Here is a 55,973-nt window from a genome sequence, read left to right on the forward strand (position 1 = left end):
GGGCTCGGTCTGGCGCTCAATGTTCTTGGTCTGGGCGGGCAGGCCGTCTGGTTTGAGAACCCAGGTTTTCCATGGACAAGGAAAGGACTTGAGCTGGCAGGTATGTCGGTTGCCCCAATCCCTGTCGATGCGGATGGGATCGATATCGATCATGGGCTGCGCCATCACCCTAACGCAAAGCTCGTCGTGGTGACCCCAGGACAGCAGGCACCACTCGGTCCCACCTTATCGCTTGAGCGGCGCCTTCGCCTGCTGGAGTGGGCAGCAGCAAACCAGGCTTGGGTTATTGAAGACGATTATCTAAGCGAGTTGCAACTTGCAGGAAGGGCTGCCCCAGCACTAGCCTCGCTCGACCGGGACGGGTGCGTGATCCACATCGGCTCGTTCAGCAAGACGATTAGCCCCACAATTCGGCTGGGCTTCGTGGTCGCGCCGGTCGGCCTGGCCTCCCAATTCGCCGAAGTTGCCGCATGCCTCGCGCCGCCGCCCGGGCCTGCGGTGCAAATTGCGGTCGCTGAGTTCATCCATGAGGGCCACTATATGCGCCACCTGCGGCGCACCAAGCGCGCCTATGCGTACAAGCGACAGGCGATTTTGGATTGTCTTCACGCCTCTGTCGGAGTGGATCGTGTTGCGGCTTCCGGTCTGGCAGTGCTGCTTAGACTGCCTCACGGAGCACCGGATGTCGCGATTGCACGCAACGTCCTGATGTTGGGCATGTTTCCTGCGCCGCTGTCGCCTTGGTATGCGTCGCCTGAGCGTGCCGAATCAGGGCTTCTTCTCGGCGTCGCCACCGCGCCAACGAAGCGGCTGGCAAGATCCTGTGGCCAGCTCCTGGAAGCAATCGAGCGCTTTAAGTGACCCGTATTGACGCTTGGCATCGCTTGGGCCTGACACATATTCCGCAGAGTCTGGCTCAGTCCCGGCGTCGCGAAAGAGTTCGGCGTCACGATAGCGATGCTCAAGTTCAAGTGAGATAGAAGCGGAGCACCTGAGCGCATGATCCGCCCCGAAATCGCCGCCATTGCTGGCCGCTTATCACTCCTCAACTTCTCATTTTGATGCCACTTCGAGAACGATCTTTCCGACCGGCGAAGCATATTTTCCCTCGAGGATCAAATGGGCCTCGTGTGCCTTTTCGAGAGGGATCACCTTGCCTACCCTTGTCTTCAGCGCGCCGCGATCAATCAAGCCTGAAATTTCGCTGAGGCGCGACGTCGTGACAGCGACCAGAAAGAAGTTCGCCTGAATTCCACACCGTCTGGCACGTTCTTGATCAGGTTCTGAGACAGCAGAAACCAGCCTTCCACCTGGCTTCAGCACTTGCATGGAGCGCTCCTGCGTTTCACCGCCGACCAAGTCGAGCACGGCGTCCAGGTTCTGTGCCATGTCTTCGAAGCGCTCGGTTTGGTAGTCGACGACAATGTTCGCGCCGAGCTCGGCAACAAACGCCTTGTCTTTGGCGGAGGCTGTGGCGATTGTCCGAATTCCTGCCTGACGCGCGAGTTGAACCGCGTAAGCTCCGACATTGCCGGCAGCCCCATGAATGAGCACCGTCTGGCCTGCCGTCAGCTGTGCTTGATCAAACAGGCCTTGCCAAGCAGTGACCGCGATCACAGGAACCGAGGCAGCCTCGATATAGCTTAGAGAAGCCGGTTTGCGCGCGATCATTGCCGCTCTGGCAATTGCATATTCGGCGTAGGCGCCAACAAAGCGTGGATTCGTCACGCCATAGACAGGATCGCCGACGCGAAAATCTGTTACGTCCGGTCCAATGGATTCGATAATACCGGCAAAGTCCGAGCCGAGTGTCAGCGGGAGGGGTTGCGGCAGTGCGCTTTTCCCCGCCCTGATCCAACCGTCCCATGGCCCCACCCCTGCGGCGCGAACCTTGACGAGAACCTCGCCGGAGCCGGGGGTGGGCTTCTCAATGGGTTCGAAACGCATCGCGTCAGGAGAGCCGAACTCATGCACGCGCCACGCCATCATCGACAGATTGCTTTGATCTAGCTCATCGGCAGATTTATTCTGGGTCATGTTAACTCCTTGCGAAAAGCGCGAGCGCCACATGATAGCTGGAGGGACGCCCGCTGTTTTTTAGTTCCCTGCTGCCCAAGGCGAATTGTTCATCAGCTTGCTGAAGTCCCTGCGAGCAAATTGAGGATCTTTATACGCCATGACATCGGCCAGACCGGTGCCCTGTGTCGCCTCCGGACGGTGCTTCAGACCACGGTAAAGCGCTTGCATGAAATCTTCCGCAAAGTTTGGAGGATGCGGATGGCTTGTCTCGACGGCGCTACGTTCTGCGGCAGTGAAATCGGTAAAGCCAGCGCCGACCAGGTCCATATTGGCACCTTCGGCGAGCAGCGCGGCGAGCGGGAACAGGTGCGGCGATATCCCATTTGTGGTGTGGAGCGCAATCGAAAGCCAGACCTTGCCGATATCGGCTTCGGCAACGCCGTGAGCGCGAAGGAAATCGCGAGCGGCGTTGGCGCCATCGACCTCGAAGCGTCGGTGACTGTCGCCATAGCCGGCCGTCAGGCCGAAATCATGGAACATGGCCGCCACATAAAGAAGCTCGGGATGGACATCGAGCGTCTTTCGCTTCGCTGCCAAGGCAGCCCAGTAGTAGACGCGGGTAGAGTGTTCGAAGAGAAATTCGCCCTCTGTATCGCGCACAAGTTTAGCGGCGTCACGCGCCAACGCACTCTCTGGAATTCTGATTCCGGGTACATCCTCTGAAACGCTACGATTTGCTCGATTGATGTGTGTCGTCTGCGTCTCGGCTCTGCTCTCACTCGGCGCGACGATCGCGACAAACAACAGGGCTGCCGTGGCGCCAGCAGCTGTTAAGATATGGTAGATCTTCATGGCCTTTCTCCTTTCCTCTAGGATATGACCAGCGAGTAGGCTCGAAGAAGAACCAAGAAGCAGAATAAAATATGTACTACGACGCGAGTAATCGGTGACGAGTGAGGCATCGCGAGATGGCTTCAGTGTTCCTGCCGATCGAGCCACCGCCGTTGACGAATAAGACCTTCGGTAATGAAGCCGGCATCTTCCGAAACCAGGAAGGTGATGGCGCGCGGCAATCTCCTCAGGCGGCGATGCATAGTGAATATTGACAGGAAGCCGCCCTCCGCCTCCATTTCAGCCGTACGTTGCGGCGGGACATCTCAATTCCACCTGCCCGGGCGCGATGGCGAGGTGGGATATGGCCGTAGGAAGAGTTGGTTCAGTAGACGGGCTTTTGCAATTGGAAGCGATCAGTTCTCCAGTTCTTGCCGTACGAAATTGGTGGTTTGATTCAATCTTTCCTTAAGGATCGCGCGTCGGTGTCCGGCGCGGAACACTCGGGACGCATAGCTCGTCATCCATCATAAATGGGTTGGCGACATGGAATAAGCATCGGCAAACAATCGTAAGACCGTTCGACGTACCGTTGGAGGTTCATTCACCCCAGCCAATACCTCGCCCCCGGCCCTTTGCGTCCTGCCACGTCGGCAGGGTTCGCCAAGCTACATCGGTCGATCGATAGGCAGCCGCAACCGATGCATTCGCCAAGCCCAGACCGCAGGCGCTGTAACTCGGCTATGCGCTGGTCGATACGGTTTGCCCACGCGCTCGACAACCGCGACCAATCCCGACGTGACGGCACGCGATCGGCCGGCAACTTGGCAAGCTCGGCGCCGATCTCCTCAAGCGTCAGCCCGATCCGCTGTGCAAAGACGATAAAGGCGATTCGCCGCAATGCGGACCGGTGATAGCGTCGGTGTCCCGAGCCGGCGCGCTCGGATGCGATCAGCCCACGCTCCTCGTAGAAGCGCAGAGCTGATGAGGCAACGCCGCTGCGTCGTGACACGTCGGTGATAGTCAGCATCGGATCCATGCAGAAACAAAAGCACGAAGCTCACTTGACTTCAAGTTAACTTGAACTTGTAGCAATTATTCGTACCCATTGAAGGAGCACCGCAATGCAGGCGAATATCGATCTTCAAGAACTTCGCGTAGGGATCACCGGCGGCACTTCCGGCCTCGGACTGGCGCTTGTGCGGCAGCTTGCCAAGAAGGGTGCGAGCATTGCCTTCGTCGCCCGCACCGCCGCGAATGTCGAATGCGTCGCAGCCGAGACGGGCGCGCATGGCATTGTCGCCGACATCGGCAAAAAGGAAGACATCTACCCGATCGCGATGCAGATCACTGCCAATCTTGGCGGGGTCGACGTCCTGATCAACAATGCATCGAGCCTCGGACCTGTGCCTCTGGCGCTTCTTGCCGATACGGAGTGCGAGGAGCTGGAAGCGGCGCTTGTAGTCAACGCTCTAGGCGCCTTCCGGCTGACGAAAGCCCTGTTCGGTGCGCTTGCCGCGTCCGCGCGCGAGGGCCGCGGCGCGCTGGTGATCAACATCTCCAGCGACGCGGCGGTCAACGCCTATCCCGGTTGGGGCGCATACGGCGCGAGCAAGGCAGCACTTACCCATCTGACGGCGATTTGGGACCAGGAGTCGAAAGGCGATGGAATACGGTTTCTTGCGCTCGACCCTGGCGATATGAACACCCCGCTGCACGCGCTGGCGCTACCGGACGCCGATCCGTCGACCTTGAAAGACCCGGAATTGGCCGCTGCCGAGATCCTCGAAAAGATGCTCGACGCGTTGCCGGGCCACGCTGCGCTTACCGCCGGAGCCCACGCGTGATCGCCGCCGATCGGCTCGATCGGCAATCGGCCAGGCTGTTCGTGGTTGAGGCGGATGGCACGATGCGCGACCTGCCGCGGGCTCACCTCGGGACGTTATTCGATCCTGGCGATCTAGTTGTCGGCAACGACGCCGCGACCTTGCCTGCCAGTCTGCACGGCACGCATCTCCAATGCGGAAAGACCATCGAGATCCGCTTAGCCGGTTGGCTGTCACCTTCCGCTCCAGTCCGCTTCGTGGCAATCGCCTTCGGCTCTGGCGGTCACCGCACCCGCACGGAAGATCGGCTCCCGCCCCCTGCGCTGTCATCAGGCGATCGCCTCCAGCTCGGTTCACTTGAAGCCAATGTCGAGCGCGTTCTCGACCACCCTCGCCTGCTCGAGCTGGGCTTCCAAGGCACCCGCGCAGCCATGTTTGCAGGACTGGCGCAGCATGGCAGACCGATCCAATACGCGCATGTTCCCGAGCCGTTGGCACTATGGGATGTTTGGACGAGAATTGCCGCCCGGCCGGTCGCGTTCGAGGCGCCATCGGCTTCCTTCGCGCTCGACTGGCGCACACTGCAAGCTTGGCGTCGGCGCGAGATCGGTTTTGCAACACTCACGCATGCCGCCGGCATTTCTTCGACTGGCGATACCGCACTCGACTCGCGCCTTCCCTTCGATGAGCCGTACCGCATCCCCGAATGTACCGTGGCGCAGATAGCGCGGGCGCAGCTCAGAGGCAGCCGCATCATCGCGATCGGCACCAGCGTCGTGCGCGCACTTGAAGCAGCCGCCAATCCCGATGGCAGCGTGCGTGCCGGAGATGGCATTGCGACAGGGCGTATCGCGCGGGGCACTCCGCTCCGCGTCGTCGATGCGGTCCTCACTGGCGTCCACCAGCCCGGCGAAAGCCATTTCGAGCTGTTGCGCGCCTTTGCCGACGACGGCCTCCTCGCCAGCGCCTCCGCAGCTCTCACTGCATGCCGCTACCGTGCGCATGAATTCGGCGATTCCATGCTGCTCAATCGTCAACCGCCACTTTATTGGCGCGAACCTTAGATGGATAGAGCAGTTTGCATCGCCGTCTGAGGAAGGGAGGTAGACAACTGAAACCGCAGATCTCGCGCTTCATCGGAGAAGGCTTGGAGCTCATGACCGGGATACCCTCGAACGACGGGCCGGGTGCTGCGTTAAGGGCAATAAAAAAGGCCGGGGCGAAACCGCACCGACCTTTCCAACGTCGCTCTCCACACCAGTGCCAGTACATCCGTGGTCAAAAGCAAAAAAGCGACTTCGGCAGTCGCGAACGCTCTCGTGGAGCACTCACCAGCAACGCCGATGACCTGGAGATAGTCGCGCACTGCGTCCGTTTCAAGGCCTCCCATACGGAGCGGCCGGAGATTGCCTTGCTCGCCGGGCCCTGCAATCCGCATGCTTAGCGAAGCAATCCGTCGCGTCCGAACTCCTCCCAGCCCGCCAGTTCCGTGCGAACCGCCTCGTCGGGCGCGGCGACGACTTCCGCCTTCACAATCTTGCCCCTCTTCAATGACCGCGTCAGCTTCGCCTTATATGCTGCCCGCCGTCGGCTCTCCGAGGCCGCGGCCGCATCCTCTTCGCGCCATTCTTCGACGGCGCCTCGATCGAGCAGGTCTTCCACGACGCGCGGGTCGAAGACGTGGAACGTGATCTTCCGCGCGCGGCCCCGCAGTTTGACCGTGCGTGTCCCAGCGCTCGGCAGGCGGCCGTCCTTCAGCCAGCGATGACGCTCGCTCGTTTTGATCGACAGGATATCCTGGATCTCGCGCGGGATTACCGGCAGGCTTTCGATGTCTTTCAGCGCACTGGCGACAACAGAGGCCGCGGCATGGAATTCTGCCTTGTCACTTGCAGGCATCGACAGCGTCAGTTCTCCTTGCTCGATGTCGAGCGACTTCTTCGAAGCGGCCGGGAGCCGTGCACGTAGTTCGAGAAGAATTCCCTTCGCGCGGATCGAAGACCCCAGTGTCGCTGACGGTGGCAGCACCCATGTCCTGACCAGATCGACATCGTTCATTTCGTCTTTCCGCATGCCGCCTAGATGGGGTCACCAGCGTTCCTCGTCAACGATCACGAATTCGCAGGAGCCGGGCGCCACCGATCCGTTTTCGCTGCTCACCGAGTGCTCGAATTCCGCACATGCTGCACTACTGCAGTTGATCGTCCGGGCAGAACTGGGCCTACTCCTCGGACGGGCGGTTGAATATGTCGCTGAGCGAATCGTCGCATGGAAGCGGTTGCACCCCAAGGGATACCGAACGCCTGACCGCGTTCATAACTAGCTTTCGTCCGCCCTCAGGAATAGCATCCCGGCATGTGATCGCGGAGCAGGGCACCGATGAACGACGTCTCGCATACGGAAGCCCTAGGAACGTCGCACATCGATGCCGCCGAAAAGCACGATATGGAACAGTTCCTGATGTCGGCGTTGCACGCGGCTCGAGCGGACAGGACGTTTATAGTGACGGTCGGCGACGATGGCCTTCTAGTCGTCGCCAAGGCCGCCGCCGAAGATATCTCATCTGTGGCTGATTACGAACTGGATGAGATCATCATTCGCGAAGTGATAGGATCCGGAAAAGGAAGTGCGATTTCGGGTCCACACAGATCAATCGTATGCGTTCCGATCAGTTTTCCCGACCGTACCAAGGCAGCGGTTTATTTGGAGATCGAGGGAGAGCAAGTCTCCGACCGGCGGTTGGCAAATCTCGAATGGATGGCGTCGACCTTTGCCACCTCGCTCGCGAAGAGAAAGGCCGACGAGGATCTGCGCTCTGTTAGGGAGGAAGCCGCCAGCGTGGTGCGGGAGCTACGGCTCAATCTCGACATGATCCCCGCGCTTACATGGATCGGTGGCCCCGACGGCGAGCTTGAAGATGCGAGCAGGCAGTGGCACGAATACACGGGCATAAAACGGGAAGACGCCCTCGGAATGGGGTTCCTGGCCTCATTCCATCCCGACGATATTCAGAAAGTCGCCGCAGCCTGGACCGAACTTCTCGTCGCGGGAAAGCCCGGCGGCGTCGAAGCGCGCATCCTTCGACACGACGGCGAGGCTCGGTACTTCATGCTCAGAGCCGTGCCATTGGTGGGAGACGATGGCAAGGCCCGGAAGTGGTACGGGATTAACACGGATATCGACGATCTGAAACGTGCGGAGTTCGAACTGGCGAAAAGCCAGGCCGTGATGGCTGAAGCGCAACGGATCATCGAGACCGGCAGTTGGTCGTGGGACATGATGTCGGACGTCTTCACCTGCTCGGCCGAGTGCACGAACATCGTCGGGCTGCCGAGTAACGAGATCACCTTCGAAACCCTCATGGAAAGGGTACATCCAGATGATCGTGAAATGGTCGCGGAAGCTCACGGTCGCGCACTTCAGGGCGACGAACTGAACGTCGAGCACCGTTTCGTCCTGCCGGGCGGCACTGTGAAATTCATCCATGCTCGAGGCCGCTTGATCTACGAGAGAAGCCATCCACTTGCCTACATCGGCACGATCGTCGACGTCACCGACGCAAGGCGCGCCGAAGAGCGGATACGCAGTTCGCTTGCCGAAGCCCAACGAGCGCAGGCCTCTCTCGCCGAAGCACAAAAGCTCAGCCACGTCGGCAGCTTCCAACTCAGACCGTTAACGGGCGAGATCATCTGGTCGGAGGAGATGTACAACATCTATGGCCTCGACCCGGCCCAACCATTGACAGCCGAGGCAATCGTTAAGCGCACGCATCCCGACGATCGAGAGCGGATCAATGCAATTCATGCAATGGGGATCCGCGACCGCAGGCCTTGGGAGGCGGAGCACCGGCTTCTGATGCCGGACGGCTCGATCAGGCACGTGTACTGTGTCACTCGCATGGAGACTGACCCAGAAGAGGAACCTGAGGTGTTCGGGGCGATCATCGATCTGACGGATCGTGTGAACAGCGAGGAGGCGCTCAGGAAAGCCCAGGCCGACGTCGTCAGAATGAACCGCCTGACTGCGATGGGCGCCGTCACCGTCAGTATTGCCCACGAAATGAACCAGCCGCTCATGGCCATCGTCATGAACGCGGCCACATGTCTAAGCTGGCTCGACCGTCCGGAACCGGATCTGGATGAAGCAAAGATGGCGGCCGAACGGATCGTCAAGGAAGGGAAGCGGGCAGGGGACGTTCTGCTGAACGTCAGAAACATGGCGCGCAATTCGCGTCCACCCATCGCGATAGTTCATATCAACGAAGTCGTCGCCGACGTGCTGACGATGATGCGGAGTGAACTTCGCAGCCGCCAGATCAATGCGTCCGTTTCGTTGTCGCGGACCGTAAATCCGGTCCGGGGCGACAAGGTCCAGCTTCAGCAGGTTCTTCTGAACCTCATTCTCAATGCGGCCGAAGCGATGACTGGAAAGGAGGATGGCCGGATCATCAGTGTGATAAGCGAGGACCGCGGCTCCCATTCCGTGGTCGTCCGCGTCGAGGACAACGGCAGTGGTCTCGACCCCATTGCATCAGAACGTATTTTCGAAGCATTCTTCTCCACCAAGCCGGAGGGGACCGGCATGGGTCTGGCGATCTGCAGGTCTATCGTCGAGGCGCATAGTGGGACGCTGTCCGCGCGACCTCGGGCGTCGGGAGGATCGGTCTTCGAATTCGCGATACCATATGCAAGGGGGGCAGATGAACCAGAAGCAACGTGAGGACACCTCCGCGCAGGTCGTCGTAATCGAGGACGACGCCGGTGTTCGCGAGTCGCTCGTCGGCCTGCTGCGCTCCATGAAGTTCAACGTGACCTCATTTTCCTCGGCGACCGAGTTCTCGTCGAAAGGCCAATTAGGTTCTGTCGGCTGCATGATCCTGGACGTCCGGCTCCCTGGCCAGAGCGGAATCGAATTTTACGAAGAGGCACGGACCCGTGGTTTCCACCGGCCGGTAATCTTCATGAGCGGTCATGCCGACGTTCCGATCGCCGTCCGTGCGATGAAGGCAGGCGCGGTGGAATTCCTGACGAAACCGGTGCGCGAGCAGGATCTCCTGGATGCGGTCCACGCCGCGATGAAGAGGGACAGCCGCTCGACGATGAAGGAGGAGGAGGCAGCGAGCGCCCGAGCCGACTTCGAAACGCTGACGAAACGTGAGCAGGAAGTCCTGATCCGCGTAGTGGAGGGCCAGCGCAACAGGCAGATCTCCACAGCCTTGGGGATTACCGAGGCGACGGTGAAGTTGCACCGAGGAAACGTCATGCAGAAAATGCATGTCCACTCCCTTCCGGAGTTGGTTCGTCATTACGATTTGCTCGAGCTGGGCGAGCCGGCGAACACCTCTACCAAAGGCTAGTTTTCATTTGAAATTTTGTGACGTTAGTCGCATTGCGAGCGTGCAACCCCGGTCATAGAATCACGACGATAGGATCGATTAATGGTTGATGCCTCGAAGACCTCCCTGGTGATTTGCGTCGAGGATGACGAGCCCGTCCGTGATGCGCTGAGAGGACTGCTGCGCGCCAAAGGCATGCGGGTCGCAGCCTTTGCGTCGGCAGAAGAATTCCTCGCTTCCACGGAGTTGCAGACCGCGGCCTGCCTCGTCACCGACATCCAGCTCGGCGGGATTTCGGGACTAGACTTGCTGGACAAGCTTTCCGGTATGAACAGAAGGATTCCGTCAATTCTTATCACCGCCCACTCCGACGTCGCGGTGGGTGACCGTGCCAGGAATTCAGGGGCGTCGCGTATCTTCCTGAAGCCCGTCAGTCCGACGGACTTGCTGGAGGCGATCAGGACGGCTCTGGCGAGTGATTCTGCTCCCACGGCATAGGAGTGCTCGTCGCTTGCCGCTCCACCAGATCAAACCGTATCTCAATCTAACTATCGAGTTCATAACCCATCCGACAAAAATTGAGGAAGCGATGGACGACTTCGCAAGAATGCGCGGCTTCAGACGATCGAAGCAATCAAGGTAGGAAGGCCGCTATGACGACGCCTGCCAGGAGGGCTTCGGCCCAGACGGCCGGAGATACAATTGACCTTCCCCGCCATCGAGGACGAGCCGGCACCGAAGCTCATCGTGGATCCGCCGCTTCCTGAGCCGTTGTCCCGAGGCTTTGCCTTCATCCGCTCCTACGTGCGGGAGAACTTTCGGAAAGCTCGACCGCACCTTTCGGATCAGTGCGTGATTGCTTAAAGTTGCGCCGCGATGATTGGGCGAGCGTCAATGAATGAGAGCGGCGAAATTTCCGACATGGGGGAAATGATTTGAACGAGACTCAACAACTGTGGGAATGGCGCGAGAAGATCGCAAATCTCTACTACGCGGTACGTTCTAGCCCGGACGTGGTTGCTGCTTGGGGGCTTTGGTGCGCCACCCGTTCGACCCTGTTTCGCGACCATCCTCAGTCGCCAATTGACCCGGCGGACCGCAAGACGTTCGAAGGGCCGACGACATTTTCTTATGATCCCTCGTTGCGCTTGACGGTACAGCTTGTCCCGGTAACGCCGGAACGGATAACCGTCGCAACAGGAGTGGATGGTGACCTGTCGATGCATGCGTTCTCTCGTACAACGGGGCTGGAGGCCAGATTGGGCGGCGAATTAACTCTTTACTGGATTGAGGGGTACGGCGGTGGCGTGTTCCTGCCGTTTGTCGATGCGACCTCAGGAACCGAGACGTATGGTGGTGGCCGATATCTCCTCGACACCATCAAGGGAGCGGATCTCGGAGTCGTCCGTTCAGACGGCGCACTGGTGCTCGATTTCAATTTTTCCTATTTTCCTTCGTGCGCCTATTCTTCCCGTTATGTCTGTCCACTAGCGCCATCGGGCAATCGACTGAAAGGCGCAGTGAGAGCCGGAGAACGGCTACCTGTCTCGAAACGATAAGCGCAGGAGGCAGAAGCCTGAAACTTCGTAGCCGGGCATTTAGAAGTCGTGCCTGCTTCCTCCCTCTCGTTAGCGCTGCCGCAACGACAAACGTCCCGACGCCGGAACCCAGCGAGGTGGTGATCGCCCGATTTCCGCGGCGACGCTGTAGTGCTCGACGTGCAGGCAGTCGTCGATGGTTTCGAGGACGTCACGTATCCTGCCCAAGCTCACCTTGATGGCGATATCGGTCTGCATCGGCTGGTCCTCATCAAATGGGGGCGAATGACATGATGGCCGTGGCGCTACTTATCGGCGGCGGCCCGCTCGATCATTGCAGACACCAGTTCGGGATGTGAGATCATCACAACGTGGGACGCGCCCTTCACGCCGACGGTTTCCTTAGCACCTGCTCGCTTTGCCATGAATTCATGGAGTTCTCTCGGGATGTTTTTGTCAGCGGTGCCGTAGATGAAATGCGTAGGCAGCTTTTTCCAGGATGGATCGCCCGAAGGATCGTTCAAGGCCTCGGCCGTCACCGGGCGCTGCTCCGCACCCATGAGTGCCGCCTGCTGCTCCGTGACGTCCGCAGCGAACTGCTTCCAGAACTTGCTCTGCAGGATGTAGAGATCGTGCTTTCCGTCGGGCTGGATGACGGGTGGTGCCAGCGCGTCGCCGAGCGTGCCCGTCGGGAACTTCTTGCCAAGGCTGCCAGCGCTTTCTCCGTTGTCCGGCGCGAGGCCCGCGACGAAGACGAGGGACTTGACGTTGGTTCCTTCGACCGCGACGTCGGTGATAACCGAGCCGCCATATGAATGGCCGACCAGCACGACCGGCCCGTCGATGGACTTTATGACTGCGGAAACATAGTCGGAGTCGTACTTCAGTCCCCGGAGCGGGTTCGCCACTGCGACCACAGGATAGCCGTCCTTCACCAGTTTGGCGGCGACCCCGTCCCAGCTCGCCGACTCCGCGAAGGCGCCGTGGACGAGGACGATCGTCGGCTTGGAGGCCGCCATCGCGTTCTGTCCCAGGACTAGCGCTGTGATCAATGCTGAACTAGACAACCACTTGCTCATGCGAAGAACCTCACACTGTGGCGCGCCTGACGCTTTGTGCATGCGCGCTCGATTTACGTTCTCCATAGGCTACTACGCGGCGCCGTCCAATGGCGTGAGTTGTCGAGAGGGCGTGTGAGATCCAGTTGGCCGCGGGTTCTGCGGCCGGTGCCGGTCAGGAATATGAAAAAGGTCAAGATCGGCGCCACAACGGATAAAGGCGGCACTCGGGGCCGCCTTCAAGTCAAACGTCAATGCTGGGTCGCGCCCATACGGTCAGGCGTTTATTGCCATATCCACCGCGGTTAGCAGATCCTGATGCCGCACCGGCTTTGTCAGGAATTCGACCGCTCCCGCCTTCATGGCACGCACCGACATCTGAATGTCGGCATGACCGCTTATGAAGATGATCGGGTAGCGTATGCCCGTCTTCACGAGATCGGCCTGGAAGTCCAAGCCGCTCCTTCCGGGCAGGCAGACGTCGAGGATGAGGCAGTCGGGCTGATCCGCGTGTCCGCTCTCCTGATATTCCTTGACAGATGCAAATGCGACGATGTCGAGGCCGACCGATCGTAACAGTGTCGATATCGAGCGCCTAACGCTCTCGTCGTCTTCGATCAGGACGATGTGCGGCGTGGCAGCTTTGGTTGCTACGGAAGTGGCGATCTCTGAAAACGTCGTCGACCGCATCGCGTCGAACCGTGGCTCGTTTTCGGATACCATGTCGTCCCTGATCAGCATATAGCCTCTTCTGACAATCGTCTTGATCATGTCGCCCTGGCTGCCCAACGCCCGCCTCAATGATTTGACTTGGAAGCGAAGATTGCATTCCTCGACCACCATCGACGGCCACACTTCGTTCAGGATTTCGTCCTTGCTTACGATCCTTCCCTTGGACCTCAAAAGGACCATCAGAAGGTCGAACGCCCGCCCACCAATCTCTTGCGATTGCCCATCCAGCAAGAGCTGACGGGAATGCGGAACCGCACAGAAACGTCCGAAGCGTATGGGATCGTCAAAAGATTCGCGCTTTGCCTCTCTTGATCGCGGGTAGGCGTCTGATGAGGTCGGTTGATCGAGCGCGTCGTCGAATCGGACTTGCATGGCTGACTTCCCCCTCGGCTGCAATTGTTCACCCCACTCCTGAGATCGACTTCTACAAATCTGAACCCGGTGCGAAGTGCGTTCTCCAAATGCGTGCGATTGAGGTGAAAGCGTAGCTCCCTCCATACACGCAAGCAATCCGACCAATGGTCAGTCCGGCCCCGACAACGTCGTGAAGAACTAGACCAAGGTCTAGGAATTCGAAGGACTTGGCGAAGTTATTTGGCATGACGTCTCACGCAAACTCACGGCTCCTTACGACAACTAGCTCGTCGTTTCCGCCCATCGAGCGTAGCAATGATTGGGAAATCAGCGACGCGACGAGCGGTCGCCATCACGTCCCCAATTCATTGAACCGGAGGCTGAAATGAACAGATCGATCATGAGCAGGACTGCACTGGCCATAGCAATCGCATTGTCCGCATCGACGGCCCTGCCGGCCACGTCCTACGCGGCCAAGAAAGTCGCCGCCACGCATAAGCTGGTCGTCCCGCAGGTCACCTATCACACTGTGGTCGTCGACGGCACCAAGGTCTTCTACCGCGAAGCGGGTCCCGCCGACGCCCCTGTCGTGCTTCTGCTCCACGGGTTTCCGACGTCATCGCACATGTTCCGGAACCTGATCCCGATCCTGGCCGACAAATATCACGTCATCGCGCCGGACTACCCTGGCTTCGGCCAGAGCGACGCGCCCGACCAGACTAAGTTCGCCTACACGTTCCAGCACTACGCGGACATCGTCGACGGCCTTCTCGGTAAGCTCAACATCACTGAATACGCGATGTACGTCATGGATTACGGAGCTCCTGTCGGCTACCGGCTGGCGCTCAAGTATCCCGACCGCGTCTCGGCGCTGATCGTCCAGAATGGCAACGCCTATGAGGAAGGACTGAAGGAATTCTGGGATCCGATCAAGGCCTACTGGAAGAGCGACACGCCTGCCAACCGTGAAGCGTTGTCGGTGCTCGTCGCCCCCGAGACGACGAAGTTCCAGTACACCGACGGCATGAGCGACATCGCGCATATCGACCCCGACAACTGGGGCCACGATCAGCCCTTGCTCGACCGTCCCGGCAACAAGGACATCCAGCTCGACCTTTTTCACGACTATGGAAGCAACGTCCCTCTTTATCCGAAATTCCAGGAATTTTTTCGGAACAAGAAGCCGCCGACCCTGATCGTCTGGGGGAAGAACGACAAGATCTTCCCGGCCGACGGCGCGTCGCCCTATCTGCGCGACCTGCCGCACGCCGAGATGCATCTGCTCGACAGTGGCCACTTCGCGCTCGAAGACAAACTGCCGGAGATGGCCCCGCTCATTCATGATTTCCTCGATCGAAAACTTAGCCAGAACTAGATCGAGGCGGCCACCACGTACGCCTCCCTGCGTGGTGGCACCCTTTCATCGCAACACGATGGAGCAGGAAATGAACAAGCACTATTACGCACTCTCGAGACGCGGTTTCTGCCTCTGCTGCCTCGGCGGCGCAACGTTCGCGGCGACGGGTGGTTGGCTCACTCCGTCGGAAGTCTTCGCCGCTGCTAAAAGTCTTGTCGTCCAAATACGCGAAGCTGCCGCCGCAGCCGACATCACAACGACCAAGTTGCGGGGCGGCGTCAGTGCCTTGTTCGGTTCCGGAGGGAACATGGGCGTCCTGGTCGGCGACGAGGGAAAGCTTCTCGTCGATGCCGGAATTACGGCAACCCGCCCACGCATCGAGAAGGCGCTAGCAGATCTCGGTCCGCAGCCTGTTGGGCATCTAATCAACTCACATTGGCATTTCGATCATTCGGACGGCAACGAATGGCTGAACTCTGAGGGAGCCATGATCATGGCTCATCCGAACACGCTGAAACATTTGACGGCAGCCACCCGCGTGGAGGACTGGGATTTCGACTTCCCGCCTTCGCCGAAGGGCGCGCTGCCGACGATGCTGATGAAGGGCGACGATGAGACGCTGAAGCTGAACGGCCAGACGATCGCGCTGAAGTACTACGGTCCCGCCCATACCGACAGCGACATCTCGGTCTTCTTCCAGGAAGCGAACGTCGTCCACGTGGGCGACACCTTCTGGAACGGCGTCTATCCTTTCATCGACTATTCGACGGGCGGCAGCATCGAAGGGCAGATCAATGCAGCCGAGGCCAATGTCAAGATGGTGGATGACCAGACGATCGTGGTTCCGGGGCACGGCAAAATTGGCAACAAGAAAGATCTCATCGCTTGGCGGGACATGCTCATAGGCATCCGGGAAAACGTCGCGAAGCTGAAAAAGGATGGACGTAGTGCGGAGGATGCCGTCGCCGCCAAGCCCACCGAGCAGTGGAACTCCGTCTTCGGGAAATGGGCGATCTCGCCGGCGCTGTTCACCCGCCTTGTGTACGAAGGCGTCTGAGCGGAAATTCCCGCGGCGGCGCCGGGCCGCGGATCCATAAGAAGGGCAGGAGACCGTGGATACTCAAAAGCATATTTCGAGCGACGTCGCGTTTTCCTCGTCGGTGAAGGAGATCCAGACAAGGAAGGGCTCGCGCCGGTCCTATGCCCGTGTCGAAGAGCGTGGCGGATGGGCGACGGCGATCACGCCGGATCTGAAGGATTTCATCGAGAAGCAGATCAGTATTTTCATGGCAACCGCCAACAAGAATTGCCAGCCTTATATCCAGCACCGGGGCGGCCCGCCTGGATTCCTCCGCGTCATCGACGAGACCACGTTGGGATTCGCGGACTACGTCGGGAACCGCCAATACATCACTCAGGGAAACTTGGTCGACAACGACAAGGCGCAGCTCTTCCTGATCGACTATGGCAGTCGTTCTCGAGTGAAGATCTGGGGAAGGGCAAGCGTGGTCGAAGGCAATACGGCGCTTATAGATCAGTTGATGCCGAAAGATTACCAGGCCAGGCCCGAGCAGGTCATCCTCTTCCATGTCGAGGCCTGGGACGCCAACTGCCCGCAGCACATTCCGCTGCGGTTCGAGGCTGACGAAGTCTTGAAGTCGATCGAAAGCAGGGACGCGCGGATAAAAGAACTGGAGGCGGAGATCGCGACGCTTAAGTCCGCGAAATCTTCCGTCGTCCAATAATCTCGCTCAAAGGATTTAAGAAAGGATTCATGACATGACCCGCCCTCCATTGCCTCCCTTCACCTTCCAATCCGCTATCGAGAAAGTACGGCTGGCGGAGGATGGCTGGAATTCGCGCGATCCAGTGAAGGTCGCGCTCGCGTATACCGTCGACAGCCACTGGCGGAACCGTGCGGAGTTCGTCGTCGGGCGCACGGCCATCGAATCCTTCCTTACGCGCAAGTGGGCGAAGGAACTTGACTATCGCTTGATCAAGGAACTGTGGGCGTTTTCCGGGAACCGGATCGCTGTGCGCTTCGCCTACGAGCATCACGACGACAGCGGCACCTGGTTTCGGGCGTATGGCAACGAAAATTGGGAATTCGACGCCGACGGGCTTATGAAATACCGGCACGCGTCAATCAATGAGCACCCCATCAAGCCTGAAGAACGTGCCTTCAATTGGCCGCTCGGAAAAAGGCCCGACGGGCATTTGGGGCTAAGCGACTTCGGATTCTGAGCATTGGTCGCATCATACGCGATCTCACAAGCCCCATCCGAACTTGCTCGTGTCCGCCGCTAAAGCTAGCCTTCATCTCTCCTACACGAGCTTCGACCCACGCCCGGCTATTCTTCAGGAGTTGCGGATCGCTCTTGCAAGGATGGTGGCGGCAGGGTGAATCTGAACGTGCTTCCAGTGCCCTTCTCAGTCGTAACCCAGATATGGCCGCCGTGCGCCTCGATGATGGATCGGCAGATCGAAAGTCCCATGCCTATGCCGGTCGCCTTGGTGGTGAAGAATGCCTCGAAAGCCCGATTGGCTGTATCGGGATCGAGCCCGATGCCGTTGTCCGACACGCTCACCTGGGTAAGCCCGTCGCTCAACCGTTTGGTGGCGACATGGAGCACCCTCCCGTCTTCCAGCGGCGTCATCGCTTCCGCGCCGTTCATGACCAGGTTGATAAGGACCTGCTGGAGCTGGATGCGATCGCCAGTGACCGCGTCGGCGGCGTTGTCATAGACGGTCTCGACAACGACGCCTCTCTGACGAAGTTCGCTCTTCGTCAACTGCAGAACTTCCTCGATCACCTCCCGGACGTTCAACGGTTCGATCTTTGGCCGAGAATTCCTCGCCAGCGCGAGTATCCCGCTCAGTACCTCTCCCGCGCGATGGCCGTCTCGGAGCACCCAGCCGATCGCCTGCATCGCCTCTTCGATGTTTGGGGACTTGCCTTCAAGCCAACTCATGGAGGCAGCCGCGTTGGTGACGATCGCCATCAAGGGCTGGTTCATCTCATGTGCGACCGAGACCGCCAGTTCGCCGATCGCAGTCAGGCGGCTCATGCGCGCAAGATCCTCCTTGGATCTGCGCAGAGCGTCTGCCGTTTCGTTTCGCTGGGTCATGTCCCGGAATACTAGGACCGCGCCCTTCATGTCCCCACGAGAGTCGATGATGGGCGCCCCCGACACGTCGATTGTCAGCTCGGAGCCGGCCCTTGACCGAAGTGCGTATTGGATCCCGATAACTGGGTCGACTTCCTTTGCGAGGACTTCCGAGACCGGGTCGTCGACGAGCTCACGCGTTTCGTCGATCAACTGAAACACTTCACTGACCGGTTTCTCCGCTGCGTCTATCTGGGTCCAGCCCGTAAGCTTTTCCGCTACCGGATTGATGAACATGAGGCGACCTTTGTCGTCGGTCGATATGACCGCGTCGCCAATGCTCGAAAGTGTCGCGGCGTACCGCCTCTCGCTTTCCTGGATTCTGTCCTGCGCCAGCTTTGACTCTGTTATATCTCGCACGGTCCCGACGTATTCGACCACTTTGCCCGCCGGGTCGCGTACGATGCGGGTCCGGCTTTCGACGAAGGTGATAGTCCCGTCGGATACGACGATCCGCATCTCGTTCTGCGTGTCCCCCGGCGATGACTCCGGAGAGGCGTCGGTCGGCTCGATCGCCGTCCTATCGTCCGGGTGCACGCGCTCGAGCATCGCGGCGAAGGTCGGCTGTCGTTCGTTTGGGTCCATGCCGAAGATCCGGGCGCATTCGTCGGACCACGAGAAAGAGTCCGTGCCGGACCGCCAGGACCAGCTTCCGGTCCGGCTCATCTTCTGACCTTCCGCTAGGGCGGCAGCCGTCCTGGCGATTTCCCGCTCGGCGTCCTTCAAATCTTCCACGTCGATGTTGATGCCGTACCATCGAATGACTTTGCCGTTCTCGTCGCGGATGGGAACGGTGCGGATAAGGAAAACGCGGGCCTCGCCATCCGCGCGCATCATTCGCGTCTCGACCTCTCCGGGCACTTCCTGAGAGAGGGACCGCATCCACACGTCCATGACCTTTTGCATGTCGTCGGGATGGAACACCCGCGTATAGCCGAACCCCGAGGATTCTTCTTCCGTTAGGCCGAAGTACCCTGACCATTCCCTATTCACAGCCTCGAGGGTTCCGTCTGGTCTCGTGTGCCAAGCGTGGGCGGGAAGCATGTCCCATGATAGCCGCAGCTCTCGCTCGGCGAGCCGCGCTCGCTCGCGGGCCTGATCGAGATCCGCCTGCACCCCCGCCCTGTCGATCCGCAAGGCGGCGAACGCAGTAAGCGTCTCGAAGTTCTCGCGGTATTGGTCGTCGTCCGCCCGGTGCCCGGCGATTTCAAGATTCAATATGGCAAGGAGGCGGTCGCCACAAGACAATGGCACCAAGAAGCGTGCCGCGTCCGCCGTGGCGCCTGTCGTCATCAAAACCGACTGCTGGGTTCGGCGCAATTCAGACATCGCCTCGGAGGGGACGCCGAGAGCTGGATGTTCACCCGAAAGGAAAACTACCTCGGCGCTGGTTACGCCGACCTGCTGAAGGCATGCTGTAACCAGGGAATCAGCGATCTCGTTGCGGTCCGCATCGAAGGACAGCGCTCGGAGCATTCGCAGGCCTGTCGTTGTGTCCATCGCGAAGCTCCGAAGGAGGTGCGTCCGACCGGCAGAGTAGCAGGCCGCGAGATATCGGCAAGCGGTCCACCGATTTCGTTAAAGTACGATTGCCGACGCATCAGGGATGACGTGCAAGCGGGGCCGGGCGATCGGCCCCACGACGCCTATGGCGGTGGCCTCTCTGCCATCGCAGTCACACTAGCGGGACTTTCTAACGCAAACTCACAACCTCTTCCTGCAACTCCTTAGCCTGACCTAACGACCAGGAGTACCGTCTGGTCATCATAACGAATTCAAGTTGCCATAGGAGATGAGCATGCGCCTCCAAGGAAAGATTGCCGTCGTTACGGGTGCCAACAGCGGCATCGGTCTTGCGACCGCTAAGCGATTTGCGGAGGAGGGCGCTCGTGTCTTCATGACTGGCCGGCGCAAGGAGCAGCTTGACGCCGCCGTCCGCGAAGTTGGCGGGAACGCCCGAGGCGTCCAGGGCGACATCGCAGACCTCGCTGATCTTGATCGTCTCTACGAAATTGTGAAAGCCGAAGCCGGCCATCTGGACATCGTGTTCGCGAATGCCGGGGGCGGGGAGTTCGCACCGCTCGGCGCAATAACCGAGGAGCACTACGACCGAACCTTCGACGTCAACGTGAAGGGCACGCTCTTCACCGTCCAGAAGGCCTTGCCGCTCCTTAAGGATGGCGGTTCCGTGATCTTGACGGGTTCGACGGCGGCGTCGACGGGCATTCCTGCCTTCAGTGTCTATGGTGCGACAAAAGCAGCCATCCGCAGTTTCGCTCGCAACTGGATTCTTGATCTCGCACCCCGCGGCATCCGGGTGAATGTTCTTGCGCCCGGTGCGACATCGACGCCTGGCTGGCATGATCTGGCGACATCGGAGGAGATGAAGAAGGAGATGATGCGACTGACGTTGGCCAGCATCCCCCTCGGGCGCATGGGCGACCCCCGCGAAATCGGCAACGCGGCACTCTTCCTTGCCTCCGACGAAAGCAGTTTCGTCAATGGATGCGAGCTCTTTGCGGACGGCGGCTCGGCGCAGATCTAATGCGCGCCGATCTCATTTACTAACTCCTGAAAACGATCGAGGAGTTAGCAACTATGTCTGGCAATGCGTGCCGGAACGCTATCTCGAAGGCCTGCCGCCCGATGTATTGAAGGTCGTGCGGCACGAGCTCGATCTCATCCGCACGATGAAATACGCGCCGTACTTCCTGACCGTCTTCTCGACGTCCGCTATGCGCGGTCACAGGGCATTCCTCGGCTAAGCTCGGATCTCGGTAATCATCGAAGCGATCTGAAGCCTGCCCGTAGCTCTTCGGTAAAGAGCTGTGGCTGTTCCCAAGCCGCGAAATGCCCACCTTTCTCCACCTTGTTGTAGTGAATTAGCTTTGGATACGCTTTTTCGGTCCAGCTCCTCGGGGCCTCATATTGCTCGCCAGGGAACACGCTGACGGCCACCGGAATGTTGACACCCTTTTTATTGAAGAAGCCACCCTTGTATTCCCAATAGAGCCGGGAAGCAGAGACTCCTGTGTTCGTCAACCAATAGAGCGTGATGTTATCGAGGATCTCGTCACGCGTAAGTTCGCCCGTCGTGCTGGCGGTCCGATTCAAGGCCGAGGCGACAGCCGCGGCCGGCTGCGCATCCGCATCATTGTGATCGAGAAGCCATGCGGCGAGACCAACGGGTGAATCCGCAATACCATACAGAGTCTGTGGGCGCGTTGCCATCAGCCTAGCATAGTCGACCTGCTTAAAGGTTCTGACTAGCTGAGCGTAGGCGCCCTCTTCCTCGGCAGATAGCCCGCCGGGAGCAGGGGCACCGGCCAAAAGCGCCTTATCAACGTCGGCTGGAACGGTAGCGGGCATGTTGGTGTGGATACCGAGAAGGCCCTCCGGAGCCTGAAGACCCATCTGGTCGACGACAAATGCACCCCAGTCGCCACCCTGCGCAACATAACGTGTATAGCCGAGACGCTTCATAAGGTCAGCCCAGGCTTTGGCCATGCGCTCCGGACCCCATCCCGTCGCTGTCGGCTTGCCAGAGAATCCGTAGCCAGGCATCGACGGAATGACGACATGGAAAGCATCCGATGCGGTGCCACCGTATTCGGTGGGCTTTGTGAGGCGATCGATGATCTTCAGCTGCTCGATCACCGAGCCGGGCCATCCGTGGTTAACGACGAGCGGCAAGGCGTTTTCGTGGTTCGAACGAACGTGGATGAAATGTATGTCCAAGCCGTCGATCTCTGTGATGAACTGCGGATAGGCATTGAGCTTGGCTTCGCCCTTACGCCAGTCGTAATCGGTCGCCCAGTAGCGAGCCAGTTCCCGCATTGTCGCGAGTGGCACGCCCTGCGACTGATCACTAACCGTTTCTTTCTCGGGCCATCGAGTTTCGCCGATGCGTCTGCGCAACTCAGTGAGTTGAGCGTCGGAGGCCGAGTATGTGAACGGTCGAATTTCGTTCTCGGCAGAACCCGCCGCCCAAAGCGGACGAGGCAGGATGCTGAGTGCGCCAATGGCTCCCGCGGTTGCGAGCAGCGCCCGTCGAGTAAGTGTAGACGATATTGCTGTTGTCTTTGCCTGGTTGGAGAAAATTTTGTCCGACATTGTCGTTCCTTTCCTGTTGTATTTAAGCGGTCGTTCAATTTTCGAAACGCAAGGGTCCGTCGTAACCACTATTGTGACGTGCCCTGTCCCGATCATCGACCGTCACGATCGATGCGTCTTGGGCCAGGCGCATACATCGCGCGTTTGATGTGTCTGGCATATTTCCCGGCAGCCCAGAAATGTAATGCAATGTAGCAGGGTCGCCGCGGCTGGGCGTCACACAGACCCTGCAGCGAATGCCGATCATTGGTGTAGTGTGAGCGGGCAGGGGGCGTCTCGTCTTCGAAATGACAGCTACGACGTGACGATGAGATGTCGAAAGCAACCGCCTCAGCGAGGGCGCCGGATTATGGCGGACTACTGTTTGGCGTTAGCCTCACGCTGGGGCTCGCGGGGCTCGTTAGTCACGGGAATCTACAGTTCCGCAGAAAGTCCGCCGCTGAAGCGCGATGGTCTGCCCAAGGCCAGCTCGGGACGTCGCCCCACGAGCGCGACATTCCCGCCTTCCAATCGAATCCGGCGGGCGACCGCCGCACCGATTCCCGTTCCCCCGCCAGTAATCAAGGCGGTCTTGTTCTTAAAGCGCATGATGTCTCCTCTCACCTTGAGGAATTATCATGGCCCAAAGCGGCGGAGCCGTCGTGTCCACTTCTGCAGTAAGAGTGCACAGACCACGGTGAGCAGACGATGTCGATTGGCCTGCCTGCACCGAGCCACCATATGCGTTCCATATATCAACGTTACGCGGCGAAGGTTGGCTTTTCAGCAGCTTGAGAAAGCGGGAGTAAGGTCGACGGTTCGAATCGGTTCAAGGCGAGCATCGCTCACTTTCGCAATGGCGCCCAATCGGAATAGAAGATCAGATCGCTGAACGTCAGCTTTTGCGCCCCAGATTGGTCATTCCAAGGTCAGGCAACATTTTCCAAGAGCTGCCACTAGAGCGAAATTCTCCAAGAATGTATGACGTTGGGGAATGAGGGCACTAGCCTGATTTTAGTCGTGCCGGATGGGGAAGCGATGGCGAAGACCACCGATGGGCGCAGTGATCTAACGGACTTGGTCGACTATCCGCGCGAGACGCTCGATATTGAGCTTAAGGACTGGATCGACCTTGGTGACAAGGTCGCGCAGGCCAAGCTCGCACGGCATATCGCCGCGCTCGCCAACCATGGCGGCGGCTATCTCGTCTTCGGCTTTCGCGATGACGAAAGCATCGCGCCTAGCCGGCCGACGGACCTTTCAGGATATAGCCGGGATACATTCGGCCGGGTCGTCACCCGATATCTGACGCCCGCCTTCCAGTGCGATGTCCAACTGATTCAGTCGAGCGCCGGCCTCATTTATCCGGTCGTGCGCGTGCCCTCGCACGGATCGACCCCGATCGGCGCCAAGGCTGATGGTCCACACGATCCGAAGGGCCAACCGCAAGGGATCCGGGCCGGCACCTACTATGTCCGCAAGCCCGGTCCAAAGAGCGAAGCGGCGATGGGGGTGGAGGACTGGCAGCCGTTGATCCGGCGTTGCATTCTCTTCGATCGCGACAGTCTGCTCGCGGATATCGCCCGTGCCGTTCAGCCCCGCTCCGAACCACCCGCGCCCGCAATAGAAGATCGGCTGAAGACCTGGCATGGTGAGAGTGAGGCGCGCTGGCGAGCGATCCTTGGGAAGGCGACCGCGCTACGCTGGCTAGTCGATATCGAGGCCAATCATTGCCAGCTGAGCTATATGATCCTGTCCGATACCGGCATCGCGATCCCGGCGCACGAGCTGCAGCGTGTTCTCGCAGAGGTGAACCGCGACGTCCGCCAGACCGTCTGGACGGGATGGAGCATGTTCTATCCCTTCACGCGGCCTGAGATCGCAGCCGCGCTGCACCCCGAGTTCGACGACGGTAGCGGGGTCGACGTGCTGGAGAGCAATCTCATCGGCGACGGCGACTTCGATATCAGCCTGCCCGACTATTGGCGCTTCGCCGTCGACGGTCGGGCAACCATCATCCGCCCCTATCGCGAAGATCGCCAGCGGAGTGTCGAGGGGAAGGGGCGACCGGCCGGCACTTGGCTCAGCCCTGAAACAATCGTTCGCGAAACCGCCGAGTTGGTGACCCACGCCCGGATTGTGGCCGAGCGATACGAGGGTAGCCGCGTCGCCTTTCGATGCACTTGGCGCGGGTTGGCCGGACGCGAGATTGATGACTTCGGCGACATCTATTGGTCACCCGGTCGGCATGCGCGCGCCGATCAGCGCACGACTATCGGTACCTGGGACGTGCCGGTCCTTGCCGCCAATTGGCACGAGGTCGTCGCCCAGCTTTCCTGTCCGGTCCTCAACCTGTTCGGCTTCACCGAGTGCGGCGGTGAGCTGGTCGCGGGGCTGGCGCCGCGGTTCATCAAATTATGAGGTTTGTTCTGGCGCTTTCGACGGGCTGGCCGACCGCCCGCAATGGCGTGAAGTTGCAGCGATGCCACAATGCCGCTCTATAAGTATCTTGCCGAGGAAGCTTACGCCCGCGCGCTGATCGACAAGGGCCAGATCTTCGCGCGCCCCTTGAGCTACTTCCGCGCCTACGAAGACGAGTTGGTGCGCGGCGACCCGGACGACGGCAAGCTGCGCTATGAGCCCGAGGAGGGCCTAGTGCTCACCAAGGAGAATGGCGCTGTCGTTGAGATGCCGCCAGGCTGGCGGTTCCGCTCTTCGGTCCAGGCCGTCGACATTTTTGTCTATTGCCTGAGCACTGAGCTGTCGCCCGACATCGCTGCGAAGTTCGAATGCCCGTTCTGTGTCGAGATCAAAGAGCCGATCCGCCTGTTTGGCCGAATATCGATGCATGTCCGGCTGCGTTCGAGACTCGACCGTAGGGTCTATAGTCGTGAGGTCGACTACCGGAAATTGGCCGCGGCGCCAGGCGCCGACTGGGCGCTCCCCGAGCGGGTTGCTTTCACCAAGCCAGAGGGTTGGGCATGGCAGAAGGAGCATCGGATCGTTATGGGCCGAAAGGGCGCATTCGCGGTCGAGAATGTCGAATGCGCACTCGAAAACGATGGTGACGAAGTGACCGCTGGCACGGCAGCGACCGATCCGATGATCCTGCATGTCGGTAACCTCTCAAAGATCACCAAGCTGCATACCTTTTAACGTCGCCGCTGAAAAATGAGGCACCCAAGCCTATTCTTGGCACCTTTGACGCGCGCGCCATCGGCGACGTTGAGGAAGAGCTTATTGACTAAGGGTGGAAAGGGAAGAACCACAGAGAAGGTGCGAGCGATGAACGGAGGCTTTCGTTGCACCCATCATGGCGCGGAATCAGTCCTGCCCGCCAGGCTCGTCTTCACTTCGTAGCCTCGCTTTTGTTCCCGGTACTTTACCAGTCGTTCGAGCAGCGTTTTCCCCGGCCGCGTGCCCATCATCTCCCGCACTTCGTGTAGGTGCCGCTCATCCCGGGCGAACACTAGCTCCGTCGCACGTCGAATGGTCAGCTTATTCAGGTTCTGCAGTTGTTCAATGGCGTTGTAAGCTTCAACCCGCTCAAACGTCTCACGGTCGCTCACCGCGAAGAACAGTAGCTTCGGCCCTATGGGGAGGAAAATGTATCCCTCCTCTTTCACCAGGCTATAGGACATGGTTACCGGGCTGTCCGACGTTACATAGTCGTAATCGCTGGTAATCGTTCGAGTAAACCAGATCATATTATTGATCATCTGCCCGATACCTTCATGGTCAATGAGGGTGGGCAGCAGTTCGACCGCCCATCCTTGCCAATCCGGATCAGGGATAGTCTTGAGGAACTCTGAGAAACTGTCGGCCGAGCCGTCTGCTTTGAAATGTTGGTACTCGGCATCCAGTTCAGGAACGGCGGCTATCATCTCCTTTGTCAGGCCTTCCCGGAGCGCATCAATGTCGCGAGGCATGCGGAGAAGTAGCGAGATCATAAAGCGCGACCAGGCACTGCGATATCTCGGCTGAGCGAGCCTCTGGTCGCGTGTCTCAATCATTGTGAGGGCTTCCGAAGCGAGCGTGTCGAGTTGCTTCATGAACTCGATTTCAACGCGCTGCGCTTCTTCAGCCGGAGCTCCAGGAATACTGTAAAGACCATTTCCGCCGCCAGTGGACCTTGTAGACACCATACGCGCAATGATCTCATTGTGGGGCTTACTGTAGCGGCACACGCGCTGCTTATCGTCGGCCCAACGCTTGAGGTAGAACCGAGGCAGGTAGTGATGGAATATGGGGAGTTCGGCCGTCATTTCTTCTTCGGAGGTTTTCCCCCGTTCTCCAGGATTTTCTTAATTTCGGCCGCCCGCTTGGCCCTAAGCTCCTCGAATATTTCTGTCAAGGCGTCCTCCAGAAAGTCTCCCTCACCTTCATGACTGCTACCAGCGTGTGATTGTCTCTCCTCCACATCAGTTTGCCATTCGTGCAACGATGGCATAGGAATTTGAGGGAAGCCGCAATATTTTGCCTCTCAGAGCCAATCGCGGACCGCTGCACTGGGGCCACGCATGTCCGTTTACGTCCTGGGTGTGCTAGCAGTGGACTTTCTGCTTCCGGCCCCATGGTCATTCCTCTAGGGACTGGGCGGTGTTAGCTGGAGGTGCATTCGAAATTTGCGGGCCTCTGAAGCGACAGGCTTGCGGTCCACCTCGAAACCCTCCCCCAACTCATTTCCTCGGTGCGTCTTTCGGCTTCGGTTGATAAAGACGCCTTTTGACGTTCGTACGTAGAGCATTGCGGAGATCCTTGTCCGTCATCGAAAGGTCGAACCGTTCCGGATCGAAGTACCCACCGCACCACCGAATGGTTTCAGCATATTCTGGATCTTCTCGATCGGCGATGATCTCCAGGAATCGCTCATATCCCGACACGCCACCAACATCTTCGGGCGGTCGCGCCCGTTCGCCGGCGATGCAGCTTCCTTGTTTGGGCGTAGCAGCGAGCGTCAAGAACTCCTCGACTGCGACGGTGTGCCGCCAGCCATCCCCGAAATCGTAGTGATAGCTGAAGACGGCACCTTGCTCGAAGTCCAGCAAGCGAACCTCTCTCTGATCGAAGACTCGAGGATCGTCATCGGTTGCATCCTCCATCAGGGTCTCGACGTCGCCATACCGAAGACCACCGATGCGGAATTCATAGAGATGATAGTTCCACCAGTTGAATGCGGCCTGAATTCCGAGATGCAGATGCTCGAGGTTCCAATGGACCGGCAGCACCAAACGGCGCCAGACGTCCGGCTCGATGTCGTCGATGGAAACCCTGATCTGCACAGCGTTTGCGGCTTTGAACATTGGGCAAATGAACAAGGTTGGGGGAAGATCGTCAATAAGGCGCGCAATTGTGGCACTGTATTCGAACTGGATCGTCGTTGACGGCATCTCTGCCGGCTTGTGCGGCCTTCGAGGCGTACTATTTCAGGTGTAAACCTGAGCTGGAGCATCGCTATGGATCGAAGCGCGTCCGATATGCCGGAAGTACGCATCGAAATTCTTCCGCCGGACCGCGATGACACCTGTGCGCCAGATGCAGCGACATGTCCGTGCTGTCGAACGTTACGTTCGGCGTCGAGTATGGATGACGATGGCTGCGGCATTTGCGACGAATGCCTGGCACCATGACCGCCGGCGGCAAAACACCTCCATCGGTTCAGGCGAGGTTCGAGGACGCGCTTGCCAGATTGCCGGACGGCTATGTCGACGGACATTTTGGTAATTTATCATGGGGCGTGACCGTCAAGCGGTCGGAGGATGGCAAACGGACCTGGCTCTATGGCCAGGAGCTTAGCGGAACCAATATCGTCAGCTTCAACCTCTATCGATTGGCTGGACCTGGGCCGATACTGAAGCCGTGCGAAATGTCCTCCGCCAAGGTGATCGAATTCGTTCTCGGTTTCGAGCCCACCACAATCAAAGCTGTAATGGCCGAAAAATGAGCACAAGATTTTATATTGCATTGCAACATGCGCATGGCTGCACTGCGATCTGAGCGCTGGCGGTCGGGGCAGCATCTGATATCTTCAGGTCAACGAAGCAATGCACCTCCTCCCGCAGAGCTTCGTGTATCAGGCGACCCGCTCCTCCTCCCAAGGGGAGCCTGACGGAACAGCGGCACTCCTCCTCCCAGCCGTTGTTCAATATTCCGAGAAGCCTGCCGCACCTCCTCCCGCGGCAGGCTTTTTCATTTTCCGATGCATTCAAGCGCTGAGTGCAGACGTCAAAGGAGAATGCCCTGTTCCACCGGCTCTCCGGATTTCGAGACAATCGTGGATCCGTATGGTTCGCGGGACGAGATGATCAGCGCGTCATTCGGTAGCGGGCGGGCAAGTTTCTTGGCCTCTTCCCAGGGCGCCCGCATCCAGATGTCGGTCTCTTCCTTCGTCAGCAACAGGACCGGCATGGCCTTGTCATGGATCGGTTTCACCAGGTCGTTGGGACCCGTGGTCAAAAAGCCATAGAGGTCATCAGTGGTCAGGCCGTCCCTGACCTTTCGAACACTCTGCCATTGCGGCACATGGAGACCGGCAAAGAACATCAGCGGCTTGGTTGCGTCACGGGCGAACCAGGCGTTCGGCACGTTGCCGCCTTGCTGCTGGCTGGCCGGATCCGGCTCGGCGAAACTGGTGACCGGGACGAGACATCTGTTTTCGACACCGAACCATCGCGTCCAGTGAGGGAAACTGAGCTTGCGCACGTTGGTCGTGCCGCGGTCGGCTTCCATGCGGATCAGTTCTTCGAGATCGAACGGCTTGCCTTTCGCCGCAAGTTTCTCGGCCTTTACCTTGGCCGCCTTCTCAAGTGCGAAGCGCGGCGAGGGCAGTCCCCAGCGCGCATGGACCAGTTGCTTCTTGCCGTCGGCGGTGTTGCGGACGATCGGCCCCATCTGATCGGGGTTCATCTGGTAGGCGGGCATCAGATTGATCAGGCTTTGGGCGTCCTGGGCCCATTTGGCGACCCAGTCCTTGTCTTCCATGCGATAGAGGTTACACATAGCAGGCCATCTACTCCACGTGAGCTCGAATGGTGACCAATCTAGCGGATGGCGCTGATTTCGCTAGTCGAGCCGGAAGACGTCGGCATTGTCCTGGCGTTCTCGCAAGCCTTTGTAGGACGAATGGCGGAGTTTACCGTCTATCGTCCAGGCGCGAAACTCGATCTCGGCAATCAGGGTCGGTTCGACCCAGATGACATCTGCACTTCCGGAATAGGGCAGGGGCGGTTGCTTTCGCTTCCATCGCAGCGTGTCCAGCATCTTCCACAATCGGATCGCCTCGGCTTCCTTGAAGCCCGTGCCGACGCTCCCCATGTGGACGAGCTCATCACCACGATACGCTGCGAGTATCAACGAGCCGAAGCCGGCAGGCGAAGCTGATGACATTTCATAGCCGACGATGAAGAAGGCCTCGCTCTGGACGCATTTGATTTTCACCCAGTCTCCGGTCCGGCCAGAGCGATAGGGCCGATCGAGGTGCTTGCCGACAATGCCTTCCAGGCCGAGGCGGCAGACATGCTCAAGCAGGACAGCTGGTTCGCCATCGAGTGTTTCCGATAGCCGAATAGCGCCGACCTGCTCGTCCTTTGCGCCGTTCAACAAGTCCTCGAGAAGATGTCGGCGGGACCGGTATTCGACACCGCGCAGATCGTGGCCGTCCAGATAAACAAGATCGAAAGCGTAAAGGACGGCGTCGGAGGCACGGTTGCCGGCTTGTTTACCGGATGCGCCCAGCGATTGCTGCAATAGCCCGAAATCCGGCCGACCCTCTTCGTCAAGCACGCAGCTGTGGCTGGGCGGGATTGCGCTTGCCTCGCGGCCTGGAACGGATCGGGGCCCCGGCGTCACGCAGGAGGGGTTTTGATCTCGGAGGCTTCTTCATCGCCCCAGTTCAGCAGAAAAATCTTAAAGACACTGTGACGATATCGACTTGTCCCCGCAATTCACACAAAGGGAGTAGCGCTCGCAAACGCTCGGAAAAAAATCCGCGGGCTGCTACTGCGCTGATTCTCATCGGCATTCTGCTGATTTCTAATGTTCAGGATAATATTCCCATTCCTCCGGTTGCTCGCCTCGCGCGCGCTTCCCGCCTGCTTTCAATCTTCTCGATTGCCGGTATTAATGTTCGCTTCCGCCATCGCTCGTCTAGCCTTGTGTCGTCCACGAAATGTTTGAGTATGTCGAGGACGTCGGTACCCGTGACGTCGTGAGCATTCCGGCCAAACTGATGGCTTCTCAGGAAGCAAAACAGATCTGATAGGCAATGGACCGCTTCTTTGTGGTCGTTGTCTTCGAGGGCGTCGTCGATATAAGTCCGGACAACCCACCATGCGGCATTTATCTGACGGATTGCGATCTCATCGCGTCGTTGTGTCGCCGGGCTCATAATGTTGCCGATACGGCTTTTCAGGCACAGCACAGGGTGCATCACCGCCACCTCTATGGTGGAGCCGTCTTCGCTTCGAAGCATGATGGTGGTTACGCCGTTTCGAAATTCCTCTCGTTTGACACCAATGATGTCATGGAGGAAGTCCACGATAATTGGACGGCCGTTCATATTCGCTTCGACAATTGCGGTACTTGGCGAATTCATACTGTCTTTGTCAGGTGTCTTGACGGTGCCACCGATGGCTTCCGCTAATTTTTCGGCCGCTTGCACACCGCCATAGTAATCGATGTCTTTACTCGTGAATGGTTTGTACTTTTCGAGCTCGGGCTGCACAGTTTCGTAGAAGCCAGCCCAAAGAAATGTCGCCTGTCCACCGACGATGAAAGCCTCATCATCGACAGTAAGATTCGAAACTATTTTGATGACTTCGTCCGGACGCAGAAACTCATTGTAGACCGTCATGCCAGCTGCATGCGCACCCTACGTTGCCCAATGCTCATCTGCTCTGGTTTGAATGCCGAGAACAAGCCATTGCGCTCGAAAAGTTTATCGGCGTCGACCTCGCCCTTGAGAAGACGCGCTGAGTCAAGCTCGCGATCCCGCTGTTTTTCGCGGCGGCGCTGATCAACATCAAAGTGGGCGCGATCTGAATCCATTTCTCTTCTCTTTAGAGATCGATGTCACTCATACTCTTCTTTTGTCGATCATTCAATGAGCTCCAGCTGACGTTTGTTCCAGCTGTTCGCACTGGATTGGTATAACAGATATCGGTTGAATAGTCATTAATTCGATGCGCTTGCGCCATGCGGGCCGGTCTGCCCAACCAACCAGGATGGAGAAGCCTGACGTAGGAGGGCCTAAGCCGGAGACGAGCAATGGCGATCATTCCGCCGCCAACCATATGCAAACCAATAAATTTCTATCTGTTTTTGCATATGGTTGACGGCCGGCGTCGCTGGTCGAACAAGCTGACCGAGCGGGTGCCGTGACGTCTATAAAACGCCAAGCAATGTCATGGGGCGACCCCATCCCGTAGCAGTTTTTCATGAATCTCGTTGGCCGACATAGGCTTGCCAACCAAATACCCCTGCAATTGATCGCTGCCTGAATCCCGCAATATTTCGGCTTGCCGCTGGGTCTCGACACCTTCGGCTGTCACGGGGATATCGAGTGCGCTGGCCATACCGTTAAGCGCAAAAATTTGCGACAGGCCCGTTAAACGCCGCCCCTGATCGCAACCCGCCTCGCCCGCTATCTTACCGTCGCCGGCAGCACTTCGAATTTCCAGAATTTTTCCGGACTGAAATAGGTCGCGGCAAACACGCGGATATCTCCGGCGGTGACCTTGCCGTAGCCGGTGAGACTATTGCGTATCCGGTCCAAACGACGCGAGTCCGTCTGGGCGTGGTGCAGATATTCAATCCAATATTCGTTGCTCTGCTGCTGATGCTTCAATGTCTCGACGATGGGCTCGCGGGCGCGCGCAAGCTCATCCGGAGAGACATCATGCGACCGCAGGTCGGTGGCGATCTCTTCGACAACTGCGTAGAAGCGCGGGACCTTTTCCGGTTCCGTCTCGACGGAGAAATAGGCGTAGCCGTAGCCGGGAACTTCCCTTGACAGGTCAACGACGCCCTGCACGGCATAGCTTGCGCCTTCGGCAATACGAAACTGGTCAATCAGCCTGTTCTGGAAAATCTGGATGGCGATCTTGGCAGTGAACGACCGCGGCAGATCGGAGAGCAAATCGCCGATGGAAGTCCCTACTGCGGCGGCGGCATTATCTGCCCTGCCGCTGTGGGTCTGCAAAACGGGCTTCTCGGTCGTCGCCGGAAAACGCACGTCGTCCCGATCGTTGCTCGACGCCGTCTCCGGGCGCGGCGGCAAAGCGCCAAAGGTTTCAGCCGTCAGCCGGATTGCGTCGTCCACCGTTACGTCGCCGACGATGGCGATATCGATCGGGCCGTTGGAAACCATAGGCCGGAACAGCGCCTCGAATTCGTCTGGCTTGGCGGCGGACAACTGCGCGCGGTCGGGGAAGGTCCAGCGCGGGTCGCCGGAATGCACGAGACCTGCGAAATCGCGGCTGACAACACCGCCGGGCGACGCGTCATACCGATCGAGGCGGCTCAAATATGCCTGCTGCACCTGCTTGAATGCCTCTGGGCGGTATGCGGGATCGGAAATGTATGCCGCCATCAGCTGCAATTGAGTCGCAAGATCTTCCGTCCGCGTGCGACCGTGGAACTTAAAGGAGCTGTCGCCGACCGAGAAGTCGACGCCGACGATATTACCCGTGAGCGCATTCTGTATATCCTGGCAATCCATGGCCTTCAGGCCGGACCGCTCGACGGCCCGAGATGCCCAGATCGGGGCGGAATGGTCGTTAGGCAGGCCAAGCCGACCGCGGCCGATATCTTCGCGCACCAGCACTTCGTTGGCACGCAGTTTGGTCGGCTTGACGGTAAGGCGCACGCCGTTGGAAAAGCGCACCATGGTCAAACCCAGATCCTCGACCGTACGGCGTTCGACCACGGCACCCGGTCCGCCGAAATGGGTGTAGGGCCAGGCGACATCGGCCGCACCGGATGGTGCCGAGACAGCAATAGCCTTTGAAGCATCATAGACTTGCCGAACCGTATCGGCTCCGCCCTGCGGTGATCGGGCGGTCTGAAGCACGACCTGCGGACCATTGCCGGAGAATGCATGCAGCAGGGCCTGATTGACCTCGGCCGCCGTGACGCCGTTGGTCATCGTCTCGAACAGCGAAAGGTCTTTGGCGGGCGAGGTGAAGACTTGATTGTCATCGACGCTGCCAGCCAGCGCCGAGGCGATGTCGGTGGTCGTGCGCGTCGCGGCTCCGGCCGCGGCAGCCTGGAGGATGGAGCGGTATCCAAGAATTTCGCGATCGAGTTCAGCCTGCCCAACGCCGAACTCCTGGATGCGCCGCTGTTCCTGGTCAATGGCCGTCAGCGCCGCCTGCCATTTGTCCGGCTCCGAATCCGCCGCGATCTGGACGACATGGGCGGAATGAAGGAGGTCCTGGGCGCCGGCGCCCGCACTGATGAAGGGGGCATCCGCCTTGCCGGCAATGGTGCTCAGCCGACGCTGGAGCACCCTCAGGCCGAGATCTTCGATAAGCTTGGTGCGGCGCTTGGCGAACGTTTCGGGCGCGGCGTCATAGGGACGCGTCCAGGCGATCCGTACGCTGGTCATGCCGCCGGGAACGACGAAGACGTCGGCGCTTTCGCCTTTCGTCTCCAATGTGCCAGGATCCGGTTCTGCAGGCGGCGGACCCACGGCCTTCCAGTCGCCGAAGCGCTGGCGGATTTCGATTTCCATGGCGGCGGGGTCGATATCGCCAACCACTATCAGCGTCGCCCGCTCGGGCCGGTAGTTGGCCCGGTAATATTCACGGACAAGCTCCACGGGGGCATTGCTGATGATGTCGGTTTTACCGATCGGGGCGCGCATGGTCGCGGGCTTGCCGGCAAGCAACGAATTCATGATTTCGACCTCCGCGCGATACTGCGGCGTGTCGCGCAGCCGCTCCTCCGACAGAATGACGCCGCGTTCGCGATCAAAGGCGCTGGCATCGAGGGTCAGCTCGCTCGCCGTCTCGCGCATCAGCATCAGGCCCGTCGAAACCGTGTCGGCATCGACCTCGGGCAGATCGAATTTATAGACAGTCTCGTCACAAGAGGTATGGGCGTTGATGTCCGGCCCGAAGGCCAGGCCCTTGCGCTGCAGGATGCGGATAATCTCCCCTTGGGGGACATTCGTCGAACCCTTGAAGGCCATGTGCTCGAGAAAATGCGCCAGACCCTGCTGGTTGTCGTTTTCCTGGAGCGAGCCGGAGGCGATGTGAAAGCGGATCGCTGCCTGTCCGGCCGGAGTGACATTCGGCATAATTGCAAATCGCATGCCGTTGGCGAGCGTCCCGAAATGGACATCGGGGTCGGCTTGGAGATCGCTTTTGTGAAACATTTTTTATCCTGGCGTTGACAATCAACGATGTGGTTGTTGAGGCCTAGCTCTTGTGAAGAGCATATACGCGAGACTTACCCGCAGCTCAACGCGAGCATGACAGTTCCTATCAAACTCATCATGGTCTTGCGGAATCCCGTGATGATTTCATCACGAATGCGGCTTGCTAATTCCACGAGATTACGAAATCCTAGTGCCGACCGGGTTTAATTACGAAGAGGTGAAAAATGGCGGCAAAATCAAGACCGACAGCGGCCGACGTCGCAAGGCGTGCGGACGTTGGCGTGGCAACGGTCGATAGGGTTCTCAACGGCAGAGCCCCTGTGAGAAAGGAAACGGCCGATCGCGTCAGAGAGGCGGCCGAAGCTATCGGCTATCATGCGCTGCCCCTCATAAGACACCGGACGAACGCAAGGAACGTAAGGAACGTCCGACTTGGCTTCGTACTTCAGAAAGGGACGGATCCATTCTATCAGAATGTCGCTACTGGCCTTAGAAGAGAGCTTACATCCAGGCTTGACGTTAAGGGAAAGCCCGACATCGTTTTCGTGGATGACATCACCGCGGAGTCGCTGAGGAAGAAAATCCTGGAGGTCGGATCGAGGACAGACGCGGTCGCGGTCGTAGCGATCGACCATCCGCTTGTCGTGTTAGCCGTTGATGAACTCAATCTGCGAAAGAAGCCCGTCTTCACTTTGCTGTCGGGAATTTCGGCGAGCGGGGTCACCGGGTATATCGGTTTGGATAGCCGCAAGGTCGGCCGCACCGGCGCTTTCATCATCTCCAAAATGGCCGGAGCCAAAGGCAAAATTGCCACACTCGTGGGAAGTCATAGATACCTGGGGCAAGATCTCAGTGAGATGGGGTTTCGATCCTATTTCCGTGAAATAGGAGAAGAGGCCCGGTTGCTTGAAACAATTGTCAATTTCGACAATCCAGAGGTGGCTCGTGAAGTCACAACGAGCCTCCTTGATAGACACGCCGATCTCGCTGCCATATACAATGCGGGTGGCGGACAGGACGGGATTGTTCAGGCAATTCGAGCTCATAGTAGCGGCCAGCGGCCGGTCGTCGTTTGCAACGATCTGACTGACGCGACGCGACCCGCGCTGATTGACGGCGTTATCAGTTGTTTCCTCTGCTTACCAATCGAGGCATTTGCGCGTGCGGTCATTGATGAGATGGTTTCCTCCATCATAGGCATACGGCCGGCCGCGCCAAACCGGACCTTGCCATTTGACGTCATTTTTGCCGAGAACTTGCCTGCATAGCCGGCGGGTCGTTCAAGTCTCGCGGTAAGCTTTCACCATGGTCGTCCCTCGGTACCGGCTGGAGGTCGATGTCACGTTGTTTCATCCTAGCTAGACTGCCGCATGGCCTCCAAGAAACTCAACCTCAAATCCCGCGAAGCGTTCGCCGAGCTGTCGCTGCACCACAAGAACGCTTACCTGCAGGAAGTAGCCGGTCTAATCATAGCCGTGCGGGGTGAGGATCCGGTCGAATTGGACAAGGACGCGCTAGCGCGTTTGCGCCGCTACTACAGCCGTCGCTCCATGGCTGACCTTCGCCTCAACGAAGTGGGCGGACCGCTCCGCCGCACCTTTGAGAGCTTGGCTGACGGTATTCGCAGCGACGAGGTTGTAACCCTCCTCAAGCACGAGCTGCCAGCACCTCGCCGTAGCGCTGCGTTTTCGCGTCCGGCGCCGATCGATGACGCCCAGCTGATGTTTTTTGTGCCGTCTGTTCACGACGCGCCGCTCAAGGACGACTTCAATCTCATGGACATTGCACCTTTTGCGCTGTCCAAATCCGGCGGGGCAGGGGTTATTCGCTACGAGCTGAAAGACTCCATCATCACCATCGAAGGAGGTGCGGAGGTCGGGCTGGCAACGGCTTACGACTACGACATCGTCATCAACATGATCTCGCATCTGGCGGAAGCCACACGGCGCTTCCGCATCGACGAGGCCAAGGGCCTCAAGCCGAGCATTCCGCCCCAGGTGTACCGCCCAGCTGCAGCCGAAATCCTCAAGTTCTGCCGGCGTGAGCTTGGTGGTAAGCAATACGAGGATCTGGAGCGTGCGTTAGCGCGCCTGCAGGCAACGAATATCCGCATCACCAATCTTAAAGGCGATCGTAAAGGCCGGGACCGCCGCGCAACCGAATCCTTCCCGCTGATCGGTCGCTACAAGGTCGTCAGCCGCACCAACCAGGATCGGATAGGCCAGGTCGAGATTGAAATCCCGGGGTGGGTCTATGAAGGGGTTGTGCGGCCTGATGGAAAGCCGACCATCCTGACGCTCAATCCCGACTACTTCCTGCTGTCACGGCCGATCGCCCGTTTCATTTACCGCCTTGCCCGTAAGGCTGCCGGCGACACCACGGCCTTTTATTCCTTGAAGGAACTGCACAAGCGTAGCGGTGCGAAGGGTCCGATGCGAAAATTCCGCCAGACGATTGAGGAGATCGTCGAGACGGCCAAGACTACCCCGCTACCTGACTATGATCTCAACCTTGAGGATCGCGGTCACGATCTGGTCTTGCACATGCGCAAGCGCAACAAGAGCCTTCCCGGGGAGATGGACCTCGCAGCGATCGCCTAATTTTGGCAAGCGCCGTACTTCGATCCGCCCATTTTTGACAAAAATATGAGCGCGCGATTCACAGGCGATATTTGTCACAAAACCGTACTTCAATCCGCCTCTTTTTGACAAAAATGGCTGTGGCACGATGTTTGAGGAGTTATCCCCAGTGGCTGTGGATATGTCGAAGTCCACCGTACTTCGGTCCACGATAACCGTACTTCGTTCTGTCGGCGCCGTACATCATTCCGTCAACTGCCGTACATCGTTCCGTCAAAACCGTACTTCGATCCCAAAGCGCCTTGTAAGCTACTGATATAGGAAGCTTTTTTACCCTAAAACTAGAATAAAACTTCTTTCTTTTAAAACTATCGAAACTTAGAGAAAACGCTGACGCTGACATTTTTTAAATTTTTCGCATTTCTAAAAAGGGCGTTAGCAGTGCAAGAGAACCAGATTTGTCGTAGCTCCGTATTTAGCCGACGCCAAAAATGAAGCACCCCTGGGGGCCGTCTGCCCCCAGACCCCCGAGGATACTTGCCAAAGGGTTAGGGAAGGGCGGTTGGGTAGGTTTTGCAGAGGAAACGAGAGGTAGGTCGGCTGGGGACGCAAAACGCTGACCTTGCCCCCAAGACATAAAAAAACCTTGCGCCGGCTTTTTCCCCCAACCGCCCGGAGCGCATGTCTCTCAGGATGCTGGGTTAGTTGTTAACTCTCAACATGGTGTTGCGTGGCCCTTTAGTCAACCGATATGGACGGCCACCGCCGCTCCAGGTGCGCCGGCCATTCCTGTCCCGCAGCGGGATCCGGGCTGCTGAAACTGAAGCAAACAATCGTTTTCGCGGCTGAACCGCGCAGCCATCTTACAAAAGCCGAATTGGCTAAGCTTTACGTGCATAAGCTACTTATCATATTCCATGGCGAGCAGAAATGGACGGACCGATAATTTTCAGGATGCAGCGATAACGACAATTGCGTCCTGTTCATATATCTAAATGAGTAGTGGTTAATTCCGAAGGAAGTTCGGAATTCCAAAATACGCAGCTGCCGGTGCAATGTAGTTTCGAGGCGCCGGCAACGTAAAACGATATTTATTCAAAACAAAACATGCAAAAATAGGAGGATAGGTCGTGAACTATCGGAGAATTGTTCTTGCGCGCTTTGCGCAAGCGTTTGCTTGCAACAGGAATCATTCTGCGTGCACCCGCTCAGGCGCCGGGAAGAATTCCACCACCTATTGTGCAGATTCATGCGAGACGCTCCTGATGCCGGACATCGGCAAATAATGGCGCGCGAGGGGTTGCGCGCGGCCGAGGCAATCTGTGTCGATGCGTAATGGCTCGAGGCTTGCATGCAACCCCTACCATATCCACCAATTGTCGAAATTGTTGACGCTGCCTTTCATATGGCAGAGCGGAGGCTAAGATGACCACGGCATGTGATGAGAAACATATGGAATTGAAGCCGATTTCGAGCTGCAGACGAGAAGTCGAAGTCGCGATGGTGGAAATGCTCGTCAGTTTGCAGAAACGTGGATGGTCGGCTGCGGAATTGGCACTGGCGCTCGCAGATGCCTCCGAAGATCTCGTCATGCTGATTGCGACCAAAAGGCTTCGACCGAATTAGGTCGTGGTGACGATTTAACGATGTGGGATTCCGCCGGAGGCGCAAATCAGATTCAAGGCTGACTTTTGGAGATCGGCCGTGGATTGTGATGCGCTTCGGGATGACCAGTGGGAACGGATCAAGGATTGTGTGCCGGGCGGCACGAAGGGCAAACGCGCGCCCGCGCACGAACAACCGGCTGTTCCTGGACGCGCTGTTGTGGACCGCCCGTTCCGGCGGTCGCTGGCGTGACCTGCGCGAACGGCTCGGCGGGCACTCTAAACTTAACGCTGCGAAGACAAGATCTGGGAGTGAGGCTTTGGTTCATTCGGCGTGAAGGGGCGCGATTTGGCGCCATGCTTGGATGGCAGTTGCTCGCAGTTCTCGATGGTGGGTGGATGGAGTATCGTGGCGGGGAACGTTAAAGAGGTTGGCGTTCGGGTCGGTACGGAAACGAAACGCTGAAGATGTCGCGCTGACTAGAAGCGCTTCATGATCCTCTCTCGCCGTCGGACGGGTTGATGAGAGGGCACTGTCACATTGATTGAGCGGTAAGGAAATTGAGGTAGCAGCGCACCCATGACCGTGAGTGCACCGACCTACAAGAACCACCGCTATCCGATCGAAATCGTAGCCCGTGCTGTCTGGCTCTACTTTCGCTTTAATCTGCGCCTGCGCGATGTCGAGGAAATGCTGCTCGATTTCGGGATCGTCGTTTCCTAGGAGACCATCCGCCGATGGTGCCGAAAGCATGGCCTTGATTAGCGCGCCGCATACGCCGCAAGGCGCCGACGAAAGGGGATGTCTGGCACTTCGATGAAGTCGTGGTGCGCATCAACGGTCAGAAATGCTGGTTGTGGAGAGCGGTTGATCAGGAGGGATATGTGCTCGACGAGATCGTCCAGACGCGCCGTAACACCAAGGCGGCCAAGCGCCTGCTGACGCGACTTCTGAAGAAGCAGGGCATGCCGCCAAAGCGTATGATCACCGACAAATTGCGCTCCTACGGGGCGGCCAAACGCCAGGTCATGCCGAACGTGGAACACCGCTCGCATAATGGCTTGAACAACCGGGCGGAGAATTCTCACCTGCCGTTGAGAAAACGGGAGCGAACGCGACAGGGTTTCCGGTCGGTTGGCTCATTGCAACCTTTCGTGTCGATCTTCTCCGCCGTCCGAAACCTCTATCGACGCCAGGCAATGGCCGCGTGGGAAGCCGTGAGTGCACGGCCTGCCTGAAAAGCGCAGGCTCGGCCTCACGTGGCCACATTCAAACAACGTGACAGCGCCGGCACCGCACCTCGCGCGCCGCTCAATCACCTTCGACCGTGGGACCGCCGCGGAGATTGGCTTGCGGCGTGGCCGCCAGTTGATCTGCATCAACGCCGCAACGGCAAACCAGACATAGGATCTCGCCGTCGCAACGGAGGAAGAGTCTATGCCCGCAAACACCGTCATTCCTATCGGCGACGGCGCCCTTTCCACTGCAGTTAGAATGCGCTTGGAACTGGAACTCGGACTGACGTACGATGTCGTGAAGGTGACGGTTCTCAATGGCGAGGTGACCTTGCGCGGAAGGATGGCGTGTCCGTCGAAAAGGGAAGCAGCGAAGGTCACCGCGGAGAGCGTGCGCGGCGTGCGCAGAGTACTCAGCGACATTTCGACGGCGTATTACATGGCCGGAAGCCCAGCCGATCGTTCGAAGGAAGGCTGCGCATGGGCCTGTCGCAAATTTTGGCGCTCAACGGTATGTTGACCATGGGAAGAGAGATGCCGCTCCGAAAGTTGTGGAGCGAGCCTATGATTCTGAATGCTATTGCCGAAAAGTTGAAGCGGCAATCGAAGGATGATTTCAATGGCCGGCATTTCGAGGCATGGCCGATGTGCAGGCGGTTGCCTGGTATTTGGGTTATCCACTCAACTATCGGGATCTTGAGGAGATGTTCCGGGAACGTGGCTTCGAGGTCGATCATAGCACCGTCAACCGTTGGGTTCTGGCCTAGGCGCCGATGATCGAAAAGCGGCTTCGCCAGTTCCGGCGGCCGCATTTCGGCTCACGCTGCCTTTTCCTTCTTCCGCCGCGCCAGCGAAGTGCCGCTGTTCCATATCGTCAAGGATCCGAAGCTGGTGCATCGGCAAGGCGCCTTCGCTGTCATCGCCGCTGGCCGTCGCATCCCAAGGCGCGGCCAGGAACTCGGCCACATCCAGTTCAGTTGGTGTGGTTATCGACCAGACGCCGGCGTGGACTTTCTCATCCAGCTTGGCTTGCCAATGATATCCTTCGGTGCGTCGATTATGGATGCCGGGTTGTAGTGGGCATCGATCGGAAAAGAGTAGTCCGCATGATTGCCTTCGGTGATAAAGCCAGCGGCATAGAGCGTCTCCAGATAAGGATTGTCGGCCACCAGCACATCGGCGTAGGGCTCAAGCGCCCCGAAAGTGGCACGGAAATCCATGTCGGGACGTCCGGGCAGGGTGATCGGCACGCCCTGATGGCTGTAGTAAAACTTCTGACCGTTCACGGAGAAGGCTTCGGAGATATAGGACATCGTGAGAGGCGTGTTGGCGAATGTTTCACCCGCTGCCCGGAATGACTTGGTCACCTGGTTCATCTCGTCGAAGGTAGCGGTTCCCTTGAGGCGGGAGATTTGCACCATGGTCAGGTCGCCCAGCTTGTCGAAGGAGGTCAGCCAATCGCCAGCCTGGGTCACTGAATCGTCTTTGATGTGAGAAGACTGGACCCCTTCGACCGTGACGAGAACGGGGATCAGGTTGAGCTTGTTGTCCGGTTGGACGGCGACATTGGCCTGCTCCAGCGCATCAAGTACATTGGTGGTCTTCTTGTCCCATTTGGCAATGACGCGATCGGTAGTGGGCACATAGGTCGAATAGATCTTGATGCCGAGGCGGCTCCGTACGTCAGCATTCTCAGGCGCCGAGAGCATCTTGATTGCTGCGATCGTCGACCCTTCGTCCTTGGGGTCAATGAGGACGTTGAACTCGTCGCCGTTTCTTTTTTTCTCACGAATGTAATCGATGATACTCTGCAGGTCCTCCATTTTTTGGGGATTGCCGTTGCGGTCAAGTGCCAGCGTGCGGCTACTAGTGATGGGATTCCATATCGAGAGGTTCATGTTCTTGATTTCCTCGGTAGAGACATCCGAAATCAGGCAATTGTTCGGATCGCCGGTAACCCGCCCGAGCGTTGTGTCGTGCATCATCCAGGCATGGCCGTTCTTATCAGCGCGAAGATCGAGTTCGACACCATGGAAACCGTACTTGAACGCGTTGGCGGCGGCTGAAATGGTGTTTTCGAGAATGCCCTCGGAATTATCGAACATGCCGCGGTGGGGTAGTATTTGCTTTCGATGTGGATCGATGCCGCGGGCCTTGGTCTCGAGTCCGGTCAGGAAGAGATCCTTGCCGTAGCCGGCGCTTTCAATTTCGTCTTCTGCGTCGCCGAGAGCGGGGCTGTCCAGACCGAAGTCGGATTTCCAATCGGCCTTGTTGCCGGCCGCCAACCACTCGGTGATGGTCTGGTTGACGGTGCCGTCGACTGGATCATCCGGATCATTGGAGCCAAATTTTGCCGTCGTCTCGCAGCGGGTGGAAATCGATAATGCGACGGGCTCGTCGCCCGGCTGCACCGGGCCGTTTTGGGTTTGCAGGCCAGCCTTCGCCCCGTCCCATGCGATGGCATTGGTGGCACTGTCAGCAATGATTGAACTCTCGCTCTGCGCGCCAACCAACGTTGAGGCGAGAACTATGCTCATAATGGACGCTATCAGATCTGTCATGTTGTCTGCTTTCCTTCATTTCATCCGTTGCGTTTCGTGCCACACGAAGCCGGAGGTGCTGTCGGGAAATCCCTGCACCCTATCGTGATCAATGACATCAGCCGCGCGCGCCGGCCCCGATAGGGCGCAAAGGGAGATTGGCGCGGTTAGAAGCGTTCGCCGATTGTGTGGAAGGGTGAGTGCCATCTTGTGTCCTTCGCCGCTCCTTTTATGCTTAGACTTTTTGGGCTTCCACTTGGACTTGCCGATATCCTCGATGGCGACCTCCCTCTTGCCGTAATCCGCCTTGGCGAACCCCTTCTTGCCATCCCTGACCCGCTTGACGAAGAACGCCCTCTTCCGCTTTGTCATCTTGATTCCTCATCGATTGAACCGTTTCGACCTCCTGGGCATTCTTCGGAAGCGATAGCTTCCGGAAGCTCAGAAGCACTGGCCCCGGTCTTTCCTCCTGGGCGATGCGGAATGCCTCCCTGACCGCCGTCGGGCTCATCTCATTGCTGCTGTGAATTCCTTGGTCGTCGCGCATGCCATAGCTTGTATTCCTTCACGTGTTCGGTGCGGTTATGCCGCACTGTGGATGGCGCCGGTCGCTCCCGCTGCCTTGCAATAGCTCTCAAGATTCGTGCCAAGCCGGCCGATTGAGCTGACGACAATTATTTGCTGCTATTTCAGCGACGTGGGCGGAAAATACGGGATTGGGGGGGAGGAAGAATGCATGTCGCGGAGCCGACAAAGGTGACGACGATGTCGTAAGTTGATTGTCATCAACAACCGACCCTACCGGAAAACACTGGTGGGCCAGTGCTATGCCGTTAAACTCCTTGGGATAGGATCCTACTTGCCCCACAGCGCTGTCTCCGGTGGGATCATTTGACGACGATCAAGCGCCGCGGCGAGCGATCCCATTCACCAGGACGAGGTAACCTCGTGCCGCATCTGGTGCCCTGCATAACGTTGCCGTCCTGCTGCGTCATCGGCTAAAGAATGTTTGGGCGGCCTCACCCGTGCAAGGGACCGCGACGTCGCAAATGACGCTTGCCGCTTCATAAATGTATCCGGCCCTGCGCGCGTGGATTGCTGTTGCAGCAGGTCATGATGACAGATCCGCACACGCCGTTCCCAATAGATAGTTCGGGCACGAAGCCGTTTTTTCACAGGATTTACGGCATGTTGATCGACTGTTTCGTCCATCATTATGCCGGTGCGTTGTAATTGGGCGAAAGCAGGATCTCCGAAGGACGATTGTGCGGCATGCATAAAAGTCCGAACATAGCGGTTCCCTGCTTGCTGATGCCGAGGGCTTGCGCGGGGGAGGCGGACCATCCCGTTGGTGGTGGTGACCTCACGAGGCTCTCGCCGTGCGCCTGGCACCTGGATAACCATGACGCTTGCACGAACGAAGGAGACACCCCTGCAGCACGGTCTTGTTCAGCGATAGCTCCGCGACGTTCTCCTGCTTGACGTTCGCCCTTCCAAAATGGCGTAGACGCTTCACTTGTGAGAGCATCAGACCGGTATATTTTGCGCTAATTTAGAAGGTCGCGATTAGGAGCTTCTGCTTTGCGACAGACATCGGCGATCGGACTCCCCCTCTACCAAAATTGAGGACAATGCGATCTCCGCTTAATTTCTTCCCGCACGGGTCGTAAGTCGCAGTTCCAGATGGCCTGATTAACTAAATTCTCGACATCCAACTTATGACATCGTCGTCACTTTTGTCGGCTTCGCGACAAGCATTCATCTTCGCCCAATCGCGTATTTTCTGCCCACATAACTGGAATAGCAGCAAATAATTATTGGTCAGCTCAATCGGCCTGTCTGGCACGAATCTTGAGAGCTATTGCGAGCCAGCGGAACGGCCTCCGCATCTGCGTTGCGGTATAACCGCATTGCTTCGAACACATGAAGGAACGCCAAGCATGGCGGCTGCGTTAGATCGCATTCTATGGAAAGGGCGGAATTGGCAAGTCCACTACCAAGATTGTCTCCGCCGCCGAAGCCGTCTCGATCATCCGTTCGGGCGATACACCTGCATCAGGCCCAGCTCTATCGCTCCCAATCGAGTGACCAGGGCGCCATGTCCTCCGTGCGGCCGCAATCAGCTGTGAAAAGTGCGATCGAAGCACGCGAAGTAATTGGGATAAAACACGATTCGGGCTGGGTCGCAGTCCCCAAATGTGACCTTCTGGGACAAATCAGCTTGGTTCATTGTTTTGAACACGTACTATGCTCTGTCTCACATTGTCAAAGCCCCCTGGGAGGAGAAATATGGGACGTTCAACGATCGAGATCCTTGGTGGTGGACCTGCTGGGCTCTACACCGGAATTCTTTTGCGGCGTCTGCTGCCGCATGTCAGGGTCCGGATCAGCGAACAGAATCCGCAGGGAGCGACTTTCGGTTTCGGTGTTGTTTTTTCAGATCAGGCGCTGGATTTCCTGAAGGGCCACGATCCAGAAACGCATAGCCTTGTCACGCCGCATATGGAGCGCTGGCAGAACATGACCCTCAACCTGCCCAAGGGCAGTGTTGTCTTAGACGGGGTCGGTTTTTCCGCTATCGGTCGCCTGGAACTGATCGAGATCCTGCGTAAGCGGGCAGAAGCGCTTGGTGTCGAGTTTCGCTTTTCCCACATCGTGGAGTCGCTCGACGAACTCAAAGCGGATCTGATCGTCGGCGCGGACGGGGTGAATTCCCTCGTGCGACGGTCCCTTGGATCAAAATTTGCGCCGCATTTGGAGGTCTTGGGCAATCACTTCGCGTGGTTCGGCACGACCCGCCCGTTCGACACCCTGACCCAGAGCTTCGTGGAGACGGAGCATGGCCCGCTCAATGCGCACTGCTACCGCTTTTCACCGGATCGCAGCACATTCATCGTCGAATGTGACGACGACACCTTCAAAGCTTGGAATTTCAGTGCCCTCGGTGAAGAAGGAAGTGCTCGGCTCTGCGGGGAGATTTTCCGCGATATTCTCCAAGGCGCCCCGCTTATCGCCAACAAGTCGATGTGGCGGCAGTTCCCCCGTCTATGGTGCGACAAATGGGTAGCGGGGCGGCATGTGCTGTTGGGCGACGCCGCGCATACGGCGCATTTTTCGATCGGTTCGGGCACGCGTTTGGCAATGGAGGATGCCATCGCGCTGGTCAGCGCTCTCGCGGCCCATGAGGACGTGGACGCAGCGCTAGCAGCCTATCAGGCGGAGAGGTCCCCCATTGCGAGGAAAATTGTCAACGCCGCGAATACATCTGCGAACTGGTATGACGGCTTTGCTTCGAAGATGAGGATGGAGCCCCTGGATTTCGCCTTCGACTATATGACACGTTCGGGACGGGTGGACAGGGACCGACTACGCAAAATCACGCCGCAATTCATGGCCCGCTATGACGCATCGAAGGCGAGTGAGGGGCAAAAGATCAGCGATCCGGTTGGCGACAACGTTCCAGGCGCGGTCGAAATCGGCTTCGATAAGACAGCACATCCGAACTGCTCGTCTATTCTGTGGGACAATCTGGCCCGCAATCCCGATAAGCTCGCTGTGATCGGTCCCATCGGATCGCTGACTTATGCGGAGCTTGTGGCCGAGGCCTCGCGCTGGGGGAATGCCTTCATCGCCGCTGGTCTGCAGCGTGGGGAGCGCATCCCTTTCTTCCTCGATGACACGCCCGCCTGTCCGGCAGCTTTCTTTGGGGCCGTGCGAGCAGGTTTTGTCCCCGTTCTTTTGAACATTCAGACGACGCCCGATACGCTTAACTTTTATCTTAAGGACACCGGAGCCCGAATCGCGCTCTGCGAGGCGGCGTTGGCGGACAAATTCGGGGCGGAGGTTCTCGATGGGACAGCTGTCGCTCAGGTGGTGACTGTCAACGGAGTCGCTGACGGCACACAGAGGATCGCTGCGGTTAACTTTCTGAACGGCCAGCCGGATGAATTGCCCTGCGCCGATACGGGGCCGGACGATATGGCCTTCTGGATGTATTCCTCAGGCTCTACGGGCCGACCGAAGGGCATTGTCCATCTTCACCATGATATGGCCTATACTCAAGCGTCGTTCGGAAAATATGTCCTTAAACTGAGCAAGGAAGATATCTGTTTTTCGGCGCCGAAGATTTATTTCGCCTACGGGTTCGGGAACTCGTTTACTTTCCCCTTCTCAATTGGCGCAACGACGTTGCTGGTGGCCGGGCAACCGTTGCCTGAGGCCGTGCTGGACACGGTCGAAACGTTCAAACCAACCGTAATTTTTGGGTTGCCGACCCTCTACACTGCTCTAGTTCGCGCAAGTTCAGCCAAGACAAGGGATCTCTCGTCGCTGCGGCAATCGATGTCGGCGGCCGAAATCCTCTCGGAAGACGTCTACAATGCCTGGAAACATCTTACCGGGCACGGTCCGACCGAAGGGCTGGGTTCGACCGAGCTTTTACACATCTATCTTTCCAACCAACTCGACGATCACCGTATCGGTGCCGCCGGCGCGCGCGTTCCGGGCTACGAAATCAGGCTCGTCACGCCAGATGGTGAGCCGGTAGAACCGGGCGAGGAGGGCGCAATGCTCATCCGCGGCCATTCTTCCACGCCTTGCTATTGGAACCGCGCCGACAAGACGAGCGAGACGATGCGTGGAGACTGGATGGCCACCGGAGACCGTTTCGTCGAGCGGGATGGTTATTATTACTTTCTGGGTCGCACCGACGATTTGATCAAAGTCTCCGGGCAATGGGTCTGGCCGATGGAGGTTGAACGCTGCCTCAACGAACATCCCGACGTGCATGAGTGCGCCATCCTCGCACATGAATTGGAGGATCGCCGTATGACATTGCGGGCCGTGGTGAAATTGCGCGATGGCGCAGTGCACGGCGATGTGCAAACCCGCATCCTGCGCGACTACGTGAAATCGACTCTGATGCCCCACAAATACCCACGCATCATTCAGTATGTCGCCGAACTGCCGAAGACCGGAACAGGCAAGATCGACCGGCAATCATTGTTAAAATTGCCGGTCCCTGTGGATTGAACGGGCCTCCGGCCCGCGCGATTGAGTACGGCTCGGCTGCGGTGCGATCTCCCATCTGAATGCGAAGAGGAACAGTGATGTCTTATGTTTTCGGGCGTTGGTGGACGGATGTGGAACTGAACGGATGGGGATCTTTGAAACGGCTGACTCCCCCGTAAACCTGCCGGCCGGTGCTGTCCACCAGAGCAGCAACGGTCCGGCAGGTGGAACCTGATTTCCGGGCCGCTTCCCGGCAGATCGCCATGCGCGCGCCCGACGGCTCAGCGTGGTGTGATAGGGGACGGCAAGCGCTAAGCCCATCAATTGCAGCACCGATTCCAACAAGCCTTCTGCCTGGCGAAGCCGCAAGCCAAACACCAGGCCCAGCGTCAAGGTGGTCTCGATTGCTAGATCGGAATAACGGTGCTGGCCGCCGCGGGTCTTGCGTCTTGGAGCATACCATTTGGACAGGGCTTCCGGTGTCAGCCACAAGGTCAGGCTCCCACGCCGACGAAGTCCTGCTTCATACTCCGGCCAGTTCGTCACCCTGAGCTTCGTCTTCTCATGCGATCACCTCCGCTTGCCCGGTGACAGCTGCCTGTTTGGCACTGTGGGGAATCTCGTAGGTGGGGCTGCTGTACTTACCGGGATGGCCCGGCAGGGGATTGCGGATCAGTTCAACGATTATATTGCGGAATTCGAACATGATCGGAACGGCTTCCAGCAGCAAGCTCGGCTGGCCATTATAGGCACGCGTCAAAAGCTCCAGAAACTCGCCATAACATGTATTGAAGTCGGCCGCCGCCTCACGCAATTCCGAGCCTTCGGATATTTCCGCCACCTTGAGGTTCGGTTTGATGGGATAAGCGCCTTCCCAGTCGACCTGCAAATGCGGACCCGTGGGGTGGTCGGCCTGATCACCTTTCCGGTAATAGCGGCCTTTCACCAGTTCATCGAAACGATAGTAATGGGCCAGTTCGTGCTCGTCATCGTCGTAGATACCGCCACCGTCACCTTCGCCCTGTTCCATGATGAGCTTTATGGCTTCGAGGGCGCTTTTCAGATCGGTCACGGGAAACAACGCACCGCCGCCGGAACAATAATGTTCCGAGGTAATCTGGCGAAACGTGTCGCCGATAAAAATCGTTGTGCCCGCCCGGCGCGCTTCGGCTTCTAAGTATTTCATGCCGTCTGCGATTGCCGAATAGAACTCGCCAATACTGTAAAAATGGAGATCTTCGTGCCTCGGATCACTGCCGAGCGCTGTGATATGCGGGGAGTTCTTGCGTTGTATCCGGCCCTTGCCAGCGAGATGTTCGGGGCGCCGGGCCGGCCGCTCGATTTTCAAGAATGTCGCCAGGGCTTCACGGCTGAAAGCCTGTATGCTGACCTTAAAGTCGGTCTCGCCGTCAGGGAGCGAGGCGGGATAGTTAACCGCGAAATCTGGCCTAGTAAGATCCGGCGTGCCACCGATGGCATTGAGGATATTGGCCGCAATGGTCAAATGCAGCATTTCTTCCACGACGATCACGCGAAGAACTTGCGCCGCATCCCGGTTTACACCGGGCTTAATCGAGTAAAGTGCCGTCAGATACGGCGGAATCGTTGCATGTTCGAGCTGCATCGCACGGTGGAGAAACTCTTTCAGCTCATCGAGCGTCTTAATGCCATAAGGATCCATCCTCAAGCTCCCTGGAATGTAGTTAGGTGCACAGTCCGGCTTCGTGTCGCGTGCGTCGAGTTCCGCAGTTCGTTCCGCGTACCGGATATTGGTCTTCGTTCAGTGCAGATATTTCAGAATGTCGCGACTGCTTCGGAAGCACATGGCGGCCAGCGTCAAGGTGACATTGGCTGTACCGATGATCGGCATACTGCCGCCACCCACGAGGTAGAGGTTTTCGTGGTCCCAGCCGCGCTGGTTCTTGTCCACGACGGAATTGGCCTTCGTCGCTCCCGTGATGTGGGTGCCAGACAAATGATTGCCGCCGCGGATGGCATAGCCTCGAGCCTCATAGGCTACGTAGCCGAAATCGCTGGGGTCGTAATGTGTATGATCCTGCGCACCCAAACGCGGAAATACGGTACCCGCAAACTGGCGGCTATAGTCCGCTCCCTTCATGGTATATTCCGGCATAGCGGGCGCGCCGTGTCGGCATTCGCTCGGACCGTTTCCAGTCCTGGACAATGATCCCCTGCTGCTGGCGACATACATGGCAAAGTTCCCTGATCTCATTTCAGCGATGGACCACGCATAAGATGCCGTCCTCGCCCGGTAGAGGATGCTTCCGGGCCTATTTAACAATGGCGACACCGACCGGCTCACAGCAGACAACGACCCAGGGGGCCGATGTATTCCGTCTTGAGGCCGTGACGTCGAACACTTCTCAGAAAATCGTTCGCGGCGATCAGGTTAAGATGAAGCTCGTCCTCGCCAGAGCCCACGTTCATGGATTTCATCCAATATAACCCTTGCTGGGAAATGACCCGAAGCCGCCACTTGCCACCCTCCAGCCGACGTAGTTCGAAATCAACACGCTGATGCACCGATGCTGAGATATGGGCCGCAGTCCGGGCCGAACTTTGGGAGACATGCTTTTCGGGTTCTGAAGACATACCTATCCACCACTCAGACCAGATCAGAATTCGGAAACGGTCGGACGGCACACGGCAAGAGCCAATCGTTTCCAATGCGGAAGTCCTAGGCTTGAGATAGCCAGAACCGCCAACCCCACGCCAGATGGTGCAAGGTCAACGGCTAACGACGACAACGACGGAGGGAAGAGGGAAGGAATGATCCATGATGTCGCGATAGCAAGCACACCGGGGAAGAGGGCCGTCTGCGTCCACCAACGTTGTTCCCTCATCGTAACCTCCATTTGAAGCAACAGCAGGAGGCCAAGGCCGTTCGCCGCGTGTGATGATCACCGACAAGCTGCAGTCCTACGGCGCAGCAAAGCGAGAGATCATGCCGGGCGTCGAGCATCGCTCGCACAAGGGCCTGAACAATCGGGCGGAGAACTCTCATAAACCCGTCCGACGACGGGAGAGGATCATGAAGCGCTTCAAGTCAGCGCGACAGCTTCAGCGTTTCGTTTCCATCCACGACCCGGTCGTCAACCTCTTTAACGTTCCCCGCCACGATATTCCATCCACCCACCATCGAGAACTGCGAGCAACTGCCATGCAAGCATGGCGCCTAATCGCGCGCCTTCATGCCGAATGAACCAAAGCCTCACTCCCAGATCTTGTTTTCACAGCGTTAAGTTTACGGTGCCTCCAATCGTTTGGACCGCTTCTTGGCCCAGCTCCAACTGAGGCGAGTGTTATTGAAGACACCAATTCAGCTATAATCATTTCTGGGCGAGGTAAATGAGTAGATTTACTGTAAGCGCTCGTTTCCATGCGCATTGACGCGGCCAGTTTGACGTTGGTCGCTGTCAGACGGTCGCATCGGTTCAGGCAGCGGCGGGTTTGGTGAAGTTGAAGGGCAGCAGATCGGTGATGTCGGCATCTGCTCCGCCCTGGGGCAACTCGCCGAGAAGATGGCGCAAGTAGGCCAAGGGTTCGATGCCGCAGGCTCGGCATGTCAGCATGAGGCGTGTCTCAGTTCTTCTTCCGAGCCGTCCTGATGATGCGGCACTCTAAACTTAACGCTGTGAAAACAAGATCTGGGAGTGAGGCTTTGGTTCATTCGGCATGAAGGGGCGCGATTAGGCGCCATGCTTGCATGGCAGTTGCTCGCAGTTCTCGATGGTGGGTGGATGGAACATCGTGGCGGGGAACGTGAAAGAGGTTGGCGATCGGGTCGTGCAGGGAACGAGCGTCTGACGGCTCAGGAAATAGCCCGCGGTCAGGGGATTGAAATTCGGCATGCGCAGCGTCGCTTTGGCAGGAGTCCCTTCCGGCGTGCAAAGCGAAGGTCCGCGCAACGGCTGGATTTGCAAGCTATCGAGAGAAATCATGTGGGAAAATCCGCATATATCGCGGATATTTGAACATGAATCATCCATGAAAACAAAGCGTGTTGCAATGTCTGCGCATAGAGCGGATAATTGGACATGATTCACGATAAACGGGCCGCGCTTTCCGCCTATACATCAAACTTGCTCTCCCAGGGGCGGGTAGTTTTTGATGGCCGAGAGGCGATCGAAGCGCTGGGCATCAATCGTGGCGCGTTCCTGGACTCAGCCGAGCGTTTGCAGCGTCGAAAACTACTCCTCAACCCGCGCCACGACTTCTATATCGTCATCCCTCCACAATTCATGTCATTGGGCGCTCCGCCACCAACCTGGTACATTGACGCGCTGATGCGCCATGAGGGGAATTCCTATTATGTCGGTCTGCTTAAGGCTGCCGAACTGCACGGTGCAACGCATCAGGCCGTGATGGAGTTTCAAGTCGTGGCGGCCAAACGGCTCCCCAAGATCAGGGCCGGTCGCAACCGCGTCGTCTTCTACTACCGAAAGGATATGGAGACCGTCGCCGCGGGCGTTGTCGACAAGAAAACCGAGACAGGTTCGATGAGAGTGTCGTCACCAGCTCTCACAGCGCTCGACATTCTGCGGTATTCTCGTGGCGCCGGCGGTCTTGATAACATCTTCACTGTCCTCAGGGATATCGCGCCGCAGATTGATTTCGAAAGCCTGACTAACCTGTCACGCGTCACCGAACGGCCGGTCGTGCAGCGCCTCGGCTACCTTCTCGACAGGCTGGGTCACGGCCCACGCCTGGCGTCGATGCGTACCGCCTTGGAAGACCGCGGCAACCTGCCCTGGACGGAGCTGGACCGCAAAGAAGCCGGCGATCCCGACTTTTCTACTGAAGTGCTCGAGCGCGACCCGCGTTGGCGGGTCATCGTCCGCCGCTATCCGGAGGCCGATGAATGATACCAGCTCAGAATATTGTCGCGTGGGGCAATGTCGCGCCTTGGGCCGATCAACGTCAGATCGAACAGGATCTGATTATCAGCCGGGCGGTGGTCGCGATATTCACCGACCCCTTCTTGCGCGAAGCCTTGAGGTTTCGCGGCGGCACAGCCCTCAATAAACTGCACTTCCCGGCTCCGCTGCGCTACTCGGAAGACATTGATCTCGTGCGCACAGAGGCCGGGCCGATCGGCCCGGTCCTGGACGCCTTGCGTGTCGTCCTCGAGCCGTGGCTTGGACACGGTCAGTACGAGTCAAGTCCGGTCGCACCCAAGTTGAAATTCCGGATTGAGGCCGAGGACGGCGGCGGCGTCCCCATCCGCCTCAAGGTCGAAACCAACATCAGCGAGATCGAAGCGTATGATCCGCCGATCGACTTGCCGTTCGGCGTGACCAATCCATGGTTCATCGGGAATGCGTCCGTCCCGACATTCTCCCGTGAGGAAATGTTGGCCACCAAACTGCGCGCGCTGCTGCAGCGGGAGAAGGGTCGCGATCTCTATGACCTGGCGCATGGCCTAGAGACGTTTGAGGGCCTGAATGTGGAGAAAGTGGCTGACTTTTTTGGCCGCTACGTCGCACTTTCGGGCCAGGTCATCACGCGGGCACAGGCTGAGCAACGGATGTTCGCGAAGCTTGCCCGGCCGCGCTTTCTGACCGACATGCAGCCATTGCTTCCAACACAGCAGGCCGAAGCTCTGACCGACCAAACGACCCTCCAGTCATTTACCAGCGTTTTCGCGGCATTCATCGAACGCTTGCCCGGTGACACGTGGTTACGCACCGCTGAAATGCGCGAGCGCTTCGGCGTGGTGTAGAGATATGAATTGGAACGATGACGTCGAGGGCGGCCCGGGATGAGCGACGGAACGAGAGAAGAGGAGCCGCCGACGCACTATCTTCGCCAGGACAATGATGGGTCCGGAACGCAGGTGTGGCGTATCCAAGACTCTGAGGCGGTGAGGCTGGGTGTTTCCAATCCCGAGCAGGGCGCGGGGACCTATATTAAAAGGGGCAAACGGGCCTCGATTTGGGCGGCACTTCGAGAAGACACTCCTTGGTTTATACCAACGAGCGCTAATCAAAACCGGTGCGCCCAGTCACGCATTCCAATCGACATGATCTTCCACGGCTGAGCGACCAGCTTGTTCCATGCGTCGCAGCAATGGGCGACGATGTCCTCGTAATCGTTGAAGATCCGGTTGGACAACCAGTTGTCACGCAGAAATTGCCACACGTTCTCGACGGGATTTAATTCGGGCGATCGTGGCGGCAGGAAGAGCAGTGTGATGTTGTTGGGCACGTCGAGCTTCGGCGTGACATGCCACCCCGCCTGATCAACGATCAGCACGGCATGAGCGCCGTCATCGACGGCCTGGCTGATTTCGATCAAATGCATGGTTCATGGCGCTGGTGTCGCAGTAGGGAAGAACGAGACCCGCACCTTTGCCCTTCTTGGGGCAGATAGCGCCGAAGATATAGGTCCACATCGTGCGTTGATCGTGTGGTGCCGAAGGCCTTGTTCCCTTGCGTGCCCATCGCCGGGTGATCTTGTTCTTTTGGCCTATCCGAGCTTCGTCGGCCCACCAGAGCTCGATCTCGACGTTCTTCGGGAGCCTGCCTTTGATTGCTGCCAGTGTGGCGGGGAAGTTTTTTTAAAACTCTCCAGGTCGCCTTCGTTCTGGGCGTAATGGCGCGGGCGGGCAGACAGCTTTGCAAAGCCGAGCGCCTTCAATTCGCGGCCAATGGTCGTTTCATCGACGGATATCTGATATTCTTGGAACAGCCATTGAGCAAGATCCTTGCGCCGCCAGCGCACAACGCCATGCACCGCCGGTATCGGGCCACTTTCGACGATCTTTGCCAAAGCCTGGCGATGCACGTCGGAAAGCTTTCCTTGATTGCCGGGTGCTTTGCCATTGATGAGCCCTACGGGCCACGCGCGTTGAAGCGAATAACCCACTCGCGGACAATTTGCAGGGTCACGCCTCCGATCCTGGCCGCATCGCTGCGGGAATGGCCATCATAGATTTCGGCAAGGGCAAGAAGCCGCCGAGCCTGTGCTGCATCCTTCGTGCCTTTGGCCAACGCCCGAAGAGCGAAGCCGTCGAAGTCATCGCGCAGTGGAATTCCTGATGTCATCCGCAAACCTCCGTTTGCGGTATTGATTCAGAAATCAACTGATTTGGAAACCTCAAAAAGAGTCACAGGTCGCTCACGCTGGTATTAACGTAGGTCTCGTCAATCCGAACCGATCCGCAATGCGGCCGGCGAAACTGGCGAAGACGCTTCTCGATCATCGGCGCATAGCTCAATACCCAGCGGTTGATCGTGCTATGATCGACCTCGAAGCCGCGCTCTTCGAACATTTCTTCCAGATCTCGATAGCTCAGGGGATATCTCAAATACCAGGTGACCGCCTGTACGATCAGCCATGCCTCGAAATGCCTGCCTTTGAAATCATCCTTCGACTGCCGTTTCAGCTTTTCGGCAATAGCATTCAGAATCATCCGCACGCTCCACAACATTTGGAGCGGAAATTTCTCCTCCGACGGTCAACATACGTTAAGCGCAAAAATTTGCGACAGGCCCGCCAAACGGCATGGGCAATCACCTGCGCCGGAAATCGGTGGTGACGATAAAGAGTATCACGGGAAAATCTGGTCATGCCGCCAGATCCCACATTTTGATCGATGCCCGGTTAACGTTACGGTGCCATCGGTTCTGCTATCCGGTTGTCGTGGGCTTGCCCTGCTGTCAGGTCAAGCGCTGCAATCGGGCCTGGAGTGCTCGCCGATCGGGGACGAGGTTGTCGAGGTCCCGCGGGGGCTGTCCTCGTATCAATTGTCCAATCAGCGCCTGCGCCGCCTCCAACAAAAAGACGCCGCAATCACGACCGTTCTGCTGCTGGGCCATCCCCATTCGGATCACCCTGGCGGCTCCCACCGTCCCTGCGACCCGTTGGGCAGCGGCGTCGTGGTAGTCGCCGAGGGAGTCGTAGTGATAGGCAATCGGCCTGTTTCGATCGCGGCGATCAAGGAGCAGCAGCGACCAGTGGGTGCCGCGTTGATTGCGATCACCACCCTGGGCGTCAGTCACTGGAATCAACACGAAGTCGGCTAGGCGATGTCACGTTGTCGGCAACTTAACGGGTGGCGGATAATTCGGTTGAGATGACTTCATCGACCATCAGCTACAAGAACCACCGCTTTCCACCGCAGATCATCGCCCGTGCGGTCTGGCTGTATTTCCGGTTCCCGTTGAGCCTGCGGCTGGTCGAGGAAATGTTGCTGGAGCGCGGCATCGTCGTTTCTTACGAAACGATACGGCGGTGGTGCCGCAAATTCGGGGCGGCCTACGCCAAGCAGTTGCGTAGAAAGAAGCCGTCGCG

At 58.2% G+C, this 55,973-nt stretch carries 46 protein-coding genes and 16 pseudogenes (2 of these 62 only partly in view); 31 read left to right on the forward strand and 31 right to left on the reverse strand.

Going from position 1 to position 55,973, the window contains the following annotated elements; all coding sequences use genetic code 11:
- Positions 1 to 861 carry the 3' portion of a MocR-like pyridoxine biosynthesis transcription factor PdxR gene (gene pdxR / locus ACIPSK_RS26285; protein ID WP_446533053.1) on the forward strand. 552 nt of this gene lie to the left of the window's left edge, so the window shows 861 of its 1,413 coding nt (coding positions 553-1,413); its start codon lies off the left edge, out of view; it ends in the stop codon at positions 859 to 861.
- A gap of 192 nt (positions 862 to 1,053) precedes the next feature.
- Here pdxR and ACIPSK_RS26290 read toward each other — a convergent pair whose 3' ends face one another.
- The gene (locus ACIPSK_RS26290; protein ID WP_446533054.1) at positions 1,054 to 1,989 is read right to left on the reverse strand and encodes an NADP-dependent oxidoreductase; all 936 of its coding nucleotides are present in this window, start codon (positions 1,987 to 1,989) and stop codon (positions 1,054 to 1,056) included.
- A gap of 108 nt (positions 1,990 to 2,097) precedes the next feature.
- Entirely contained in the window at positions 2,098 to 2,871 is a 774-nt protein-coding gene (locus ACIPSK_RS26295) for an HD domain-containing protein (protein ID WP_446533032.1), read from the reverse strand.
- A 116-nt stretch (positions 2,872 to 2,987) separates the two neighbouring features.
- On the opposite strand from ACIPSK_RS26295, the gene ACIPSK_RS26300 reads away from it, so the two are divergent.
- A complete protein-coding gene (locus ACIPSK_RS26300) occupies positions 2,988 to 3,125 on the forward strand; it encodes a hypothetical protein (protein WP_446533033.1) in 138 nt (45 codons plus the stop codon).
- Positions 3,126 to 3,454: 329 nt separating this feature from the next.
- On the opposite strand, the gene soxR is transcribed toward ACIPSK_RS26300, so the two are convergent.
- The gene (gene soxR, locus ACIPSK_RS26305) at positions 3,455 to 3,889 is read right to left on the reverse strand and encodes a redox-sensitive transcriptional activator SoxR (RefSeq protein WP_446533034.1); all 435 of its coding nucleotides are present in this window, start codon (positions 3,887 to 3,889) and stop codon (positions 3,455 to 3,457) included.
- An 85-nt stretch (positions 3,890 to 3,974) separates the two neighbouring features.
- On the opposite strand from soxR, the gene ACIPSK_RS26310 reads away from it, so the two are divergent.
- A complete protein-coding gene (locus tag ACIPSK_RS26310; RefSeq protein ID WP_260299392.1) occupies positions 3,975 to 4,697 on the forward strand; it encodes an SDR family NAD(P)-dependent oxidoreductase in 723 nt (240 codons plus the stop codon).
- Positions 4,694 to 5,740: an S-adenosylmethionine:tRNA ribosyltransferase-isomerase gene (locus ACIPSK_RS26315; RefSeq protein WP_446533035.1), complete on the forward strand. Its 1,047-nt coding sequence runs from the start codon at positions 4,694 to 4,696 to the stop codon at positions 5,738 to 5,740. Before ACIPSK_RS26310 ends, ACIPSK_RS26315 begins: the two co-directional genes overlap by 4 nt.
- Before the next feature lie 376 nt (positions 5,741 to 6,116).
- Here the strand turns inward: ACIPSK_RS26315 and ACIPSK_RS26320 are convergent, their stop codons facing one another.
- A complete protein-coding gene (locus ACIPSK_RS26320) occupies positions 6,117 to 6,749 on the reverse strand; it encodes a hypothetical protein (protein WP_446533036.1) in 633 nt (210 codons plus the stop codon).
- A gap of 306 nt (positions 6,750 to 7,055) precedes the next feature.
- Between ACIPSK_RS26320 and ACIPSK_RS26325 the strand changes: the two genes are divergently transcribed.
- The 5 genes from ACIPSK_RS26325 (at position 7,056) to ACIPSK_RS26345 (ending at position 11,570) form a co-directional block, all read left to right on the forward strand.
- Entirely contained in the window at positions 7,056 to 9,395 is a 2,340-nt protein-coding gene (locus ACIPSK_RS26325) for a PAS domain-containing sensor histidine kinase (protein WP_446533037.1), read from the forward strand.
- Positions 9,376 to 10,032 carry a response regulator transcription factor gene (locus tag ACIPSK_RS26330; RefSeq protein ID WP_446533038.1) on the forward strand — a complete coding sequence of 219 codons (657 nt, stop codon included), beginning with the start codon at positions 9,376 to 9,378 and terminating at the stop codon, positions 10,030 to 10,032. Before ACIPSK_RS26325 ends, ACIPSK_RS26330 begins: the two co-directional genes overlap by 20 nt.
- Positions 10,033 to 10,113: 81 nt before the next feature.
- Complete coding sequence (locus tag ACIPSK_RS26335) at positions 10,114 to 10,509, forward strand: response regulator transcription factor (protein ID WP_222295886.1); 396 nt, start codon at positions 10,114 to 10,116, stop codon at positions 10,507 to 10,509.
- A gap of 249 nt (positions 10,510 to 10,758) precedes the next feature.
- The gene (locus ACIPSK_RS26340) at positions 10,759 to 10,875 is read left to right on the forward strand and encodes a hypothetical protein (protein WP_446533055.1); all 117 of its coding nucleotides are present in this window, start codon (positions 10,759 to 10,761) and stop codon (positions 10,873 to 10,875) included.
- 71 nt (positions 10,876 to 10,946) lie between these two features.
- Complete coding sequence (locus ACIPSK_RS26345; protein WP_170261944.1) at positions 10,947 to 11,570, forward strand: DUF1684 domain-containing protein; 624 nt, start codon at positions 10,947 to 10,949, stop codon at positions 11,568 to 11,570.
- A 69-nt stretch (positions 11,571 to 11,639) separates the two neighbouring features.
- Here the strand turns inward: ACIPSK_RS26345 and ACIPSK_RS26350 are convergent, their stop codons facing one another.
- From ACIPSK_RS26350 to ACIPSK_RS26360, 3 genes are all read right to left on the reverse strand, one after another.
- On the reverse strand, positions 11,640 to 11,807 hold the full coding sequence (locus tag ACIPSK_RS26350) for a hypothetical protein (protein WP_446533039.1): 168 nt from the start codon (positions 11,805 to 11,807) through the stop codon (positions 11,640 to 11,642).
- 47 nt (positions 11,808 to 11,854) lie between these two features.
- A complete protein-coding gene (locus tag ACIPSK_RS26355; protein WP_446533040.1) occupies positions 11,855 to 12,628 on the reverse strand; it encodes an alpha/beta fold hydrolase in 774 nt (257 codons plus the stop codon).
- Between the two features lie 255 nt (positions 12,629 to 12,883).
- On the reverse strand, positions 12,884 to 13,837 hold the full coding sequence (locus tag ACIPSK_RS26360) for a response regulator (protein WP_446533041.1): 954 nt from the start codon (positions 13,835 to 13,837) through the stop codon (positions 12,884 to 12,886).
- A gap of 241 nt (positions 13,838 to 14,078) precedes the next feature.
- On the opposite strand from ACIPSK_RS26360, the gene ACIPSK_RS26365 reads away from it, so the two are divergent.
- From ACIPSK_RS26365 to ACIPSK_RS26380, 4 genes are all read left to right on the forward strand, one after another.
- Positions 14,079 to 15,068 carry an alpha/beta fold hydrolase gene (locus ACIPSK_RS26365; RefSeq protein WP_446533042.1) on the forward strand — a complete coding sequence of 330 codons (990 nt, stop codon included), beginning with the start codon at positions 14,079 to 14,081 and terminating at the stop codon, positions 15,066 to 15,068.
- 70 nt (positions 15,069 to 15,138) lie between these two features.
- Positions 15,139 to 16,107 (forward strand): MBL fold metallo-hydrolase, encoded by a 969-nt coding sequence (locus ACIPSK_RS26370; RefSeq protein ID WP_446533043.1) that lies wholly within the window; start codon positions 15,139 to 15,141, stop codon positions 16,105 to 16,107.
- Between the two features lie 55 nt (positions 16,108 to 16,162).
- Positions 16,163 to 16,795 carry a pyridoxamine 5'-phosphate oxidase family protein gene (locus tag ACIPSK_RS26375; protein ID WP_260298991.1) on the forward strand — a complete coding sequence of 211 codons (633 nt, stop codon included), beginning with the start codon at positions 16,163 to 16,165 and terminating at the stop codon, positions 16,793 to 16,795.
- 34 nt (positions 16,796 to 16,829) lie between these two features.
- A complete protein-coding gene (locus ACIPSK_RS26380) occupies positions 16,830 to 17,294 on the forward strand; it encodes a nuclear transport factor 2 family protein (protein ID WP_446533044.1) in 465 nt (154 codons plus the stop codon).
- Between the two features lie 107 nt (positions 17,295 to 17,401).
- On the opposite strand, the gene ACIPSK_RS26385 is transcribed toward ACIPSK_RS26380, so the two are convergent.
- On the reverse strand, positions 17,402 to 19,717 hold the full coding sequence (locus ACIPSK_RS26385) for a PAS domain S-box protein (protein WP_446533045.1): 2,316 nt from the start codon (positions 19,715 to 19,717) through the stop codon (positions 17,402 to 17,404).
- A gap of 292 nt (positions 19,718 to 20,009) precedes the next feature.
- Here ACIPSK_RS26385 and ACIPSK_RS26390 point away from each other — a divergent pair, with 292 nt between their 5' ends.
- Positions 20,010 to 20,762, forward strand: coding sequence for an SDR family NAD(P)-dependent oxidoreductase (locus ACIPSK_RS26390; RefSeq protein ID WP_446533046.1), 753 nt, complete (start codon positions 20,010 to 20,012; stop codon positions 20,760 to 20,762).
- Positions 20,763 to 20,805: 43 nt separating this feature from the next.
- Positions 20,806 to 20,972: pseudogene (locus ACIPSK_RS26395) on the forward strand (PHP domain-containing protein); the annotation flags it as partial.
- A gap of 26 nt (positions 20,973 to 20,998) precedes the next feature.
- Here the strand turns inward: ACIPSK_RS26395 and ACIPSK_RS26400 are convergent.
- Both ACIPSK_RS26400 and ACIPSK_RS26405 read right to left on the reverse strand, forming a co-directional pair.
- A complete protein-coding gene (locus ACIPSK_RS26400; RefSeq protein WP_131642913.1) occupies positions 20,999 to 22,330 on the reverse strand; it encodes an epoxide hydrolase family protein in 1,332 nt (443 codons plus the stop codon).
- A 468-nt stretch (positions 22,331 to 22,798) separates the two neighbouring features.
- Positions 22,799 to 22,918, reverse strand: a pseudogene (locus tag ACIPSK_RS26405) (SDR family NAD(P)-dependent oxidoreductase); the annotation flags it as partial.
- Between the two features lie 429 nt (positions 22,919 to 23,347).
- On the opposite strand from ACIPSK_RS26405, the gene ACIPSK_RS26410 reads away from it, so the two are divergent.
- On the forward strand, positions 23,348 to 24,730 hold the full coding sequence (locus ACIPSK_RS26410) for an AlbA family DNA-binding domain-containing protein (protein WP_017969063.1): 1,383 nt from the start codon (positions 23,348 to 23,350) through the stop codon (positions 24,728 to 24,730).
- A gap of 69 nt (positions 24,731 to 24,799) precedes the next feature.
- Positions 24,800 to 25,465 (forward strand): hypothetical protein, encoded by a 666-nt coding sequence (locus ACIPSK_RS26415; protein ID WP_017969062.1) that lies wholly within the window; start codon positions 24,800 to 24,802, stop codon positions 25,463 to 25,465.
- 155 nt (positions 25,466 to 25,620) lie between these two features.
- Here the strand turns inward: ACIPSK_RS26415 and ACIPSK_RS26420 are convergent, their stop codons facing one another.
- Both ACIPSK_RS26420 and ACIPSK_RS26425 read right to left on the reverse strand, forming a co-directional pair.
- Complete coding sequence (locus ACIPSK_RS26420) at positions 25,621 to 26,574, reverse strand: DUF4238 domain-containing protein (protein ID WP_162118162.1); 954 nt, start codon at positions 26,572 to 26,574, stop codon at positions 25,621 to 25,623.
- 414 nt (positions 26,575 to 26,988) lie between these two features.
- A complete protein-coding gene (locus tag ACIPSK_RS26425) occupies positions 26,989 to 27,612 on the reverse strand; it encodes a plasmid pRiA4b ORF-3 family protein (RefSeq protein ID WP_026154662.1) in 624 nt (207 codons plus the stop codon).
- Between the two features lie 311 nt (positions 27,613 to 27,923).
- Here ACIPSK_RS26425 and ACIPSK_RS26430 point away from each other — a divergent pair, with 311 nt between their 5' ends.
- Positions 27,924 to 28,253, forward strand: coding sequence for a hypothetical protein (locus tag ACIPSK_RS26430; RefSeq protein WP_446533047.1), 330 nt, complete (start codon positions 27,924 to 27,926; stop codon positions 28,251 to 28,253).
- Between the two features lie 281 nt (positions 28,254 to 28,534).
- Here ACIPSK_RS26430 and ACIPSK_RS26435 read toward each other — a convergent pair whose 3' ends face one another.
- The 6 genes and pseudogenes from ACIPSK_RS26435 to ACIPSK_RS26460 form a co-directional block, all read right to left on the reverse strand.
- A complete protein-coding gene (locus ACIPSK_RS26435; protein WP_017969056.1) occupies positions 28,535 to 29,308 on the reverse strand; it encodes an SOS response-associated peptidase family protein in 774 nt (257 codons plus the stop codon).
- A 63-nt stretch (positions 29,309 to 29,371) separates the two neighbouring features.
- Positions 29,372 to 30,191, reverse strand: a pseudogene (ligD, locus tag ACIPSK_RS26440) (non-homologous end-joining DNA ligase).
- Positions 30,192 to 30,347: 156 nt separating this feature from the next.
- A complete protein-coding gene (locus tag ACIPSK_RS26445) occupies positions 30,348 to 31,160 on the reverse strand; it encodes a hypothetical protein (RefSeq protein ID WP_017969055.1) in 813 nt (270 codons plus the stop codon).
- On the reverse strand, positions 31,157 to 31,354 hold the full coding sequence (locus tag ACIPSK_RS26450) for a hypothetical protein (RefSeq protein WP_017969054.1): 198 nt from the start codon (positions 31,352 to 31,354) through the stop codon (positions 31,157 to 31,159). Before ACIPSK_RS26450 ends, ACIPSK_RS26445 begins: the two co-directional genes overlap by 4 nt.
- A 356-nt stretch (positions 31,355 to 31,710) precedes the next feature.
- Positions 31,711 to 31,881, reverse strand: coding sequence for an EAL domain-containing protein (locus ACIPSK_RS26455; RefSeq protein WP_017969052.1), 171 nt, complete (start codon positions 31,879 to 31,881; stop codon positions 31,711 to 31,713).
- A 68-nt stretch (positions 31,882 to 31,949) separates the two neighbouring features.
- Positions 31,950 to 34,685 (reverse strand): M16 family metallopeptidase, encoded by a 2,736-nt coding sequence (locus tag ACIPSK_RS26460; protein ID WP_446533048.1) that lies wholly within the window; start codon positions 34,683 to 34,685, stop codon positions 31,950 to 31,952.
- Positions 34,686 to 34,912: 227 nt separating this feature from the next.
- Here ACIPSK_RS26460 and ACIPSK_RS26465 point away from each other — a divergent pair, with 227 nt between their 5' ends.
- The 4 genes and pseudogenes from ACIPSK_RS26465 to ACIPSK_RS26480 all read left to right on the forward strand — a co-directional run.
- The gene (locus ACIPSK_RS26465) at positions 34,913 to 35,956 is read left to right on the forward strand and encodes a LacI family DNA-binding transcriptional regulator (protein WP_446533049.1); all 1,044 of its coding nucleotides are present in this window, start codon (positions 34,913 to 34,915) and stop codon (positions 35,954 to 35,956) included.
- A gap of 102 nt (positions 35,957 to 36,058) precedes the next feature.
- Positions 36,059 to 37,288, forward strand: a complete 1,230-nt coding sequence (locus tag ACIPSK_RS26470) for a replication initiator protein A (protein ID WP_017969049.1) — start codon at positions 36,059 to 36,061, stop codon at positions 37,286 to 37,288.
- Positions 37,289 to 38,692: 1,404 nt separating this feature from the next.
- The gene (locus ACIPSK_RS26475; protein ID WP_026154661.1) at positions 38,693 to 38,893 is read left to right on the forward strand and encodes a hypothetical protein; all 201 of its coding nucleotides are present in this window, start codon (positions 38,693 to 38,695) and stop codon (positions 38,891 to 38,893) included.
- A 78-nt stretch (positions 38,894 to 38,971) separates the two neighbouring features.
- A pseudogene (locus ACIPSK_RS26480) lies at positions 38,972 to 39,143 on the forward strand (transposase); the annotation flags it as partial.
- Between the two features lie 53 nt (positions 39,144 to 39,196).
- On the opposite strand, the pseudogene ACIPSK_RS26485 reads toward ACIPSK_RS26480, so the two are convergent.
- A pseudogene (locus ACIPSK_RS26485) lies at positions 39,197 to 39,399 on the reverse strand (IS6 family transposase); the annotation flags it as partial.
- Between the two features lie 52 nt (positions 39,400 to 39,451).
- On the opposite strand from ACIPSK_RS26485, the pseudogene ACIPSK_RS26490 reads away from it, so the two are divergent.
- The 4 genes and pseudogenes from ACIPSK_RS26490 to ACIPSK_RS26505 all read left to right on the forward strand — a co-directional run.
- Positions 39,452 to 40,110 (forward strand): annotated as a pseudogene (locus ACIPSK_RS26490) (IS6 family transposase).
- A 199-nt stretch (positions 40,111 to 40,309) separates the two neighbouring features.
- Positions 40,310 to 40,627, forward strand: coding sequence for a BON domain-containing protein (locus ACIPSK_RS26495; RefSeq protein WP_017969047.1), 318 nt, complete (start codon positions 40,310 to 40,312; stop codon positions 40,625 to 40,627).
- 44 nt (positions 40,628 to 40,671) lie between these two features.
- Positions 40,672 to 40,871: pseudogene (locus ACIPSK_RS26500) on the forward strand (IS6 family transposase); the annotation flags it as partial.
- A 58-nt stretch (positions 40,872 to 40,929) separates the two neighbouring features.
- Positions 40,930 to 41,076: pseudogene (locus tag ACIPSK_RS26505) on the forward strand (DUF2794 domain-containing protein); the annotation flags it as partial.
- A 17-nt stretch (positions 41,077 to 41,093) separates the two neighbouring features.
- Here ACIPSK_RS26505 and ACIPSK_RS26510 read toward each other — a convergent pair.
- Together ACIPSK_RS26510 and ACIPSK_RS26515 are read right to left on the reverse strand one after the other, a co-directional pair.
- Positions 41,094 to 42,668: a glycerophosphodiester phosphodiesterase family protein gene (locus tag ACIPSK_RS26510; protein WP_080635762.1), complete on the reverse strand. Its 1,575-nt coding sequence runs from the start codon at positions 42,666 to 42,668 to the stop codon at positions 41,094 to 41,096.
- 15 nt (positions 42,669 to 42,683) lie between these two features.
- The gene (locus ACIPSK_RS26515) at positions 42,684 to 43,019 is read right to left on the reverse strand and encodes a hypothetical protein (protein WP_017969044.1); all 336 of its coding nucleotides are present in this window, start codon (positions 43,017 to 43,019) and stop codon (positions 42,684 to 42,686) included.
- A gap of 1,917 nt (positions 43,020 to 44,936) precedes the next feature.
- Between ACIPSK_RS26515 and ACIPSK_RS26520 the strand changes: the two genes are divergently transcribed.
- Positions 44,937 to 47,678 carry a benzoate-CoA ligase family protein gene (locus ACIPSK_RS26520; RefSeq protein WP_442214651.1) on the forward strand — a complete coding sequence of 914 codons (2,742 nt, stop codon included), beginning with the start codon at positions 44,937 to 44,939 and terminating at the stop codon, positions 47,676 to 47,678.
- Between the two features lie 112 nt (positions 47,679 to 47,790).
- Here ACIPSK_RS26520 and ACIPSK_RS26525 read toward each other — a convergent pair.
- The 4 genes and pseudogenes from ACIPSK_RS26525 to ACIPSK_RS26540 all read right to left on the reverse strand — a co-directional run.
- Positions 47,791 to 48,203: pseudogene (locus tag ACIPSK_RS26525) on the reverse strand (transposase); the annotation flags it as partial.
- Between the two features lie 16 nt (positions 48,204 to 48,219).
- Positions 48,220 to 49,338, reverse strand: coding sequence for a ferritin-like domain-containing protein (locus ACIPSK_RS26530; protein WP_017969041.1), 1,119 nt, complete (start codon positions 49,336 to 49,338; stop codon positions 48,220 to 48,222).
- Positions 49,339 to 49,437: 99 nt separating this feature from the next.
- Positions 49,438 to 49,776 carry a GMC oxidoreductase gene (locus tag ACIPSK_RS26535; RefSeq protein WP_245268479.1) on the reverse strand — a complete coding sequence of 113 codons (339 nt, stop codon included), beginning with the start codon at positions 49,774 to 49,776 and terminating at the stop codon, positions 49,438 to 49,440.
- A 200-nt stretch (positions 49,777 to 49,976) separates the two neighbouring features.
- Complete coding sequence (locus ACIPSK_RS26540) at positions 49,977 to 50,345, reverse strand: hypothetical protein (protein WP_130657432.1); 369 nt, start codon at positions 50,343 to 50,345, stop codon at positions 49,977 to 49,979.
- A 208-nt stretch (positions 50,346 to 50,553) separates the two neighbouring features.
- Between ACIPSK_RS26540 and ACIPSK_RS26545 the strand changes: the two are divergent.
- Positions 50,554 to 50,880: pseudogene (locus tag ACIPSK_RS26545) on the forward strand (DDE-type integrase/transposase/recombinase); the annotation flags it as partial.
- Positions 50,881 to 51,112: 232 nt separating this feature from the next.
- Here ACIPSK_RS26545 and ACIPSK_RS26550 read toward each other — a convergent pair.
- Both ACIPSK_RS26550 and ACIPSK_RS26555 read right to left on the reverse strand, forming a co-directional pair.
- Positions 51,113 to 51,253 (reverse strand): annotated as a pseudogene (locus ACIPSK_RS26550) (transposase domain-containing protein); the annotation flags it as partial.
- A 91-nt stretch (positions 51,254 to 51,344) separates the two neighbouring features.
- Positions 51,345 to 51,473, reverse strand: a pseudogene (locus tag ACIPSK_RS26555) (IS6 family transposase); the annotation flags it as partial.
- 242 nt (positions 51,474 to 51,715) lie between these two features.
- On the opposite strand from ACIPSK_RS26555, the gene ACIPSK_RS26560 reads away from it, so the two are divergent.
- Both ACIPSK_RS26560 and ACIPSK_RS26565 read left to right on the forward strand, forming a co-directional pair.
- On the forward strand, positions 51,716 to 52,543 hold the full coding sequence (locus ACIPSK_RS26560) for a type IV toxin-antitoxin system AbiEi family antitoxin domain-containing protein (RefSeq protein WP_017969035.1): 828 nt from the start codon (positions 51,716 to 51,718) through the stop codon (positions 52,541 to 52,543).
- Positions 52,540 to 53,400 carry a nucleotidyl transferase AbiEii/AbiGii toxin family protein gene (locus ACIPSK_RS26565; RefSeq protein ID WP_065277634.1) on the forward strand — a complete coding sequence of 287 codons (861 nt, stop codon included), beginning with the start codon at positions 52,540 to 52,542 and terminating at the stop codon, positions 53,398 to 53,400. Before ACIPSK_RS26560 ends, ACIPSK_RS26565 begins: the two co-directional genes overlap by 4 nt.
- A 263-nt stretch (positions 53,401 to 53,663) precedes the next feature.
- On the opposite strand, the pseudogene ACIPSK_RS26570 reads toward ACIPSK_RS26565, so the two are convergent.
- The 4 genes and pseudogenes from ACIPSK_RS26570 to ACIPSK_RS26585 all read right to left on the reverse strand — a co-directional run bounded on the left by ACIPSK_RS26570 (position 53,664) and on the right by ACIPSK_RS26585 (position 55,693).
- Positions 53,664 to 54,724: pseudogene (locus ACIPSK_RS26570) on the reverse strand (IS630 family transposase).
- An 86-nt stretch (positions 54,725 to 54,810) separates the two neighbouring features.
- Positions 54,811 to 55,092 (reverse strand): annotated as a pseudogene (locus ACIPSK_RS26575) (IS6 family transposase); the annotation flags it as partial.
- A 44-nt stretch (positions 55,093 to 55,136) separates the two neighbouring features.
- Positions 55,137 to 55,250, reverse strand: a pseudogene (locus ACIPSK_RS26580) (IS6 family transposase); the annotation flags it as partial.
- 89 nt (positions 55,251 to 55,339) lie between these two features.
- A complete protein-coding gene (locus ACIPSK_RS26585; RefSeq protein WP_081295698.1) occupies positions 55,340 to 55,693 on the reverse strand; it encodes a Ulp1 family isopeptidase in 354 nt (117 codons plus the stop codon).
- 15 nt (positions 55,694 to 55,708) lie between these two features.
- On the opposite strand from ACIPSK_RS26585, the pseudogene ACIPSK_RS26590 reads away from it, so the two are divergent.
- Positions 55,709 to 55,973: pseudogene (locus ACIPSK_RS26590) on the forward strand (IS6 family transposase) (it continues 487 nt past the right edge of the window).

The organism is Rhizobium sp. LARHSG275 (assembly GCF_052871115.1).

What these genes read in the sequence shown, in the direction of transcription:
- ACIPSK_RS26420 (WP_162118162.1), bottom strand. Translation starts at nt 26,574, where the DNA reads ATGACGGCCGAACTCCCCATATTCCATCACTACCTGCCTCGGTTCTAC.
- ACIPSK_RS26475 (WP_026154661.1), top strand. Translation starts at nt 38,693, where the DNA reads ATGACCACGGCATGTGATGAGAAACATATGGAATTGAAGCCGATTTCG.
- ACIPSK_RS26370 (WP_446533043.1), top strand. Translation starts at nt 15,139, where the DNA reads ATGAACAAGCACTATTACGCACTCTCGAGACGCGGTTTCTGCCTCTGC.
- ACIPSK_RS26290 (WP_446533054.1), bottom strand. Translation starts at nt 1,989, where the DNA reads ATGATGGCGTGGCGCGTGCATGAGTTCGGCTCTCCTGACGCGATGCGT.
- ACIPSK_RS26300 (WP_446533033.1), top strand. Translation starts at nt 2,988, where the DNA reads ATGGCTTCAGTGTTCCTGCCGATCGAGCCACCGCCGTTGACGAATAAG.
- ACIPSK_RS26560 (WP_017969035.1), top strand. Translation starts at nt 51,716, where the DNA reads ATGATTCACGATAAACGGGCCGCGCTTTCCGCCTATACATCAAACTTG.
- ACIPSK_RS26495 (WP_017969047.1), top strand. Translation starts at nt 40,310, where the DNA reads ATGCCCGCAAACACCGTCATTCCTATCGGCGACGGCGCCCTTTCCACT.
- ACIPSK_RS26355 (WP_446533040.1), bottom strand. Translation starts at nt 12,628, where the DNA reads ATGAGCAAGTGGTTGTCTAGTTCAGCATTGATCACAGCGCTAGTCCTG.
- ACIPSK_RS26390 (WP_446533046.1), top strand. Translation starts at nt 20,010, where the DNA reads ATGAGCATGCGCCTCCAAGGAAAGATTGCCGTCGTTACGGGTGCCAAC.
- ACIPSK_RS26360 (WP_446533041.1), bottom strand. Translation starts at nt 13,837, where the DNA reads ATGGAGGGAGCTACGCTTTCACCTCAATCGCACGCATTTGGAGAACGC.
- ACIPSK_RS26430 (WP_446533047.1), top strand. Translation starts at nt 27,924, where the DNA reads ATGCCTGGCACCATGACCGCCGGCGGCAAAACACCTCCATCGGTTCAG.
- ACIPSK_RS26350 (WP_446533039.1), bottom strand. Translation starts at nt 11,807, where the DNA reads ATGCAGACCGATATCGCCATCAAGGTGAGCTTGGGCAGGATACGTGAC.
- ACIPSK_RS26295 (WP_446533032.1), bottom strand. Translation starts at nt 2,871, where the DNA reads ATGAAGATCTACCATATCTTAACAGCTGCTGGCGCCACGGCAGCCCTG.
- ACIPSK_RS26450 (WP_017969054.1), bottom strand. Translation starts at nt 31,354, where the DNA reads ATGGATTCAGATCGCGCCCACTTTGATGTTGATCAGCGCCGCCGCGAA.
- ACIPSK_RS26565 (WP_065277634.1), top strand. Translation starts at nt 52,540, where the DNA reads ATGATACCAGCTCAGAATATTGTCGCGTGGGGCAATGTCGCGCCTTGG.
- ACIPSK_RS26515 (WP_017969044.1), bottom strand. Translation starts at nt 43,019, where the DNA reads ATGACAAAGCGGAAGAGGGCGTTCTTCGTCAAGCGGGTCAGGGATGGC.
- ACIPSK_RS26470 (WP_017969049.1), top strand. Translation starts at nt 36,059, where the DNA reads ATGGCCTCCAAGAAACTCAACCTCAAATCCCGCGAAGCGTTCGCCGAG.
- ACIPSK_RS26465 (WP_446533049.1), top strand. Translation starts at nt 34,913, where the DNA reads ATGGCGGCAAAATCAAGACCGACAGCGGCCGACGTCGCAAGGCGTGCG.
- ACIPSK_RS26385 (WP_446533045.1), bottom strand. Translation starts at nt 19,717, where the DNA reads ATGGACACAACGACAGGCCTGCGAATGCTCCGAGCGCTGTCCTTCGAT.
- ACIPSK_RS26435 (WP_017969056.1), bottom strand. Translation starts at nt 29,308, where the DNA reads ATGTGTAACCTCTATCGCATGGAAGACAAGGACTGGGTCGCCAAATGG.
- ACIPSK_RS26425 (WP_026154662.1), bottom strand. Translation starts at nt 27,612, where the DNA reads ATGTTCAAAGCCGCAAACGCTGTGCAGATCAGGGTTTCCATCGACGAC.
- ACIPSK_RS26365 (WP_446533042.1), top strand. Translation starts at nt 14,079, where the DNA reads ATGAACAGATCGATCATGAGCAGGACTGCACTGGCCATAGCAATCGCA.
- ACIPSK_RS26325 (WP_446533037.1), top strand. Translation starts at nt 7,056, where the DNA reads ATGAACGACGTCTCGCATACGGAAGCCCTAGGAACGTCGCACATCGAT.
- ACIPSK_RS26410 (WP_017969063.1), top strand. Translation starts at nt 23,348, where the DNA reads ATGGCGAAGACCACCGATGGGCGCAGTGATCTAACGGACTTGGTCGAC.
- ACIPSK_RS26400 (WP_131642913.1), bottom strand. Translation starts at nt 22,330, where the DNA reads ATGTCGGACAAAATTTTCTCCAACCAGGCAAAGACAACAGCAATATCG.
- ACIPSK_RS26520 (WP_442214651.1), top strand. Translation starts at nt 44,937, where the DNA reads ATGGGACGTTCAACGATCGAGATCCTTGGTGGTGGACCTGCTGGGCTC.
- ACIPSK_RS26320 (WP_446533036.1), bottom strand. Translation starts at nt 6,749, where the DNA reads ATGCGGAAAGACGAAATGAACGATGTCGATCTGGTCAGGACATGGGTG.
- ACIPSK_RS26310 (WP_260299392.1), top strand. Translation starts at nt 3,975, where the DNA reads ATGCAGGCGAATATCGATCTTCAAGAACTTCGCGTAGGGATCACCGGC.
- ACIPSK_RS26510 (WP_080635762.1), bottom strand. Translation starts at nt 42,668, where the DNA reads ATGACAGATCTGATAGCGTCCATTATGAGCATAGTTCTCGCCTCAACG.
- ACIPSK_RS26460 (WP_446533048.1), bottom strand. Translation starts at nt 34,685, where the DNA reads ATGTTTCACAAAAGCGATCTCCAAGCCGACCCCGATGTCCATTTCGGG.
- ACIPSK_RS26415 (WP_017969062.1), top strand. Translation starts at nt 24,800, where the DNA reads ATGCCGCTCTATAAGTATCTTGCCGAGGAAGCTTACGCCCGCGCGCTG.
- ACIPSK_RS26380 (WP_446533044.1), top strand. Translation starts at nt 16,830, where the DNA reads ATGACCCGCCCTCCATTGCCTCCCTTCACCTTCCAATCCGCTATCGAG.
- ACIPSK_RS26535 (WP_245268479.1), bottom strand. Translation starts at nt 49,776, where the DNA reads ATGAAGGGAGCGGACTATAGCCGCCAGTTTGCGGGTACCGTATTTCCG.
- soxR (WP_446533034.1), bottom strand. Translation starts at nt 3,889, where the DNA reads ATGGATCCGATGCTGACTATCACCGACGTGTCACGACGCAGCGGCGTT.
- ACIPSK_RS26455 (WP_017969052.1), bottom strand. Translation starts at nt 31,881, where the DNA reads ATGGCCAGCGCACTCGATATCCCCGTGACAGCCGAAGGTGTCGAGACC.
- ACIPSK_RS26530 (WP_017969041.1), bottom strand. Translation starts at nt 49,338, where the DNA reads ATGGATCCTTATGGCATTAAGACGCTCGATGAGCTGAAAGAGTTTCTC.
- ACIPSK_RS26335 (WP_222295886.1), top strand. Translation starts at nt 10,114, where the DNA reads ATGGTTGATGCCTCGAAGACCTCCCTGGTGATTTGCGTCGAGGATGAC.
- ACIPSK_RS26330 (WP_446533038.1), top strand. Translation starts at nt 9,376, where the DNA reads ATGAACCAGAAGCAACGTGAGGACACCTCCGCGCAGGTCGTCGTAATC.
- ACIPSK_RS26445 (WP_017969055.1), bottom strand. Translation starts at nt 31,160, where the DNA reads ATGACGGTCTACAATGAGTTTCTGCGTCCGGACGAAGTCATCAAAATA.